The following is a 44,977-nucleotide window of genomic DNA, read 5'->3' on the forward strand; positions in this document are numbered from 1 at the left end:
AAGACAACCGCCCAAAATGGCAATCAGCCGCAAACCCATATCAATCAAGGATGTAGCTTTCCGGACGAGCTTCGGACTTGGTCCGGAGAAAACAGAGAATCAGGGGCCAAACAGAGAAAGAAAGGCGGGAGAATGGGGAGAATCGATGGTGCTAAGAGGTGCTTTGGAAAGATGTGAAACGGGCGCAAACCCTTTAGAAACAAGGGGAAAAAGAAAACCCGTCACCCCGGAGAATGACCCCAGAGAGACGGGTTTGTCTTTTCTAAATGGTGGAGGCGCCGGGAGTTGAACCCGGGTCCGGAAATTCTCCCCTTAAGTCTCTACATGCATAGTTCCGGGATTAGATCTCGCATCCGCTTCTCTCCCGAAACAGAGATGTTCGGATGCCAGCCTGAAGATCTCGTTGGCCGTGCCCAGGCACTCACGGACAACCAGCCTGTGTAGTCGACGCTCCGAATCCGGTTCTACAGGCGAAAACCGGTGGAACGGCACAGCAGATTAAGCTGCCAGTGCGTAGTTATAATCGTCTGCGATTATATTTACTTCCGTCAGTTTAACGAGTTGACAGAAAACTCGGCATGCAACATTAAGCTTCAACATCCCCGTCGAATCCGTTTCGCCCCCATAGTAGGTGTTGGTTGTAGCTCTGCTGCCCAATCAAGGTGATCAGTCACTGTGGCGCATGGACCGTTTCATCTCAAGGTTTGATTCCCTCTCTTTCAGGGCAGCCCGTTTATCGTAGAGTTTTTTTCCTTTGGCCAGTGCCATTTCTACCTTGGCCTTACCGTTGCCGATAAAGTAAATCTTCAATGGAATCAGCGCAATGCCTTTTTCGTGCAGTTTACCGATCAATTTACGGATCTCGTGACGATGCAGCAGCAGCTTCCGGGTCCGCAGCGGGTCCTGCTCAACATGGGTGGCATAGGAGTAAGGCGAGATATGCACGTTGTACAAAAAGACCTCACCTCCCTTGAGCTGGGCATACCCGTCACGAAGGTTAACCCTGCCGGCCCGGAGCGACTTCACCTCCGGACCGCTGAGTACAATGCCGGCTTCAAAGGTCTGCTCAATGGCGTAGTCGTGAAAGGCTTTTTTATTTTTACTGACAATCTTCTGTCCCATACTCTCTGCACTGTTTCTGGTTACTGATCAACAATACTATAGGTCGAATCCAGGGAAGTGCCAGTGAAAAATCAAATGGTCTCGGTTTCTCCGGTCACGCGCAGCGCCTCTTCCACGGTGGTCAGCCCGGCCTGCACCTTGCGCCAGGCATCCTCGCGTAAAGTGGTCATCCCTTCACGAACAGCTATCTGCCGCAGTTCGGAACCGTTGGCCTTGGCCGCGATCAGCTTTTTGAGCTGTTCAGACATGGGAAAGACCTCAAAGATACCCATGCGGCCCAGGTAGCCGGTGTTCCGGCACTGGAGACAGCCTTTACCCCGTTTCAGCACAATGGAATCGTGGCTGGCAGCGAGCGGAAAGCCCAGTTTGCGCAGGTCGGCGCTGTCCATTGTGTACGGTTCCAGACAGTATGGGCAGTTGCGCCGTACCAGCCGTTGTGCCAGGGCCCCCAGCATGGTGGAGGCAATGAGGAAGGGTTCGAGCCCCAGATCTTCTAGACGGATGATGGTGGAAACCGCATCGTTGGTGTGCAGGGTGGAGAAGACCAGATGACCGGTCAGAGCGGCCTGGACAGCGTATGTGGCGGTTTCCAGGTCCCGGATCTCGCCGATCATGATGATGTCCGGATCCTGCCGGAGGATGTTGCGCAGAATTGAGGAAAAGGTGACGTCGATCTGCTGCTGTACCGCGATCTGGTTGAACTCCTCGTACACCATTTCCACAGGATCTTCGATGGTGACGATATTGATCTCCGGGGTGGCGATCTGTTTGAGTGTCGAGTACAGGGTTGTCGATTTACCGCTGCCGGTGGGGCCGGTCACCAGGACAATTCCGTGGGCGGCGTTCATGAAGCTGTTGTAGACCAGTCGGTCGCGCCGGGAAAAGCCAAGGTTGTCCAGCTGCTGAAAAATAACCTCAGGGTTGAGAATGCGCATGACCGTCTTCTCGCCAAAGGCCACCGGTACTGTGGAGACCCGGATCTCAGCCTCCTGGCTTTCTTCCTGACGACCGATCTTGATACGGCCGTCCTGGGGACGGCGTTTTTCCGCGATATCCAGTCGGGCCAGTCCCTTGATTCGGGAGGTGATGGCCGAGTGGACAGCCTTGGGCAGCTTGTAAATGGTGTGGAGGATACCGTCAATGCGAAAACGGACCAGGCAGGTGTCCCGTTTGGGCTCAATATGGATGTCACTGGCGCGCTGCTCCAGGGCGTAGCTGAACAGATGGTTGACCGCGGCTTTGATGTGCTGGTCAGTGGAACTCAGCTCCTTGGTGGAGGCCAGGCGCACATACTGTTCAAGGTTGCCGATATCCACGGCTGCGGAAACGCTGGTCGTCCCGAATTGGGATTCTGCAGCAGTGATGGAACGCTGAAAGCCGAAAAATTCGGCCAGAATTTTTTTGATGTCACTGCGTGTCGACAGATACGGTCGGATTTTCACCTGGTTGGCCCGTTCAATATCCTCGAACACTGACTGGATATCCGGGTGATAGCTGACCACTTCAAGGACGCCGTTTTGTAGTGTCAGCGGCAGGATCAGGTGACTGACCGCAAACGATCTGGGAATGGTTTTCGTCACCGTGTCCATGTCCAGTTCAAGCGGATCGAGCTTTTTAAACGGGATCTTCAGGCCCCTGGAAACGGCCCGCATAATGGTCTCTTCAGTGAGCGGTCCCTGTTGCACATCAGGGTTCTCCAACCCGAGGTCGATAATAATATCAACAAGGTCTGGAAAACCTTTCAGTTGCCTGTTGCGATCCTCCTGGCGACGGCCGCCGAACTGTTTTAATAGTTTCTGGCGCTGTTTCCCCTGTTGCAGGAGAACGAACCGGCGCTGTTCGTGGGAGAGCAGCTGCTGTTTGACAAGCAGGTCGAGCAGGGCTTCGCTGTTGAGAAATGACATGATCTTTATCGGGTGACAGGTGGAGAGGAGGTGAACGGATTACTCTGGTATTTTCTCCCGTCGCCGCAACGAATGCAAGGTTTTTCCCGACAGCCGGAGAGGGAAGGCTGTTCAGGCCGGTTCCGACTGCCGTATTATGGGGAGGGCGTTATCAGTTGGGCCAGGCGTGGGCCCCTATGAGATCCACAAAGCGAACATGCTCAATGGTTGTTATCTTGATATCACCGTCACGTTTATCCGCCACCTGTAACTCCTGCACCTCCTGGCCGCCGACCGGCATGATCAGACGTCCGGGATCTGCCAGCTGATCGATGAGGGGTGCGGGTATGCGGGGCCCGCCGGCTGTCACGATGATCCGGTCAAAGGGGGCTTCCGAAGGCCAGCCCTCGGTGCCGTCGTCAATACGCGAGACGATGTTGTGATAGCGAAGCCGGTCAAAGATCTTGCGGGCACGACTGACCAGGGCGTCCAGGCGCTCCACGGTATAGACCTTCTGGCAGAGCCGGGAGAGGATGGCGGCATGGTAACCGGAGCCGGTACCGATTTCGAGAATCTTCTCAGACCCGGTAAGCTGCAGGGCCATGGTCATCAGGGCAACGATATACGGCTGGGAGATGGTCTGACCGCTGCCGATGGGTAGGGGAAAGTCGCTGTACGCCTGTGACTGAATGGCATCTTCAACAAAAAGATGCCGGGGGACTGTACGCATGGCGTCAAGGACACGCTGATCGGTTATGCCCCGGCGAACCAGTTGCTCCTCGATCATCCGCTCTCTGTTGATGTCAAAGATGGTGAGCGGGTTCACTGGAGTTCCTGATCCCAGGTGTAGTCTTCCAGCCACTTGCGATCTGTCTCGTTGTGGTTGCGGAAATCACAGCTGGTGACAACGTCGTTGGTGATGGTCAGAACGATCATCTCATACCCTTTGGAACTGCTGAACGAGCCGATCAGCGGCATGGTGCCGAACATCCCGGGCCGGTCCTCATAGTAGAGAAATTCGCTGACCCCGGGAGCTACCTCGCGTCGGGCATTGGGTTCTCCCAGATACTGCTGCACCTCTTTCACCGTGGTCTGTCCCGGTTTGATCAGAGCGGCATCAGAGGCAAGGTGGCGAATCTGTTTTGTATGGCAGCCGCCAAGAAGCAGAAGCGCCATGAAAAGCATGAAAAGGGATGAACGCATCACACAGTTTCTCCAGAAGCGATTCATAGAACGAAAAAGGTTGTGTTCATATATCGTGAACACAACCTTTTTTCAAGATATGATACCGGTTTATCGCAGAGATGCAAAAAAAAACCGGTGCCCTGGATGTTCGTGTTCCTGATACTGCGGTGCACACACGATGCGTCCAGGGCAGAGAGGGTTAGTTCGTTGGTGAAGAGGCGTCGGCGGCACGTTCCAGGATACGGTAGTTGCGGCGCACCATCACCATGGGGTCAACCAGCAGACCAGCCTGGATCATAGCGTTGTCATACAGCTGTTCGACCAGATCCCGGGCAAAGTCAGCATCGCTTTCACGCAGTGCAGCCAGTCGTTTGATCAGATTGCTGCTGGTGTTGACCTCCATATCTTTTTTCGATCCGATACCAAAGGCCTCGGTCTGTCCGGACGCTTTGAGAATTCGCTCCATGGAGGAGGTCATAAAGCCATCGACATTCACGATCATGGCCGGGCTGTCCACCAGACGATCCGAGGCCTTCACCTCCTGAATGCGCTCGCCGAGCACTTCTTTCATCCAGCGGCAGAGCGAGGTTGCCACTGCATCAGACAGCGGCTCAACCTGCTGCTCATCGGTTGCCGTGTCGGCGGAAGGTTCTGTGCTCTCGGGCAGGGTGAGGTCGGCCCGATCTGCGGAAACCAGTTTTTTACCGTTGTATTCGCCCAGATGATTGAGGACAAAGTCGTCAATCGGGTCCAGGGTGTAGAAGATCTCAATGCCGCGTTTTTTAAACATCTCAACATAGGGCCCATACTCAACAGCAGCCCGGCTGGGACCGTTGATAAAGTAGATCTTGTCCTGGCCCTCCTTCATCCGGTCAACATACTCATCAAGCGAGATCATGACCCCGGGTTCACTGGCTGAAGATTCAAAACGGAGCAGTTTGGCCAGATCAGCGCGATGTTCAAAATCGCTGGTCATCCCCTCTTTAATGAAGATACCGAAGATCTTCCAGAAGTCACGGTACTTGTCGGCGTCCCGTTCAGCCTCTTCGGCAAAGAACTTGATCACCCGTTTGGTCAGGACTTTGCGCAGTTTGATGACGAGAGCGTTGTCCTGCAGCGATTGCCGCGAGATGTTCAGCGGCAGGTCTTCAGAGTCCACCGCACCTTTCAGAAAACGGAGCCATTCCGGAAGGATATTTTCACTGTGCTGGTCGATCAGCACCTTCTGGCAGTAGAGGTTGACACCCGGCTGCATCCGGCCCATGCCCAGCACCTCAAAGTTCTCTTTGGGCACATAGAGAAGGGCGTTGATCGAAAGCGGTGCATCGGCTGAGAAGTGAAAACGGTACAACGGTTCATCAACCGCATTGCCGATGAACTTATAAAATTCGTTGTACTCCTCCTCAGTGATTTCAGATTTGGATCGAGACCAGATCGCCTGCACAGTGTTGACCTTTTTCCCTTCAACGATGACCGGAAAGGGGACAAAGGTGGAGTACTGCTGAATGATCCGTTCAATCGTGAACTTGGAGGCATAGGTGTGGGCATCGTCTTTCAGTTCGATGATGATTCGGGTGCCGCGATGCAGGCCGGGGCAGGGGCCGATGGTGTAGGAACCGCCGCCGTCGGAGCTCCACTCCCATCCTTCGGAGCCGTCCCAGGAGCGGGTTTGAACGCGTACGTTCCTGGCAGCCATGAACACCGAATAAAAGCCGACACCGAACTGACCGATCAGGTTGACGTCTTTTTTTGCAGCCTCAGCAAGCTGTTCAAAGAAGTGCTGGGAGCCGGAGTGGGCAATGGTCCCCAGGTTGGTTTCAAGCTCCTCCCGGGTCATGCCGATACCGGTGTCGCTGATGGTGAGGGTGTGGTTTTTATCGTCACCGTTGATGGTGATCTCAAGGGGGACGTGACTGTCGAATTCGATCTTTTCTATCAAGCTCTGATGACGGAATTTTTCCAGGGCATCGGCGGCGTTGGAGACCAGCTCGCGGACAAAGATGTCACGCTCGGTATACAGCGAGTTGATGACGATATCGAGAACCTTTCTGGTCTCTGCCTGAAACTGCTTGGTTTCAACCTGTGTTGCTGTCATGGGTGATGTTCCTCAAAGTACATGAAAAAATAAGTGTGTTTACGGCCGGCCGGCACACGTTTTTGTGATAATACCAGGCAGATAAAGGGGCTTTCTTTTATCCGGGCAACATGGTAAGCACGAATGATTCTCTGTCAAGACAGGGCCCATGCCCATGCCCATGCCAATGCGTCTGTTAACTTCTGTGGTGTATGAAATCAATTCCGTATGACCTCTGTATTGTCGGCGCCGGTGTCTCCGGTCTGAGTGCGGCGACCTTTGCCCGGGCGTTGTGCCCGGATCTGAATGTACTTGTTATGGAACAGGCAGATGGGCCGGGTGGTGCCATCGCCTCCTATAGTGACAGTGGGTATCTTGCCGAATGGGGGCCGCACGGTTTTCTTGATAACTGTGCGGAGAGCCGGGAACTGATCCGTTTGGCCGGACTGGAAAAAGAGGTTGTTACCGCGTCTCTGGCAAAGTTTGTCCGCTACCTGTGCCTGAACGGCCGGCTGCAGTGCATCCCGCAAAAACCATGGACGATCGTCCGCCAGCCGCTGATCCCCTGGAGCGCCAAGCTGCGGGTGCTGGCAGATGTGTGGAAGAGGCCGCTTAAGGGGGAACCTTCAGTGGCAGACTGGGTGGCTCACCGGTTCGGGGCAGCACTGGTACCTTTTGCTGATGCCGTTTTTACCGGGACCTATGCCGGTGATATTGAACGGTTGCGGATCGATGCGGTCATGCCCGGTGTCCGGGAGATGGAGCAGCGGCATGGCTCGGTTATCCGGGGCATGCTGGCAAAGATGCGGGCAGCGGGAAAGGAAAAGCGAACAAAAAGGGGCCTGCCGTCCATGATCAGCTTCAACAACGGTATGGCTGCCCTACCCCGACGTCTGGCTGCAAATCTGGCAGACATAATCGAGTACGGTACAACTGTCCAGGGGCTGACCAGGCAACCTGACGGCTGGTTGGTTCACAGCAACCGGGGCGAGGTGCGCTGTCGTAAACTCCTGCTTGCACTCCCGATCAATACATCCTTACAGATACTGGGCGCGGCGTTGCCTGTTATGCCGCCTCCTGTCTCCGCTATTCCGGAAGCAAGGATTTTCTCCGTACTGCTCGGCTTTGATTCCAGGGCGCAGATCCCTCATGGTTTTGGGTACCTGGCTCCGGAACAGGAGCAGCGTTTCACCCTGGGTGCCCTGTTTTCCTCACACATGTTTCCCGGTCGGGCCCCGGCCGGCCGGCAACTGGTGGAAGCGCTGGTGGGTGGTCGTCGCCACCCGGAACGGCTGCGTTTAAGTGATGCCGACCTTGTTGATGCGGTGTATCACGACCTCAGGCAACTCATGGAGTTGTCACCCCCGGTGTACAGCGCGGTGCTGCGGCCGTCGTCGGGTATCCCGCAATTGGAGCATGGCTACATGGGCCTTTTGCATTGGCGGCAGACCGTGCACACAACGCATGCGGATATGCGCTGCTGCGGGTTCGGGTGGCGGGGTGTCGGGATCAACGACATGGTCAGGGAGGCCCGCCAGGCCGTAGCGGCACTTGTGGAACAGAGCGGGGAAGAGCAGTCTGTTGAGGTGAAAAAGATCTACTTCTGATGCGGCCACGTGCTGCCGGTCATGCCGGCAACAGCGGTTTATCGTTTCAGTTGGGCGGTCAGTATCTCGATCTGTTGCCGAACCGCTGACTGCTGACTCATCTCTCTGGTGATGATTTTAACGGCATGCAGAACCGTTGAATGGTCACGATTGTACAGACTGCCGATATCAGCAAGAGACTGGTTGGTGAATTTGCGTGTCAGATACATGGCCATCTGCCGGGGGAAGGTGACGGTTCGTTTTCGGGAACGCGAACACAGCTCATCGATACTGACCCGGAACTGGCGGCCGATGAGATCACGGATACTTTCAGCTGTTACCTCCGCCGCACCGTCGGTTAATCCAAAGACCACGTCGCGGATCATTGCCAGGTCAGGTGTTGTCTCATGCAGGCAGCACTGGGCCTTGATACCGATGATGGCGTTTTCAATGCGACGCACGTCTCCTCTGAGGTATTCTGCCATAAATCCAACCTGATCGTCCGTGATGGGCAGGCCGTGTTGGCCCATCTTATGACGAATAATCCGTGCCCGTGTTTCAAAATCCGGTGACATGATGCCGGTCACCAGACCTGAGGCTATACGACTGCGGAAATCCTCGTCAAAGTCTGTCAGTTTATTAGGCGGGACAGCAGAGGTCAGGATCACCCGACGGCCTGATTTGATGAGATAATCGAGAATGGTGTTGAGTTCTTCCTGCGTCTTTGCCTTGCCGGTCAACGTGTGGATGTCTTCCACCAGCAGCATGTCGCAGTTGTTGACATATTTTTTGGAAAACAGCTCCATGGACTTGGCCCGGATGTTTTTGACCATGTCTGCAGTAAATTGCTGAGCCGTCAGATAGTGCAGGCGGGTGGAGGGGGCGGTCTGCAGCACCTGGTGGACCACAGCCTGGGTGAGGTGGCTTTTGCCCAAACCGGTGCTGCTGTTCATGAAAAGACAGTTGCCAAAGGTTTTCTCACCACCAGCCAGCGCTTTACAGGCAGATCCGGCCAGCATATTTGATTCGCCCATCATGAACTGGGCAAAGGTGAAGGCTGGATGGAGAGAGCGCAGCTTTGGGGTGGCGGCAGTCCCCGGCAACAGCAGCTGGCCTCTTTTATTGTTCTCAAAATGCTGGGTTTGCGGGTCGGCAACAAGGAGACGGACATCACTGAACTGACCGACCTCCCGGGCGACACGGCGGATTTGCTCCAGATACCGATCTTCGACCCAGGCGCAGAAAAAACGATCCGGTCCGGTGAGGGTAAGGATATCTCCTTCCTGAGGTTGACATTGAATCGGGCTGATCCATAAGTTCAACTCACTCTCCGATAAAAGACCGTGCAGGGATTTTTTGATCGTATTCCACATCATAGAAAGCTCTTCCTTTTGAGATAAGATACCTTGCCAGACATTTCCAATTTCTTGAATGGTCTCTGATCTACTGAAAAACCGATTGCCGGTCAAAAGCGATTTGTCCCGATTTTATCTTCAAAATGAGTCGGTTCTGTTGATATGAAAAGATCTGGCCGGGATCAGACTTTCCAAGACCTGCGATGCATAACCTGCACTGGCAGCGTTAAAATTAGAAAATATTTACTTATACACAGTTAAATCAAGTGGTTGTGATGTTAACCAGCAGTTTGTTAACAATTTGTCAACAAATCATGATCCCGGCAGAGCTCCATTTTCCTCGTTTTAGCTCAATAATACTCTATTTTTAGTTTAGCAGACACCGGCTGTCTTTAACTCCTTTTCATTCCATGCTTTCAGAAGGGAGGGAAGATGAAGAAAAAAAATGGTGGTTTTCGTTTTGTCGTTTTTTTAATAAAAACAGGATATAAGGAAACACAGCCGGTGAATGTGCCGGAAAAATGGAGTGTATTGCCCGGTTGTTTAATTGCAAAACGCAGGCAGCAGGGAAAGAGGCGTGACCGTCTGGGGGGTCTGTTTGCTTTGGAACTGTCTGGCACCTCTTCTTTATCGTGACAGGTGTGTACCGGGGCATGAAAAGCTGTTGACTGAAGAGTTACGATTTTTTATGAGACCACCTGGAAAGACAATGGGAGTAAAGAGAAATGCAGGGCTATGTGCAGATTTATACAGGTGACGGCAAAGGTAAAACCACCGCTGCCCTCGGTCTGGCGTTACGGGCCGCGGGGGCCGGACTGCGTGTGTATATCGGACAGTTTATCAAGAACGCTGCGTACAGCGAACTGAACATCCTGACCTGTCTTGCTGATCTCATCACTGTTGAACAGTTTGGCAGGGGATGCATGCTGGTCACGACGCCGGAGAAAGCCGATGTCGAGGCTGCCCGTGCCGGTCTTGCAACGCTGAAGGCAGTGCTGCACTCAAAAAAGTACGACCTGGTTGTTGCCGATGAGATCAATGTGGCCTGTGCCCTGGGGCTTCTTGGTGAGCAGGATCTGCTTGATCTCATTGCCGAGCGACCGGAGTCGGTGGAGCTGGTTCTCACCGGCCGCGGTGCACCGGAGGCGGTGATGGCGCAGGCTGATCTTGTGACAGACATGCGTGCGGTCAAACACTACTATGACCAGGGTGTGCAGGTTCGCAAAGGTATTGAAGTGTAACCAGGAGCAGCGGGCGTCTTGGTGAGGCTTCATGCACTGCCTCCACTTTAACGGGCACCCGGGAGAGGAACTATGAAAAAGCAAGCAGCCTGCCTGGCAGTGCTGGGAACCGGATCAGATGTGGGGAAATCGATTGTCACCACCGCCCTGTGCCGGATTCTGGTCAATCGGGGTCTTCGCGTGGCGCCGTTCAAGGCGCAGAATATGTCAAACAACTCCGGAGTCACCGCCGAAGGTGCAGAGATGGGGCGGGCCCAGATTGTGCAGGCTGAGGCCGCACGGGTTGCCCCACACTGTGATATGAACCCGGTTCTGCTCAAGCCGGTGAGCGATGTCGGTGCCCAGGTGGTGCTCAACGGTGCAGCCTGGATCGATGCCTCTGCCAGATCCTACACCGGTAAAAAAGAGTTTCTCTTTGCCGAGAGCCGGGCCGCCCTTGACCGGTTGCGGCAGCGGTATGATCTCATTCTGCTCGAAGGAGCCGGTTCCTGCGCCGAGGTCAATCTGATGGCGCATGATATTGTCAACCTGCGGATGGCTGCCTATGCCCGGGCGCCGGTCGTTCTGGTGGCTGATATCGACCGGGGCGGCGTGTTTGCCCAGATCGTTGGTACGCTTGCCTGTCTGTCGCCGGAGGAACAGGACCGGATCAGCGGCTTTGTCATCAACCGTTTCCGCGGCGACCTCACGTTGTTTCAACCGGGTATCGACTGGATTGAACAGCGGACCGGCAAACCGGTTTTTGGTGTCCTGCCCTGGTTTAAGCATTTTCATATCGAGGCAGAGGATGCAGTGGTCATCGAAGGCCCCAAGCTTGCCCGGCACAACTCTTTGGACGCTGATCGACCGACCATTGGTGTCATTCGACTTCCCCATATCTCCAACTTCACGGACTTTGATCCCCTGGCGCAACTGCCCGACTGCCGGCTGGTCTATCTTGAACAGCCGCAGTCGCTTGCTCAGTTGCAGGCGGTTATTCTGCCGGGTTCAAAGGCCACCAGTACAGATTTGCAATGGCTTGACCAGACGGGCTGGCAGGAGCGTCTTCGGCGGTATGTCGATGACGGTGGGCATCTGCTGGGTATTTGCGGCGGTTATCAGATGCTCGGCACCTGGGTACACGACCCGGACGGCATCGAAGGCCCGCCCGGCAGCACCAGGGGATTGGGGCTGCTGCCGGTGGAGACTGTGCTGAAGGCCCCGAAAACCACCACACGCACTGCTTTTACCTGGGGGGGTATTGCCGGGTACGGTTATGAGATTCACATGGGGCAGAGCAGGTGTCCCGACGGGCAGAGCCTGCTGTGTGTACAGGACCGCAACGGCACGTCCTGCAACGATGCTGATGGGTGCATCAGTGCTGATCAGCGGGTGATGGGCACCTATATGCACGGCTTTTTCGATACGCCGGCAATCACCCGCCGCTGGCTGAGTGGTATCGGCCTCAGTCATGTGGCTGTTGATCAGCTGCACGGCCCGGCTGCCCGTGATCGGGCCTATGACCAGTTGGCCGAGCATGCTGCAGCCTATCTTGACATCGAGGCGATCATCGCTTTGCTGCCGCGGGATCTGCAGGAACGGCTAAGTCACCGATCGTGACAACGCTGTCTCTGCTGCCGACCGGTTGTACTGCACCACGGTGTACACACCTGCTGACCTCTGATCCGTTTTTTCGTACCTGCATGGAGCCATTATGATACAAGGACATGGCGGCAATGTTGTCGAGCTGGCCGAAGAGCTGGGCTGCCGGCCGGAAGATATCACCGATATGAGCAGCAACATCAATCCTCTTGGTGCGTTACCCGGGCTGATCGAGTACCTCCAGGAGCGAATGGACCGGATCACGTCACTGCCCGAGGTCGATGCGCAGGGCGCTGTTCGTGCTGTTGCGGCCCTGCTTGGTGTGAGCGAGCAGCGGGTTCTGGCCGGTAACGGCACCACCCAGTTCATCTACACGGCCTGTGCTGTTCTGAAAAGCAGGCGGGTGCTGATCGTTGGCCCGACCTATGCCGATTACGCCGACGGTGCCCGCCTCCACGGGATCATGCCTGAATTTTTTCTCACCTCGCCAAACCTTGATTTTGCCGTGGATGTGGTGCGGCTCAGTGCGCGACTGACCGGGATTGACACTGTTTTCCTCTGCAATCCCAACAATCCAACGGGGCGGCTGATTCCCCATGCACAGTTAATGGAGTTGTGTACACAGCACCGCGAGGTCCGTTTTATCATTGATGAATCGTATCTGTCCTTTGCCCGGGAAGATCAGGGTATGTGCCAATGTGCACTGGACAACGTCATTGTTCTCTGGTCAGCCTCCAAAATCTTCGGCATACCGGGGTTGCGCGTTGGATTTTTAGTGGCTGATCCGTCTGTTATCGAACCCTTTCATCGCTACATGCAGCCCTGGTGCGTCAACAGTCTGGCCCAGGAGGCAGTACGGTATATCGGCGCCCATCCGGATACGGTTAACGCCTTCATCGATCAGACCCGCGCTCACCTGGACGCTGAAAGTGCACTGTTTCGGCAGCGGCTCGCCGCTGCACCCCTTATTGTCTATCCGAGCACCACCTCGTACCTGCTCATCGGTCTGCCGGAGGGACAAACCGCAGGCACTGTTTGCCGGGCCCTGGCTGAACAGCGTTTTCTCATCCGTAACTGCGCCAACTTTTACGGGCTTGATGAGGGATACATCCGCATCGCTTTGAAAGATGCGGCAGCAAACACTGCGGTGGCCCGGCATCTGGTCGCTCTTGTTCATTCACAACGATAAGTCTGTTATGGATCTTGCCGGTTATCTGGTCTGGTTGACCATTCCCGCCGCCTTCTGTCTGGACGCCTTGATCGGCGATCCCCGCTGGTTGCCGCATCCGATCCGCTGGATGGGGTGGGCCATCACCAAAACCGAGCCGCTGTGGCGGCGGTGGCTTGCCGGCGAACAGCTTGCCGGTTGGGCCTTTGCCGTGAGCCTGATCCTTGGGTGCTGGGGTGTGGCTGCTGCGGTTGTGTCCCTGGCCTGGCAGGTGCATGCGGTGGTCGGCTTTATGGTGGAGAGTGTGCTGCTCTTTTTTTGTCTGTCGGCCCGTTCTCTGCGGCAGGCAGCCATGGAAATTCATGCCTCGCTGGCCATCGGTGAGGTTGACCGGGCCCGTTCCCAGGTGAACATGATTGTGGGCCGGGATGTTGATCAGTATCAGGCCGATGATATAGCCCGGGCAACGGTGGAGACCGTGGCGGAGAACGCGGTCGACGGTGTGCTGTCACCGCTCTTTTTCGCTGCTATCGGTGGCGCACCCCTGGCCCTGGCCTACAAGATGGTCAATACCCTTGATTCAATGGTCGGCTATAAGAATGAGCGCTACCTGCTGTTTGGTCGGGCTGCGGCCCGCATAGATGATGTGGCGAATTTCCTGCCGGCCCGGCTTTCACCACTGTTGATTGCCCTGGCCGCCGGCCTGACCCCAGGTCTTACCGGTCTGCGTGCATTGAACGTTGCCCGGCAGGAGGGGAGGCATCATGCCAGCCCCAACGCCGGTTATCCGGAGGCAGCCTTTGCCGGTGCCCTGGGCGTGCGCCTTAACGGACCGAACTACTACCACGGGGTTCTGGTGGACAAACCGTATATCGGTGTAGGACTTGCTGCTGTAACACCGCAACACATTGCTGCCGCCTGCCGGCTTATGACCCGCACGGCCCTGATCGGTGCACTTGTTGCCTGGCTGGCGGTGAGCCGGTCTTTTTTGTGATCGTGTCTTTTGGGTTTGCTGCTCTTTACAAACCGGGCGGTCTCTCCTCCTCTTCAGTCAGGGTTTCAAAGCTGGCCACGATGTCCAGCAGCTCCGCCTGGATCGACTCCTGCCGTCCCTGGTGATAGTCGAGCTGAAGCTGCCTGAGGTGGCCCTCGATGTTGCGCTCGGCAGCCTGCATTGACGCCAGGCGGCTGGCGTTTTCGCTGGCCAGCGACTCGGCAAACGCGCGGTACAGGGCAACGAACAGGTGTTGCCGGATCAGCGATGAGAACAGCTCGCGCCACTGTATGCTGAAGGTCGGCAGCGAGCGTGAATTCCAGTCCCTGTTGGCCAGATGGTCCAGCCAGGCACGGTCGACGGGCAGCAGTTGCAGCGCCTGCAATCGTGAGTCAGTGAAGGCACCCGGCCTGTGATGGATGACCAGTAACCGGTCGATGTTGTCACTGAAACGCAACGCCTCGACCGCAAGCAACAGGTTGTGGACCGCTGGGCTGACGCCGGCAATCGAGCTCGGCATCGACAGCCGTTGTACCAGGGTGCAGCCCGCGTCTTCCAGCCTGCCCGCTGCTCGTGCGCCAACAACCAGCACTGCGGTGTCTCCGCGCTCGTTGCCGAGGGTGTCGAGCTGCTTCAGCGCGAAAGCCGTGACCTGCTCGTTGAAAGCGCCGCACATGCCCTGGTCGGAGCCGAACACGACCACCATCGTACGCATGCCGACCGCGACCTCGGGCGCGATGAATTCGGGGCGGTGGCGCAGGGCGATCTGCAGGCCGGCCTCGATGGTGCGATTGTACTCGGCCAGCGATTCCACAGCAGCCTCGTACTGGCGCACGCTGGAGGCGGCCATGGCCTTCATCACCCGGACCACGCCGTACAGGTCTTCGGCGGTGCTGATCCGGCGGCGCATTGATTCCAGGTTCCGGCTCATGGTGCAGCTTTCTTGGCAACAGTCAGCACCGTACCGATCACGCGCAGCAGCTCGGCGCGATCTTCGTCGACGAGCGGTTCGCCGGACTCCATGCGTTGACAGATTTTCGGTAACTGTCTGGTGACAGCGGTGCGGATCGCCTGTTCGCCCCTTGCAACCTGTTCCACCGGCACGGCGTTCAACAGTCCCTCACCGGCGGTCATCAGCACTGCAACCTGTTCGGCGACCGGCATCGGCCGGTACTGTTGCTGGCGGAGCACCTCGCGTACCCGACGGCCGCGTTCGAGCGTGGCAACCGAGGCCTCATCCAGCCGTGTGCCAAAGCGGGCAAAGACCTCCAGCTCCTCGAACTGGGTGTACGACAGCCGCAGTTCCCCGGCCACGGCGCGGTAGCAGGGTAGCTGCGCCTTGCCCCCCACCCGCGACACCGAACGGCCTACATCCACGGCCGGCAGGATGCCCTTGCGGAACTGCGTCGGCGACAGGACGATCTGACCGTCGGTGATGGAGATCAGGTTGGTGGGGATATAGGCGGAGATGTTCTGCGATTGGGTCTCGGCGATCGGCAGCGCGGTCAACGAGCCGCCGCCGCGCTCAGCACGCAGTTGGGTGGCGCGTTCGAGCAGTCGCGAATGCACGTAAAAGATGTCGCCCGGGTAGGCCTCGCGGCCGGGGGGTCGGCGCATCAGCAGCGACAGCTCGCGATAGGCGCGGGCGTGGCGGGTGAGGTCATCGTAGACGATCAGCACGTCGCGGCCCTGTTCCATGAAGTATTCGGCAATGGTTGTTGCCGCGTACGGGGCGATGTACTGGACGCCCGGCGGCTCGTCGCCCGAGGCGGTCACGATGATGCTGTAGCCCAGCGCATCGTGGCGGCGCAGGTGGGTGAGGAGCTCGGCCACCTCTGAAGTGCGCTGGCCGATGCTGCAGTACACGCACACCACGTTCCGGCCGCGCTGGTTGAGGATGGTGTCCAGGGCAATGGCGGTCTTGCCGGTCTGGCGGTCACCGAGGATCAGCTCGCGCTGGCCGCGGCCGATGGGCAGCAGCGAATCGATAACCTTCAGCCCGGTCTGCAACGGCCGGGTGACCGGTGCCCGGTGCAGGATCGGTGGCGCCGGTCGCTCGACCGGCCGCCGCTCGCGCGTACGCACCGGCCCGAGCTCGTCCAGTGGATTACCCAGCGCACCGACCACGCGGCCGAGCAGTGCACCGCCGACCGGCACATCAAGGATGCGACCTGTGCGGTGGGCAAAGCTGCCCGCCACCAGCGCGTTACCCGCACCCAGCAGCACCACGCCGACCTCGTCGGGATCGAGGTTGTAGGCCATCCCGAGCAGACCGCCATGCAGGCCCACCAGCTCCTCGGCCTGAACCCTGGCCAGGCCGCGCACCCGCGCCACTCCCGGGCCGACCGAAATTACTCTGCCGACCTCATGGGTCACCAGCTCCGCGCGCGTGCCCGCCAGCACCTGTGCGACGATGTCCAGTGTCAGCCTGACGGACGCGTGCAGCGACTCCTTCATTGCGCCGGCTGTCGTTGGCTTAGCGGTCGGCGGCATGATCCCGGGCGCTCTCGTCCAGGGCCTCGAAGACCCGTGCTTCCAGTCCTTCCAGCCAGGAGCCCAGGCTCCAGGCCAGGCGGTGTGAGCGGGCGCGCAGTTCGATGCCGCAGATCAGTTTCGGGTCGGTGCCGAAGTGCACCTGGATATCCTTGCCCAGATGCTCGCGCAGGGTTGCTGTCAGCGTGTCCCGGCCCTGCTGGTTGAGCGTGAAGGAGGTGTTGACTTCGACTTCGCCGCTGGAGTCGCGGATCGTTGCGATGATCGCCTCGCGCTGCTCCGGATCGAGGTCCTGGATCCGCTGCGCAAACACTTTCAGCATCTGCGCTTCCAGATCCGCGTCAGCCAGCTCCTTCAGGCCCTGACCGGCCAGGGTGAACACTCCCTGGCCAACGCGTTCGCGAAAGTCCTGCAGCAGGTCCTCACGCTCACGTTCCAACTTCCCGAGCCACTGCTGTTGGACCTTGGCGGCCTGCCGGCGTGCGTCCTCCAGCAGCACCTGGCGCCGCGCTTCGGCCTCATCAGCAGCGCGTGCGAGCATCTGTTCACGTTGCTGCTCAAACTCCCGGTTGCCGGCGCGGTACTTCTCGGCTTCCTTTGCAGCAACCTCGCGCTCACGTGCGGCCTCCTCCAGACGGTCGGCGATGCCTGCTTCCCGCTGGTCCATGGCACCGATGATCCGGTCGTAAAACAGGCGTTTAAGCAGCCATACCAGGACCAGAAAGTTGATAGCCTGGGCTACCAGCGTGAACCAGTCGACCGCCATGCTCAGCCTCCCGCAAGGCTCAGAAAGTGGTTCCAGAACGGGTTGGCGAAGATCAGGATCATTGACACGACAAAACAGTAGATCGCCGACGACTCGGTCATTGCCAGGCCGATGAACAGCGTGCGCGAAATCACCGGTGCGGCATCGGGTTGCTGGGCCAGCGCGCCCATCGCACGTGAGACCGCCCAGCCCTCGCCGATAGCGGTGATCGGGGCACCGATGCCGACAGTGGCTCCCGCCATGATGATTGAGATCATGCCGATCAGCTCAAGGCTCTCCACGGGTACTTCCTCCTTTGTTGTCGTTGTGTGGCCCGCCGAGTTGCTCCTCGTGGGCACGGGTGGCCGAGACGATGTAGACCAGCGCCAGGACCGAAAAGATGTAGGCCTGGATCACGCCGATCAGCAGGCCGAGAACACTCATGATGACCGGAAAGAACAGCGGCGCGATCGCCAGCGCCACCGCTGCGATCATGGTACCGCTCATCATGTTGCCGAACAGGCGGATCGACAGCGAGATCGTCCGCGTCAGTTCTGAGAGGATGTTGAACGGCAGCATGAGCCAGGTTGGCTGCAGGTACGTCTTCAGGTAGCCGCGCAGGCCCTGGGACATAGTGCCGAAGACAGGCACCGCCACGAACACGCACAGCGCCAGCGCCGTGGTGGTCGAGAGCGAGCCGGTGGGTGCCTGGAACCCTGGTACTACGACCAGGACATTGGACGTCACGATGAACAGGAACAGCGTGCCGATAAAGGGCAGGTAGCGGTCTGCGTCGACGTCGACCACGCCGCGGATCTGCCCGCGGATGCCATCGAGCACGATCTCCAGCAGCAGCTGTCCGCGCGACACCGAAGTCCCGCCCGTCAGTCTGCACGTAATCAGCCACGAGCCACCGGCCAAAAGCGCCATCACCACCCAGGTGAACACTAAAGTGGCGCTGATTGCAAATGGACCGAACTGCCAGTAGACGATGGCATCAGGCGTGATGGTCATGGTTCCACTCCTTTGCACGGCGCCTGCGGGAAGCAGTCGGGCCGCAGTCGCGACAGCATCACCTGGCGCACGATAATGAAGCCGGCCAGGCATACCAGCAGGCGCTGCCAGCTGCCGTCCATCACCAGGTACATGCCCGTCACCACCAGCGCCGTGCGTAGCACGAAGCTCAGTGCAAACAGCAGCGTCGGGTTGCGTGTGCGTGCCAGCCGCTGTACAGTCAACCACAGGCCGCCGAAATAGAGCAGGCCCAGGCCGAGCCCGGCCACCAGTGCCAACAGCAGGAGAAGCGCGGTGTTCATTGGTCGGCCTCCTGTTCTGCTTCGTCCTTCTCGATCATCCTTGACTCCTGATTGACCCAATACCACGCATTGAGGCAACCCAGTGCGACCCCGCCCAGCAGCAGTGCCAGGGTCCACGAGAGATCGCCCGGCCAGCGGCGGTCGATCCACAGTCCCAAAAACGTCCCGGCCACGGTCGGCACGGTCACAGACCAGCCAACGATGCCGGCCGCCCCCAGGCCGTGCCAGAGGGTGCGGTCGCGGCGGCTGCGCATCCGGACCTTGCGCGCTTCCCTGGCGCCGATCTCCTCGTCCAGTCCACGCGGCGGCTCATTCGACGGTATGGGATCGCGTTCAGGCATGTCTGCGCCCGTCCCAGTCCAGGACCTGTTGCACCAGACTGGCCTCCAGCCGGTCCAGGGCGTGACGAGCCTGCTGTTCCTGTTCGCCCTGTTCGCGGAACTGCGCCAGCACCGCCTGCTGCAGCTCGCCCAATTTGCCCTGCAGGGCGTTCCAGGTGGACACCCGGACGTCTGTGCCGTGCTTGACCAGCAGGCCTTCGTCCACCGCGAAAAAGGTCTCTTCACCGTCTGCAGAGGTCAGGGTGAGAATGCCTGGGACCAGCACTGCCACAAAGTCGACATGACGCGGCAGCAGGCAGAACGATCCGTCACTCGCCTCAGCCACCAGTTTTGCGGCCTGCTGCTCTGCCAGCACGCCCGAGGGCACGATGACCTTGATCCGCATGGTCATTGAACTACCCTCCGTGCTCATGGCTTCTTCGCCTCATCGACTGTGCCGATCATGTACAGCGCCTGCTCGGGATAGCCGGAGAACTCGTCGTTGAGGATACGCTCGCAGCCGTCCAGCGTGTCCTCCAGCTCCACCATGGCGCCGCCCATGCCGGTGAACTGCCCGGTGGTGAAGAATGGCTGGGTCAGGAACCGCTCCAGCCGCCGCGCCCGGTGCACACGTCGCTGGTCGTCGCGTGACAGTTCCTCCAGCCCGAGCATGGCGATCACGTCCTTGAGTTCGTCGTAGGCGGCCTGGGTCTCGCGGACCTTGCGCGCCACCTCGTAGTGGCGCTCGCCCACCATCGACGGGGTCAGCATCTTCGACTCCGAGCGTAGCGGGTCCACGGCCGGATAGAAGCCTTGGCTTGCGCGCTCGCGTGAGAGTACGATCAGCGCCGACAGGTGACCGAAGGTGTGTGTGATGGCCGGGTCGGTGAAATCATCCGCCGGCACGTACACAGCCTGCACCGAAGTGATCGCTGCGCCCCTGGTGGTGCAGATGCGCTCCTGCAGCTCGGCCAGCTCGGTGCCCAAGGTGGGCTGATAGCCCATGCGCGAGGGCAGCCGACCCAGCAGACCGGAGACTTCGGAACCGGCCTGGATGAAACGGAACACGTTGTCGATCAGCAGCAGTACGTCCCGGCGGGCGTCGTCACGAAAGTACTCGGCCACGGTCAGCGCCGCGTGCCCGATCCGGAAGCGTGCGCCCGGTGGCTCGTTCATCTGTCCGAACATCAGCACGGTGTTATCGCGCACGCCGGCCGCCTCCACGTCGCGCACCATCTCTTCGGCCTCGCGCGAGCGTTCGCCGATGCCGCAGAACACCGTGACTCCGCCATGGCGTCCGGCAACGTTGTTGATCAGCTCGGTGATCAGCACTGTCTTGCCCACCCCGGCACCGCCGAACAGACCCGCCTTGCCGCCGCGCGCGAGCGGGGTCAGGAGATCGATGGCCTTGATTCCGGTGACGAAGATTTCCGAGGTGGCGCCCTGGTCGACGAGCGATACCGGCTGCCCGTAGAGCGGACGCCACTCACCGCCATGCAGGTCCTCACCGGCGTCGATCGCATTGCCGAACACGTTGACCACACGGCCCAGCATCCGTTCGCCCACCGGCACCCGCAGCGGGTGGCCCGAATCGTAGATCGGCGTGCCCCGAGCCAGGCCGGCGGTCGGGTTAAGGGCGATACCGCGGATGGTTTCCGTATCAACATGACCAACCACTTCGACCACGACCTCGCGGTCTGTCCCCACGTGCAGTTCGCTATGGAACTCCGGAAGGCCGCCAGGGAAATGGGCATCCACCACGCTGCCACGTACCGACAGCACGGTGCCCTGGGAATGGTCGTGATCGGTATTCATTGCGTGCTCACCTCCTGGTGACAGCAGCCGCAGCTGCGGTTCTTCTACAAGCCCCCCGGCATCGTGCGTGTCCGGAACACGGCACACGACCCTGTCGGCAACGCCTTCGCAGGATGGAGACGACAGCAGAGTCTCGACCTCTTCGCGCCACCTGTCTGCAAGCCAGTGATTCGGAACCACTTTTCAATGATTTTGCCGGTCACCGACCTGGACGGCGATACCCCGGCTTGCAACCCTGCGAAGAGAGCCATCGTGGGTGCATCGGATGGACGAAGGCAAGTTGATTTTCGCTGTGGTCATGGAGCATCCGCCGCTCCACACCTTCAGAAGGATCGTCGTCCGTTGTTCGGGCGAGCGGAAGGTCACGTCGTTCTCTGACCTGGACCTGTGCATGATGTTGCACAGCTGACCTTTTACGAGAGTCTTCGGGATACAGGCCCTTTCGATTGGGGTAATTGCCGGCAAAGGGGGCACTGCCGACCAGATCCGTTTCGCCTGGTTTATTCAGGATCCTGAAACCGGCAAGGAACTCTCGTTTGTCACCAACGCAGGCCATCTGGATGCACAGACCATTTCCGAGCTGTACAAAGAGCGTTGGCGGATCGAATTCTTTTTCAAAGGGATAAGGGGCACCCTCAAAATTAAAACTTTTCCTGGAATAGTATACAATGCGGTGATGACTCAAACCTGGATCGCCCTGAGTGTTTACTTACTCTTTGCTTTTTTGAAATTCAAGACCAAACTGGGCGCATTACTGCAGCAGATGCTGCGTTTGCTCCAACTTAATCAGCCCTTTCAAAGCGCCTGATCAGAATCTGTCATTTACTTCTATGCAGTTTTTGTTATTGCAAAATCTATGAGCCAGCAGTGGTTTCACATACAAAAAATTACAGGTAAACATACAGGTAAACAGTTAGTAACTATTCAGCATCTTCGAGGTATCGGATTTGAGTTGACACCAAAGGAGACGTGAACAACGGGCAATAAGGGAATGAAAAACCGGGGAAGCTGGAGAGCAGGCGGACGGGTAGAAGTCGGCCTGGCAGGCTGAAAACAACAAGACCCCGATGGAATCACTCACAGGGTCTTACGTTCAGGAAGAACCGCTTATGTTCAGCGGCGTATTTTTGGCTTCCCGTTTGCAACCCTCTTCATAACCGTACTCGTTCTCCGGATGTTAACCGAAAAGATTCAATGTCAAAGGGTTATCAGAGATCAGGCCGTTCCCGGTGAGGCGGGGACGGTGTTGAATTATATTTTCCCATCTCCACAGGCTGCCACATCGACCCCTCTCGCCAGAGATATAACCAGCGGCAACGCCGAGTTTTTCAGCACGGAGTTTCGCTTGCTCGATGAACAACGGGCCCATGTCGCTGCTGATGACGCCGTGGTCACGCGGCCAAATGTACAGCATCTCCTTTTCGGGCATTTTCTATTCAGTTCCTTAATGCCTGTTTTTTCGCCAGTTCCTTGGATCGATCCACAGCTTCCACTTTCGTATGGTGGTTATTGGATGCCCTTGATGCTTCCTTTTTGCGTTCGCAGACCGCTGCGAGTATTCGATCAATACACGCATCAAAATCCTCTTCGATTTCATGCTGCCACAGGCGAATCACCGTCCAGCCCATCTGTCCTAATTTACGATGGTTTGCGGCGTCCCGTTCCCGGTTCTTGTTTATCTTCTTTTTCCAAAAATCAGAGACCTTTTCCTCCCAGGAAGAGAATCCGTATCCGTGCCAAAAATCACCGTCCACGAACACGGCGATTCGGGCCTTTCTGAAAACAACGTCCGGTTTGCCTGGTAAATCTTTGACGTGCTTGCGGAACCTCAATCCTCTTCTGTGCAGAGCGGAGCGTACCCGCATCTCAAGACCGGTATCCTTGCTTTTGATGCGGGACATGCAGTAGCTGCGTTGTTCGGGGGTCAGATTGTCCGGCATCAGTCTTACCCCTGATACAAACTGAAAACCCTGGCCATTTCCTTTCGTCCGGGCAAATGGAGCTTCGGCGGTACAGTCGTCAGAACGTTGAAATTTTGTGGCGTGCTCGGGCAGATCGTTTTAAAATCGCACTTTTTGCATTTTTCAGGATGCGGCCGCATTGGGAAATCCGAGCCGAGAATGCCCGTGACCGCCCATTCGATGTTTGCGAGTGCTGCATCCATCGCCGCGTTGTATTGTTGCGGCGTCAACTCGTTTTTCAAGACCTGGTCGATATTCATATGAATTCAGCTCCCCTTTTTGATGGCCAGGTCCCGGTGCTGTTCCGCAGTGCTCGTTTGATGCTTTTGCCGTGTGCCGCGATGAACGGCGGCGGCAGGGCGTTGCCGATCATCAAAGCCACGGCTGACTTGTTGTTAGTGGCCGGAAACTTGTATCGGCGGGGAAAACCCTGTAGAAGAGCCGCCTCGCGCATGGTGATGGCCCGATCCTCCTCCGGGTGTAGGAACCGCCCCTTTGAGGGATTGAAGCATCCACTGGTGATCGTCGGGGCCACATCCTTCCAAGCCATGCGCCCGTAGACATCCTTGAACCCGTTGCATCGCTTGTGACACTCGAGCTGATACTCATCCGGAAGGTCTCTGCGGCTACCACCGTCCTTGGGAATGCGTTGGATGATTTCCATGATCTTAGGTGTCCTATTTTCCGGCATATCGTGTACTGCATCGCCACTTTCTCCTGCTCTTGGTAATCCGCCTATGGCGTCCTCCACCGTTTTCATTCTGCCGGCGTTTTCAACGAAAGGTATTTCCATGCCCACCCCAGCCAAATAGATCAATCTACGCCTTCGTTGCGGCACACCAAAGTCAGCTGCATTCAGGACGCGGTGGTCGCCCAGATAGCCAAGTTTCTTTAGCTTTTTGCAAAACACCGCGAATCGCTCATCGTTGCGGAGCCCAGGCACGTTTTCCATCATAACGGTTCGGGGACGGAGCGCTTCCACATATCGCTGGAATTCCAGTAGGAGATCGTTGCGTGGGTCTTCCACACTGACCGCTCCGTTCAGGGTCCGCATTCTGGAGAAACCCTGACACGGCGGGCATCCCGCCAGGAGATCAAGGCCGCCTTTCTTCAACCCGAGCGTGTCGAGCAGTTCCTGCGGATCAAGTTCTCTGATGTCCCTTTCCCATAGTGTGACATCACGATGGTTCGCCTTGTAGGTCGTGACGGACAGCGGGTCGATATCCACCGCGCCTAAGACCCTGAACCCGGCTTTTTTTAGCCCTACCGTCAGGCCGCCGCAACCGCAGAACAGGTCAACGGCGGTGGGCTTTCCGCCATCGTTGAAAATAGGACAAAGATTCTGTTTCGTTTTGCCTCTCATCGGGAAAACCTTTTATTTCGGATGAGTGCTCTCCATGATCGTTTTCGGGGGGGTTACTTACCGACTGCCGACTTAACCGCCCGTGCCGATATAACGGGACCTGCACGTTCCAGCAGGGACGCCTGTGATTCCCTTGATTTCCGCCGCTCCCCGCCTCATCGATTACATCGCCAATGTCTTGAGCACCGCGCGGTCCACGTCGCCGTAGAAGACCACGTCCAGACGTTCGATCACATCTTCCGGCAATCCGGCAAATTGCGTTTTGTTGGAAACGGGGACCAAGGCGCGGTAAGCGCCTGATTCCAGCGCAAGCTGCAAAGGTTCAGTAATCGAGGCCGGACCCTTGATATTTCCCTGAATGGTCAGGTCACCGAGAACCACCGTCCCGGCCTGCACGTGGCGGTTACGGACCACGGAAATGATGGCGGTGAAAAAGGCCACGCCGCAAGGACAATCGATGCGGCCGCCCGAGAGGTCCACCGCTTCGGCATAGATGTCCTTCTGCGCCAGCAACTGTGTCAGACCGAGTTTTTCCTTGACGTTCTGCAGATAACTGAACGCCCGGTTGAGGGATTCTTTCAGTGACTTCTCAAGGCCGGTCGGGGTCCGGAGCTTGCCTGTGCCCGCCGTCAAGGTGATCTCAAGCCGGAACAAAGCAACCTTGGCTTCAGCATCCACCGCGGCTGTGTAAACCGTGCCCGGAGGCAGTGGGTCCTGCGAAATGACTCCGGCCCCTCCTTGTTCGGCAACACCCACGGAGCGTTCAGTGTCGTCGGCGAGATCGATATAAGAAAAGCTGGTCTTGTAAAATTCAAAAGAGCCGCGTTTCTTGAGCTGCTCTTTCACCCGGCGGCGCCCCTCCAGGGCCAGCTCAACATACTCCGTGAGTTCCTCCTTCGTCCAGTCTCCACCCGGGTGGAGGATTTTGAGAAGGCCGCTCACCGTTTTTTTGGCTGCTGTGGCGTCTCTGCCTTCAACATGCGACCCGAAACGGAAAATTCGCTCGGCCTCGTCGAAGCGGTTTTGTTTTCTGAGCACCCGAAACGCTTCGGCCAGATAATCGGTGACGAAGCCGTAACGGGTCGTGAGTATGTCCCGAGAGCTTTTGGGAACCTCCCAGCCGGGCAGATAAAAATGTATCCGGTCAAGCAGCGCCAAGTCAAATTCCCGGGGAAGCGGTTGGAAAAGGTCCATGGCGGAGTTTTGGACCAGGCTTTCCACCGGCTGATTGAGGTTGCCGATGAATACCAGGGAAGCATCAGCCAACACCTGTGTGATACCGCGGCTGAAACGACCGTTGGCCATGTAGTCCTTCATAATTTGGACCGCGTCAGGGTCGGTGATCTTCATACCGCCGACTTCGTCGAAGGCCACGACATCCCAATGCCCAACCAGCCCGACTTGACGTCGGGCGTTATTGTAAAACAGATTCGCCGTGCTTGCCTTGCCGCCCGAAAGCAGCATGCAGTACGGTGACATCTCGCTGAAAGCATAGGATTTACCGGTACCGCGGGGACCGAGTTCGATGAAGTTATAGTTTTTTTCGACAAATGGGATAAGCCGGGTGAGCAACAGCATCTTCAATCTGTGCTCCATCCTCATCGGCTCAAGGCCCACACTCCTGAGGAGGAGGTCGATCCACTCGTCCCTTGTCATCCCGCCCCTGCCTTCCAGGTACTCTTCCAGATCAAAACGGGCGAGCTGGATTGGTTTCAGATCGACGATATGGAAGGGGCTGTCCTTTTTGCCCTCTTCAGTCAATCTGAACTCAACATCAATGACGGCCCAGATGCCGCCCTCAAGCAGTCGTTCGTATCGTCGGTAAAACTCCTCGGGGATGTGTATCTTGGCGTAGCCGAAATGGTCCATTGAGGCCCAGTACTTGTTTTCGCTTGGAAGGAAACGGACTTCAACGCGGTCGATGAACCGATGTCTGCCTTTCTGCTCAACCATGGACTGGGCCTTGTTCGCCTCGTCATGTCGGAAATAATTCGCGGTCAAGGTCTCTTTAACGGCATCGACACCGATGCGAATCTCCTCGTTGTTGTCCGAAGCGCAGTATTTGCCCAAGAGATACTCAAGCACATAGGATGGCACGTTTTCGCCGCCTTTAATCTGGTGCAAAAGGTCCTTGCGCACCACCTTCCCAGCGAAAATACGGCTCACTTTCTGATCTAGAAGGTCAATTTCCATATTCCACCTGTAGAGCTGTTGCAGGATTAAAAGAGGCATCCTTAAGTTTGCGGTTCTTCAGGCTGTAGATACCTACCCACTATTGTTGCGCTACCGACGCGTCTCACAAACAAGTCGGTCCAAATCCCTCATCAGCTTTGCGTAGGATGGAGAGCGACGCTGTACACCGGCAGCAAGTGACAACGCGCCGGTAAGCTGAAGCTGATGAGTCGTTTCTTCATATGGACAAGATAAAAGATCCGCAATAAGTCTCTTGCATCCGGCATGCGCTTCAGGCTCCAACTCACCTGGAATCCTATTCCCAGCGGGCAAAAGCTGAGCCTGACGAATGGAAGTAAGACTCGCCAGGAACCAAGCTTCATACTCCCGATTGGCGACTACCACGGCTAGCGGAATATGCGAAGCGACGGCACGTGCTCGAGCCAAAAGTACAGGCCCTAATCCATTATCCCGCCCTCTTTTTAGACATTCATCATCAGCGTCGACAATAACTAGAATCGCGTCAGGACGGATCCTAACGGCGGCTTCAATATAATGCTCAATACCGATGTGGCGTTGACTGTCGTAGGCGGCCTTCAATTTCCCGCAACCTTTTGCATTAACGGCTAAATCCGTTACTTCAAAATATTTGTCAAACCTACGATGGTAAAGCCATCGCCTGATGAGACAGGGGACCGCCCTTTCTTCTCCAAATCCTTCGACAACGGGTACGATCTTTTTTTTTCTTCTCATTTTAATCCACCGTTCAGAGCGAACAGGTCCTCTTTAAAAATCTCCGGTTGCGGATCAGGCCAAAGGGTATTGGATCTCAACATCCAACCTACTGTATCAATCGGATTCACTGAATCTTGGGTTTCTTTGCTGAGACGGTATATTCGGCTTTCACCGTCCCGCCATTCGATCACCCGGACCCGTTCGCCGGTCACCGACGGATGGCTCAGGACTTCCGGGGAGTGGGATGTTAAAACCACCCGCATTCTGTTGGAACTCGCCAGCGCCGCATCCAACAACACCGCCAGTGCGCCCGGATGCACGGAATTCTCAATTTCGTCGATAAGAACAACAGTCGGAAACGGATTCTGTTTTAAGGATAACAGGACGCCCAAGCTTCTCAAGGTGCCTTGGGAAACCTGACTTGCATCGAACGTTATTTTTCCGTGCCCCTGTCTTTGAACAAACTGGACAACCCTCCGACCCAACAAAGCATGAGCGTGGATATCGTCAATAGCATCAGTGATTATTCCTATCCGCTCATTGATCCATCGATGAGCATCTGAACCCTCCACTGCTTTCAGAACATCACCTGCATTAGCGCCATCGCGATCCAGAGTCGAACGCTCCCTGATCTCCTGCGCCGTAGCCATGTGAGCGGGGGAAAGTTCGTATGCACGCAAATTGCGGATGGTATTCAATACGAGTTCCCAAAGACTGTCCGCACGGGCGATCAACGGCAAAACAAGATTCCCGGCAGGGGGCGATACATCAGACTTCCGCAAGGAGGTAAAAGTTTGGTCTCTTCGTTCGAAAGAGGTTTCTTTTGATGAAATTAAACACTCTCGTATGTGTGAGGATGATGTATCCTTTATTCCTTGAACCTCAAAACCATATACCACCTGCGCCTGCCGTCCGCCGGGAAACATGATACGGAAGACGACAGCAAGACCCATCGGCGATTTTCTTCCCTTGTCGGATTTAACCCGTTGGACCTTATGCAATCCCCCTCTGCGGTCCAAGGCATTTTCCAGGCTGTCACTCACCGCTTCCCGAAGCAGGTCAACGGCGTCAAGAAGACTTGACTTGCCAGCCCCATTCCGCCCCACCAGGAAAGTCAGATCGGAAAGCGACAGACGAGCGTTTTCGAACGCCCTAAATCTCTTCAATCTAATCTCTTCAACGATAATTTGAAGCGAACCAGTCATCTTCTTCTCCAGTATCCTTAAGTTGGGCGGGGCATTGTTTTAGCAGCGCAAATGCGGAATACTTATTAATCAGTACATAAATCACCGAACATTTCGGTGTATTTGATGATAGGATGGCGAAAGAATCCCTTTATCTTGTCCGTGAGCTGTTGGAGTGATTGCATGATGGTGATCACCCGTTCGTGGAATTCTTTTTTACCGCCATGCGACATGCGGCCCATGTTATGGTTTTTCAAATAATTCCAAACAAGTTCATCGGGGTTCAGCTCGGGGGAATAGGGCGGCAAGTGGAAGAGTCTCAATTTACCTTTTGTATTTCGAACAAACTCTCGAACTTTCTCCGATCGATGAACGGAATGATTGTCGACAATCAAAAAGACAGGAGCCGTGGCATTGGCAATCAGTCGGCCGAGAAATTCACAAAACACTTCGGAGTTCACCGTGTTCTCCGTGGCCATAAACCGCAACTCCCCTTTGGGGCTGATCGCGGAGAGCACATTCACCTTGAAACGGGCGCCCGTCGTGGCAACCACCGGTGTCTTCCCCTTAGGAGCCCAGGTGGTTCCGGAATGATAGTCGGACCGAACAGAGGCCTCGTCTCCAAAATAGATAGCAGCACCTTCCTGCTTGGCCAGTTTTTTGATCGCAGGAAAATCCTTGGCCATCCAGTCGACGACAAGCGTCTGATCCTGTTGGTAGGCACGGTGAACAGGACGTTGCGGGCTCAAGCCAAGTTTGTGCAGCAATCGGCCAACAGACACATCGCTCAATCGAACACTGAACTCCCGACTGATCAGTTCCCGAACCATGCCCCGTGTCCAAAGCGCAAAGGGAAATTTCAATTGTCGAGGGTCTCTGCCGACAACCAAGCGATAGATTTTCTGCAAATCCTTGCCCGCAAGCTTCGAAGGACGGCCGGTGGCCTTGCTGCTCCTCAGCGCCTCGACTCCTCCTTCTCGATACTTGGCAATCCATTCGTAGATGCGAGGCCGAGTAAGACCCAACGCCTTGATGACAACTTCGGGACTTTCCCCTGCCTCGACTCGCTTCACAGCACGTATACGGATCTCTTCAAGGGCCTTGCGATTTATTTTACGTCCATCGAATTCGTTCGTGAGCAGAATATACCATGTGTCCGCTAATTTATGAACTTGTTAATATGTTAATTCGGATCTTATTTTGCCACATAATTTAATCCATCATAGCGCTTTTCAGCTTGCGTCTCGCCCACACGACGCGCGTCTGCGGATCGCTCACCCTGATTTCGATCTCCGCCCCATTGAAATCAGGATCGATCAATACAGGAACGGGGGTTTCTTTGCCCGCCGGTAAACTCACCTCACGGGTCTTCTCGTCCCGTGCCTCACAGTCGGCCGCCTCACCCACCACCTTGGATTTGATACTTGATCCGCCGTAAGCTTCAATTTTTACAGATATCGGCGGGTCTCCTGAGATACCCATTTGTTTGACCACATAGACTATCGTCAGGCCGATAACACGGCTGGTGAACTTATCCGACCGATAACGGACGTCGATCTCCGGCTTACCTGCAGTTGTTTGTTTCTCCCGTCCGGCCCGAAAAACAATCACCGGCACAATCGCCTCCTGGAGGCTCAGCCCCCCATGGAAGTAGCCGTCACCGTCTGAAAAAACGCGGAACCCGACAGGCAGGCAGACCTCCTGCACATCTCCTTGAACCCCCACATGGCCCGCCTTCAGGGTGACGGTCCCGGCGGATCGGGCAAGGCCCGAACCCAGAAGGCACCGGCGCTTGGACGCTGGCCAGCCGCCCGGAGGGGTCTGAACCACATCGCCAGCCGGAATTTCCGGCAGCATCATGTGGCCGTGGTCGGCACTGATCACTACGCGGTCGATCCCCTGAGACACCACCCACCGTACCGCGGCCGCGATATCTCCGATCACATCCGAGAGGCAGCGCCGGGCGCGCCAGGCTCCGAGGTTTTCAGCCACAGCATCCGGGTCCTGGGTGCGCACCACGAAGAGGTCAGCTTTCTTCAGATTCGCGGCGGCTTTCTTGGGTGAACCGAGCAGGTCGTCCAAAGTGGTTTCGAAAAACCGGTCTCCGTAGGTGTCGGCCAACAGTTTCATACGGTCCGCCGATGTCTTCAGCAGGCGGGTTCCGAGGGCCGGGACAAGGCCCCCGTCCTTTTCGACAAGTCGTAGCATCCCGTCCGCACCCGGCATGAGCGCCGCCATGCCGCAGCCGGTCACCGTCGGGACCACCCCGGCGGCGTAGCTGATGTGGACTTCACCCGTTCCAGCCAAGACTTCACCTAAATCACGGCCCATTTCGTAGCGGAGGGAATCCACCATGAAAAACGCGGTTTTCTCGCGACGTTCCAGTAACGGGGCTACATGTTCGTCGAAAATGCGGGTCTGCCTCGGTGCTCCGTCCGGCGGCCAACCCTCCGCCTGAACCGCTGCAAGGAATGCATCCTGCAAAACCGTGACGGCTTCGCGATAGCGACAACGGCAGAGGTCGACGACCGGGGCGATGACATCATCGTCGGTACAGGCGGTGAGGGCCGTTTCAAACAGGCGCGACACCCGGTCGAGGTCCGACCAACCGCCCTTAGTGTACGCGTTCATCAGAGCCGTGAGGTTCTTTTTCCCCGTCAAGTCCCCCGAAACCGCAGCGGCGGATTCAATCATGGCGGCCGCCCTTTCAAGGGCCGTCCAGGCTGGCGACCTCTGCGGGTCATTCCGCCAAATCGACCGTCTTCGGTTTTCGATCACCGTTCGAGCCACGGTCGAATCGCCGGTGACGACACGCCCGACCGCGCGGCCGAGCAGACGCCGTTCCTCGAAAGGGAAAGTGTCGCGTTCGCCGGGGTCGAAATCTTTCGGCATCAAATCCGGCAGGCGGAGCCCGCTTTCGATCTCCTGCGCCAACTCGACATAGGTTTTGCGCAGATACGTGTCACTGCGCATCCTGTCACAGGCCGCAAAGACCACGGACTTCGCTTCGACGTCCGCGCGCGGCACGGCGCTCAAGGCTTCGGGAACGTTTTCCGGAAGATCAAACACGAACTCGCTGAACAAGATGTATTCGGCGGCTTTCGGCCTCAGCACATTCCAGTCGCGGTCGCTGCCGGTGGATTTGAACCCGACGACGGTAGCGAGCAACCGCAGCAGCTCGTCTACACAGCCCGGCTTAGCGGCGACTTCCTTTGCTTTCGTTGTGTTGCACAGGAACGATGCGATAATTTCCGCCGGGGTTTCCGTCCGGAATACGTCGTTCAGCAGCGGCCAACGCTGCGTTTTTTCCAAGCCGTCCAGAAGGGCGATATCCGGCTTCCCTTCGCGGAAAAGCCTTGTGATCTCGTCGGCCTTGTCCGGCATGGCCTGGCGGGCGAGCGATTCAAGCTCCTGGTCCTCGGTGTCGCCGAAGGGTGCGCCCGCCATAGCGTAGACCTCGAAGGGATCCCGCATTTTCTCTTCCTCTCCCGCGCCCCGACGGCGCGGTATGTAGATGAGCAGGCAGCGGCCCCGTTCCGAGGGGTTTTCAGATTCGTTCATCAGCCGGTAAATCTCGTCGGCTCGGCGGCGCGTCTTAAGGACCGAGGCTTCGGTGGACAGCACCTCGCAGTTCGGCGCGTTGAACTCCGCAGCAAAGGATCTGAAATTTCCTTCGGCGTCGTACCAGACCACGATGCGACGGTCGCCCAAAAGATCGACAAGCTTTTTATGCAGAAACGAGGTGAACTTCATCGGGCGGCCTCCTCATCTGCGGACGACATCTGAGAATTTTTCATGGGATCACCGGTTCACCGCACGCCGAAAGAATCGTATTGATGAATGCCTTAAGTTCCTGACATTGGTTGATCGCGATTGACAAATCGTTCTCTCTGAGAATCCGCCCGGCGTCACGAGGTTTTATGTAGCTGTCCCGGCATTTGCCGATCTCAAAGATTTCCTTGATTCGGTATGCAGGTGGGTTTTGATGGTTCACGGTTTCCGGATTGCCGCTGGGGGCACCTCTGTTATGCTTCGCCAATTTTTGGATCGTCGTCCAGTAAGGCAGCAGCCAAGCCTCAAAATCATATTGGGCGGCATGGGGATGAAACCTCGGCTCTTTTCCCACCCATTGCCTCATTTTATTCTTGGCGTCTTGCGCATCGATGAAATCGGGAGGATTTGTGCCGGTATACACATCGGTCAGTGCAATCACATGATCAGCGGGTTTACCCCCACCCAAAAGGTTTTCCACGACTCGTCTTAATTTGTCCTCTTTGGGGATGCGGCCGTCGTAAGGAAAAACATCCAGCTTGGGTGTCTTGGTGGCCAGACGATTTTTCAAAAAATCCTGTAGGTACGGAAGAAACGCCTTTTCGGTTTTGCCTTCGACGATGATGGATATTTTCATGACCGACCTCCCATCCGGCCCATCCGCCATACTTCGTCAAGGCTGTATTCAGCCAACCATCGGTCAATATCCAATGAGTCGGCCCATGTCGCCGATGCACATCCGTTGTCGTCCAGATCCATCACCACCACTTCTTCCGGTTTTAAGAAGCGTATGAACCTATCCGAATGTGTGGCGACAACCAATTGCGTTCGTTGTGCGGCCTCGCGCATAAGATCCGCCAGCAGGCCCAGCAATTCCGGATGCAAACTGACCTCGGGTTCGTCGATCATGGTAATGGTTGAAAGATGAGGGCTTTGCAGTAATGCTGTGAGCCATAGAAATCGAAGAGTTCCTTCAGACAGTTCATTCATATAGATCGGCTTGCTGAACTTTTTGTCTTTCCAGGTCATGGCCAACATTCCGGCCGCCACCGGTGGAAAATTCAGCTCTTCGAAATCCGGAAAAGCCGTTTTCAAAGCGTCCAGAACAGCCTCATATCGATCACGATCTCCCTCACGCAGGTAATATAAATACGGAATCAAGTCCGAACCATCATGTCCGGGCAAGGTGGCTGGTTTCATGGGTTGCGGCATTTTCACCGGGGCACGGGGGCCTACATCCAAGACGTGATACTGGGTGGCGGTTGCCAAGATGCGTCTTAGTTCCTCAGGTTGCCGAAACATTTTCGGCACCTGGGAGAGTGAAGTTTCCAAGGGGTCGTGTTCCCAATCGGGACGAACGAGGTGATTTGCCTCTGTTTCGTAGTACTTGATGTCGCCGTACGACGAATCGATGTGACGGAACGGGTCACTAAAACCCGGCCGCTTCTGACACAACAATTCTCTGGAGATGGAATAGCCGGTTCCCTTTGGATCAAGCCGAAGATCATATTCAAGAGGCTCATGTCCAGGCACAGTCATATCAACGAGTAATGAAAGGTTTTCACTTTTACCGCGGGTCAAAAGATTTGCAATACCGCCGAATTTCGACAAAATGCTGTTCAAATTGCCTGATGCCGAAGCGGAGAGTATGGAAAAAGCATCTAGAAAAGAAGTCTTGCCGACGCCGTTTGCACCGATCAGAACCATAAAGGGCCGCACCTGTAGATCTATGTTGAGCAGCCGCCTGAAACCATTTATTTTGATCCGGTTGATCTTATTCATTATATTCCTCCTGTATCAGGAATTTCCCTTTTTCCGACGGGCGCGGCCGCCTTTGATCCTGGGTTTCGGGGCTTCAACCTCACAGAGATCCTCAAGTCCGTGGGCGATGGCGATGGAGCGGTCCTTTTTGCAGACTTCCCGGACGCGGTCGGGCCATATGGTGTACGCCAGGTGCGCCCAGTCGTAGTCGCCTTTCTCAAGCTTTTTCCAGCAAGCCTCCGTATCTTTGCTCCAGGAGCGCAGGCGGAAAAGGCTGTGGAACGGCGCGGCGTTGATGATCACGCCGTCGTTGAGGTCCGGCTTGTAAGGCAGTGCGGCGATGCGGAGCAATTCCTCGCGCAGGTCATGCAGTTCACCGAGAAACGTGCGGGCTTCATTCAGTCGGTCGTTCAAACGGGTTGCCTCGCGGCCGGAGGAGGCTTTCAGGTTGTTTTCAATTTGGGTTGTCCCGCGTTCGACTTCCGAGATCTTGGGTTCGACGTACTTGTTGACCGCCCCGTAGAGCGTCTGGTCGTTCAGGCGGTGGTAGTAGAGCCAGATGGTGTACGATCCCGAGGCGGTGGAGAGCGGCCAATAGATCGGGGCCTTGCGCCGGCTCTTGGAATAGCGCTTCAGGTGGTTTTGGAAGAATCCCGCCGGTCTTCGGAAGTAATCACGCAGGTCGGAGACGCCGAGGATGTCGCAGGCTTCCTGTTCGATCTCGTGGGATTTGTCCTTCCAGAGCAGGTCGAAGACCTCGCGCACACGGCGGACGATGTCGTCCCGGTGCGGCCGGTCGCCGTTGAAACCGGGATCGTCCACCAGGACGCCCTCCCAGGAGATACGCAGTGGATACTCCGAATCAGGGATGTTCGGGTTCTTGACCGAGCCTTTCGGCGGCAGGGTGTTCGCGTCCGGTCGGGCGCGGAGCCATTCTTCGCTGACGATGCGGTTCGTTTTGGCGGGCAGGCCATCCGGCCCGACCAACATCCCCGGCGGACAGATCGGCAGTGGATCGAAGAGGTCGGGAGGCTTCGGGGCGAGCGAAGGGTCGATGGTTATACGGATGTCCCAGCGGCCGAAGATACATCCAAGAATGTAGCTGCATATAGAATGGTGATCATCATCACGTATTTGTTGTTCGTTTTCTATTCTTTCGTTATCATCAGCTTCTTGTGTATCTGAAACCCAAGCGGGGCTGTTCACACTATCCATCAAATCGCGTTCCAGAATTTCCATATCGGTACGATTGAAACCATAGATTTGCCCAATTTCAAGATCAAGATTGCTTCCGATCAAAGATGACCGATCTAGAAGATTTATTTTTGTAAAGGCAAGACTAATTGGGACATTCGTGAACTCTATGCATACTTCATCTTCTTTATAGACGTCTTTATGCTTCAATATTATGCTTTTTAGCATCTTATAAATTGCATCAACTATGTTCGCTGGAGCCTCAATGTAAGGAATGGAAGCAACCATAGAATTCTGAAACTTTGGTTGCCCGAAGTTTTCGCCTCTGAATCTTGCAACTGCACTCGCAACATTTGAGGCAGTTAACGCTAGAACCCATTTCTCCTTTCCTTTGTGAGGGTAAATCTGCGAGCGACCTGCTGTAGGTATTACACCGGATGGAACAAGATAAGGCACCAAACGTGAAGACCTCAACATATAACTGATACCTGAACGAAAATAGAATTCCGTGTTTTGAGGGCGTGACCTTACTTTCCCCTTATTATCCATGAAACTCTTGATCTCAAATCCGTCATTCTTCCACTTAACCAATAAATGAATCGAAGCAGCAAACGGGGACGCTTCATCGATTTTAGAATACCAAGCCCATGTCTTGCCCTGGGTAGTAAGTTTTATGAGCGCTTTTTGATCATCCATACTTTTCAATGCCGGTGGAGTAAAAATTATGGATTTTGGGCTAATTTCATACCAAAGGCGAAGAAACCTATTATCTTCACCAGTTTGTAACCCAACTCTAATATCAGCGCCAACAGGCTCTAACGTTGAGCGCGCGGCAATCGAACTGATGATTTCTGGTTTGATCCAATAAACATAAGGGGATCCACTCAATTTCATGAAATTCGTAGAGTTGCCTAGAAACACATTCTTTGAAAACAGGGCGCTTCGTGTATGTTCTATGCAGTTCTCCAATTCGTTTTCTTTCTCATTACATGTAAGTAAGCGAAAGAATACAGAGTGGCTATTTGACTTCTCACTGCATTTGAAGATCGCAGCAGCAGTCTCTACCATCGCGTCCAAGACACCTGAACCCAAGTCCACGAGAGTTTCAACATGTAAACGATTGGCAAGTATAGAAGTTCTAAATTTTTCGAGACTAGTAAGAAAAAAACAGGTTCGACTTACAATCACGCCCGTCTTTGCATTTGAACTGCTCAATGTATCTGCTCTTTCCATGAAGTGAGCAAGTATGTTGCCTTTTGAATTTGGATAGTTGGTTTCAATGTATACCTTTGAGGTGACAGATAGTTCTCCGAACGGCGGATTCATTAACACCGTGTCGTAGCGCTTTCTACACAGGTCTATTAAGGCGAACCCGCGGGCCGCATCCTCGGCGAAGAGCCGTCGGCGGACCGCCAGTCCGTTTTCCGCCTGTTCGGCATAGTCCTTCAGGGCATCCAGTATGCGGTCTTCCGCCTGATCCCAAAATCGCTCGTCGGTGATCTCTTTCACATCGAAGCGCAGTTCCATCTGGGCAGGCTTCACAGGGACCGATCCGCCGAAAAGTTCCAATTGAACGGGTTTTGGCTGCTCCCCCCATTGCTTCTTGGCCGCGGCCACGGCGTCCTTGATCTCCTCTTCGATTTTCAGGAGAGAGCCCGCCTCGCCCGCGAGTTTCATTTTCTCGAACACCTCGTCCACGATCTGCCCCAGCACCCGGGGCTTGAGGCCGGTGCTGAACTCTCGGCGCATCTCTTCTTCGCCGGGCATCGGCTCGGCGGTAACGATGTTGGATCTGGAGATGCACGGCCGTTCGGGGGCCTTGAGGCCGAGGTTCTTCCAGCTCTTCTGCGCCCGCAGCCAGAGGGCGAGGGCCGCGATCTGCACCGCGCGCGGGTCGATGTCAATGCCGTGCAGGTTGTGCTCGATGATCAGTTTCGGGACCTCCCGGCGCAGATCGTCGAGGGTCTCGAAGTCCTGTTGAATTGTCCGGCCGGTGGCTTCCAACTTCGGACTTTCAGGATCGTGCCAGGCTTCTTCGTACATCCGTTCCAGTAGGTCAAAGGCGTAAAGCAGAAAGTGACCCGACCCACAGGCCGGGTCAAGGATGCGTAGATCGCGCGGGTCTTTTTGGGGTCGGTGCTCGATGTAAACCGGACGTTTGAGCAGTTCCTCCTGGGAAAGATCGGTTTCGTCTTCCTTTTCAGCGGGGGCCTTTTCACCCGGACCGAGGAAGACCTCGTTCGGCCTCCGCACAAGATAGCAACATTCTTCCTTGAGCGCCGTCTCGCCTTTGCGCATCTCGTACCAGATACGCCCCAACGTGTTGTCAGTAAGAAACTCCACGACATACCGCGGGGTGAAGAACTGATTGCGAACAGCCAATTCCCGGCTGTTTCGGGGGGACTGGGAGGCCTCCCGCATGGCTTTGCGTTCTTCAGGCGGGTTGAAATACTGGTAGACCCAGCCGATGGTCTCGTCCTCGGTCCAGAGGTGCGTAAGCTCGGGCTTGTTGAGCTCGGCGAGGAGGTCTTCCATGCAGCGCTCCGAGGGGAACACCGCCGACTGGGGCGTCATTCGGTCGAACAAGACGCCCAGGTCGAGGGCGAGCTCGTCGAAGAGGCACTCCAGAAACACACGGTAGGTGTCGTAACGTCCGCCAAGCGCGCCGCCGGAGATGCGCTCGAACATCTGAAAACCGGCCGAAGTCGTTCCTTTGCGGACGCATTCGACCACCAACCCCCGCTCCTCGCACAGACGCAGGGCCGCCAGCCGGTTGAGGGCGGTGAAAGAGATCTCCAGGACCATCCGCTCATAGGCGGCCTTGCGGCGCTCCGAATCCTTCCCCGCCGCGCCGGCGGTGTAGTGATCGAGAAGATGGCGCAGACGGCGGGCCGCCGCGTGCTGATCGGGCGAAAGGTGCGCCAGATTTTCAAGCGGCAGCACAACGCCGTCCGGGTGGAGACCGAACACGCCGCAAAGCTGGTCGGTGACGTCCTCGATCAGCCGACGCCGGCAGGCTGCAACGGTCCTGGCCAGCAGATTTCGTGTGCTTTTGTCGAAACTCATCAGCGCCCCTTGATCCGTATCCGCTTGTTCGATTTCAACAGTCCGGCCAGCTTCTCCCGAATGCTGGCCAGCCAAGAATCCAAATCTGCCATGGAGTCGATTACCGCAGGCAGCGCTAGCGTGTCGGCTTCGATAATCTCCTCGACCGGCGGCTCGTCGTCCTTTTTGGGAACCGGTTCAGGTTCGGGCTCGGTCGGGCGTTTCCGTATGATTTCCGCTTTCAGCTCTTCGAGCAAGCCCGGCAGTATCCGCCGGCGGACCAACAGGGTCTGCAGCAGCCTGACGGGGTCGCTGTTCCCGACGGTCGGCGGCAGATCACATGTAAGTCCGGCCGCGATCTCCTCGCGGTCCTCGTCCATCAGTTTCATCCAGTCCGGCTCTGTTTCGAGCCCGGTGAGGGCTTTTTTGAGGTCGTCTTCATACGCAGCGCGATCGACCGCATACCGCTTTTCCGTACGGTCCACGGCGGACCTGACTACGCTTTTCAGATCGGGTAGATGTTCGAAGAACCTTTCGCTCGACAGTACTTCTTCAGCCGTGGCTCTCTCTTCCACGCTCAAGAGATCGTTTACGGCTCCAGGGAAGAGTTGTTCGAGGTCGGCCAAGGAATCCAGCATTGACCGGGCGTTTTGCACGTCGGCCTCCGCGCCGGATTCAAGGGCGTCGAAAACAGCCTTGGCCCAGGTGATCTCGTCCGGCAGCACACATTCAGTTCCACCGAGGACCGAAGCCGCTTCACCGGCATCGCCCTTCAGCAGATCGGCCGCATCGGCCAGCAGGCGCTGTGAACGCTCTTCACCGGGAAGGCTCAGGAGACGCAGACGGTCGGGTAAAGCTCCGAGTTTTTCCAAAAGATCGGGTACGTGCAGCCGGACGGAGCGGCTGATGTGGTCTTCCAACGGCAGAACTTCGTCGCCAAAGAGGGTTTCCAGGCGTCGGGCGGCCTTGTCCAAGGCTTCGGGGGGCAGCTTGGCATCACGGGACGATACACCGATCCTGTTGAACGAGACCGTGCTTTTGACGGCTTCCACCGCCTGCGGTCCCGCAGTGCGCACAGGTCCTCCTGCGCCCGGGACGTGGAACTCGATCTCTCCGGCGCGAAGGAGAGCCGCAAACAGACACCGTACGGTGTCTTTGGTCCACCCGTAAGGGGGCGAGGAGAACAGATCCTGGAGATAGGAACCCTGCAGCCTGCCGGAACCGGACTCGGCGGTCTTGGTCCGGAACACCCTGATAACCTCCGCGAGCACCGGGACCGCGGTGTCCACCCGAGGAGCACCCCTGCTCTTGACCACAAGACCGAGAGGATCGAGGTCCTTGGTGATGCGGTCCATACGTTCTACGCCGAGAAACTTGGCAGCCGCATCCGTGGAAGGCCGGATCGGGGCCAGGTGGAAATGGGGGAAGACCTCCTTGACGGCCCCGTCCAGGACCGAGCGCATAGCCGCGTCCAGGATCTCGCCGGCTTCACGGACAGGGGTCGGCTTGCCACGGAAGATGAAGACGCCTTCCAGCATCGCCTTTTCCATAGCGGCGGCCGTCCGCTCACGGCAGCGCTCGGCCGCCCGGCGTTCGGCGCGCAGATACTGGGCCACCACGTGATCCGCCGTCCGTTCGTCAACATCGCCGAGGACTTTTTCCGAGCGCACGATTTCGGGAAGGAGGTCCTCCACGGTGTCGTCGTTTTTCACCAGGAGGACCACGGTGTTATTCAGCTCCACCTGTGCATTGGTGGAGACCAGAAATTCATTTCGTTTGTCGTCCCAGAGAGCAGGATCGACAAATTCCAGGCGCAGCTCGACATCTTCGGAACCGCCTACGACCGTTGTCCGGCCGAGTTTGACCGATGACCTGACATCCTTGATATTTTCCAGTCTCGCGGCGGGCTGCACACGAAATAATGAATGGTCGGCGGTACCCTGTTTGAGGATGTCAATCCTTGCCCTCATTGCTTCGCCGGACGTGGGCGCGTAGCTGTTGCGCTTGTCGCGGATCGGCTTGACGGCGTCGCTCAGGAAGACCCAGCCGCCCGCCTGCGGGTCCTCGATGAGGCCGCATTCTCTCTCAGACGCGATTTTTCGAAGAGCCTCCTGCACCTGGCCGAGCAGCCCGGGAGCCCCGATCTTTCCATAGAGCAGTGCGGCGAGATTCTCCGCCGTACGCGGAAAGGTCTCCACGGGCTGCAGGGCGGCAACCGCCTTGGCCGTGCGTGTTTCGAGGGAGTCTGTCCCGAAGATCTTAGCCGTTTTCTCCACGCCGCCGATGACATGAGGCAGGACCTTGGCGATGTCAGCGCGGAGGGTGTCGTAGAAATCGTCCACGCAGGCGAGCGCGCCGATCTCCCGGTCGGCGAGCTTGACGGCGTCGGCACCGAGGACACGGCTCTTGTCCACCAGCACGTCTTGGATGACGCGAATCGCCGACCGCAGACCGATGCCGCCGGTGGAACGGGCAAGAGTCCTGATAAGTTCCAGCAGAAGGTCGAAGTGTTGCGGCAGGAACGGATAGAGGCGCGTGAACGTCGCCGGATCGGGGTCGCCCTTGAACAGGGTCGTACCGGACAGTCGGGTGTGAGTGACCGTGGATTGACCGTGCTCCTTGAACAGGGCTTCCAGTTTCTTCCGCCCCTCCTCTGATTTGTCGAGCAGACGCCGGTAGGTGATCTCACGGATGTCGCTCGCGTCGAGATGGATGGAAATCGGGAAACGGTCCCGCAGCTTGTTGAGCTCCGCGGAGTTATGCGCGGCCTTTTCGACGATTTCGCTCAAAGTCTGTTGGCCGGTGGCGGCGATCCAGACCTTGCCTTTGCCGAGTTCCTTGAGATTGCGGGCCAGGCCGTCGAGGTTAAGAATCAGCTCGCCGCGGGGGGCGACGTACTGACCGGCCTCGTCCACAAGGAGCAAAATGTTTTCGTGTCCGGTCTTGCGCCTGCAGATGTCGATGATCTCGCGCGCCAGATCCCGGACATCCCTGGCTTCCTCGAAACGTAGGCCGCGGAAGCTCTCCGGTGTGGGGAAATCATCCGACAGAACCTCCGGCACGATCTCCGCGGCGCGGGCCACACCGATCAACGGATCGTTGTGAATTTCCTCCCATTCCCCGTTGTAGCGCGCCCGGTATCCGGCCTTGAACTCATCGTATTTGCCGCGGCGGTCGAGTGTGAACTCAAGCTGTGCGGTCTTCTTCTCCTTGGAAAAGCCCGCCCATTGCAGAACTTTCCAATAGAGCACGGTGGAGACCGGGGCGGCTGCGCTTTCGGCGAGCTGCTCGGCGCCGAGATCGAGCAGCACCACCGCTGTGGGATGTTTTTTGGAGACGGTACGCAGTGCGGCCGGAATCTCGTTGCGGGCGAAGCGGTCGCAGAGCAGATCGAGGAAGGGTTTACCTACAACCGTGCGTGTCGGATCGAGGGATGCTCCGAGGTATTTGGTGAACGAGCTTTTGCCGCTGCCGTAAAAGCCGGACACCCAGATGCCGACCTCCGTCACCTGACCGCCCCTGACGCCTTCGCCGAAAATATCGAGAAACTTGCGGAAACAGGACTCGATATTGTCCGTAACCTCGTACTCGGCGACCTCACGGGCCAAGCGGTCCTCCTCTTGGGCGTAATAGTCGATGACTTTCTCAATGGTCCGATCGATGGGTCGCCGGGGCGAAAATACCTGTCGAATCCTTTCGCTCATCATAGACCTCCAAGCAACGTCGACCGGTAGTTGCCGTCGACCGGGTAAAAGTCAAGAAAATGGAGACCGTACTGGCCGGATCTCCTGCCGGGATAGAAAATCACCGTCGGTGTTTTGACCTTGTCGTGCAATTGGCTCTCGATGGTCCGCGTACGGAAATAGGGATGAAGCAGCTCCGCCTCGGTGAGCAGCACGACGGTGCCGGCGGGGGTCGACTCGATCACTTGAGCCACCCGGTCCACCAGAGAGTTCCCCTGGCGGAGGACGTCACGGACCGCTTCATTAATCTGATCCGCCTCGGCGTCGGCTTCCAGTTCAAGCCAAATATCCCATCTGCCGGACTTGTCGACCGTGTCCCAAAGGAGGTCCGCAAGAGAAACGCGGCGGACTTCGAAGCCCGTCTCCTTTATCCTGGATGTCCATCGCGGCAGATATTTTTTAAGATCGAGCATCAATTCGGGTGGATAAGCGAAATAGAAAACCGGGTCGCTCCTGGCCGGATTGAGCGCATCAGTGTCTTGGATTTTGTCGAGCAGTTCGTTGAATGCATTATCGAGCGAGTACATCGATCAACTCCTCAATGGATTTGATAACCCAGGTGAAATGCACGACCGAGCCGGCGCGCTGAACAATCACCCCACGATGTTCACCGATCCCGTCCAGCCGCTCCACCACTTCGGACGGCGTCATTCCGAACAGTCCCCAGTCTGAATGGTTACAAAGGGAGGAATCCGTCACGCCCGCTTCATTGAGTTCCCGGGCCAAGATCGCAGCCCCTTCATCCGACATGCGGTAGTTGACGATCTCCCTGCGGCCCCGGACGACTTCATGAAGGAATCCGACATCTCGAAGGAGACCGAGAACAGAGCGGGCGATGCGCACCGACACCTTCTCCGACCATTGGTTGTCCAAGCGGCCGTCGTAATGTGCTTCCGACAGAAAGGAGAGCATCGGGTCCGTGTCCATGACGGGTCTTCCCCTGCGGGCGGCGGGCCAGTATTCACGTATCGTGAAGTCATAGACCAGGGGGTCCTGACGTGCCGTAAACACGAACAGGAGCTCGGTGAAAACACGCCCCGACAGACCTGATGCAAGCACCTTTTGAAGAATCCGTGCGGGCTTGTCACTCGGTCTCAAGAACCGCGGTATAAATACTCTTCTTACGATATCGCGCGTTCTGTAGGCGGTGGAGTTGCCGAGCAGCCCTTCAGTCTGGACCCTGCGCGTGAAATCATCGAGCGGTTCATCCGGACGCCATTGTTCGAGGAGGCGCCGTGTCTCTTCGATCATCCCGGCGCCCTTGCTGATCGCGGTCGAGTATTTCCGTTGTGCTTCTTTATTCATGGTCACACTCGGCTTCCGTCTATTTCGGTGGTGAAATAGGGGAAACAGGGTTCATTCCTCGTAAACGCCGTATGGTAAACAGCGGCGGTTTTTCTAACACCCGCCGTCGTCATAATGTCCTTGTCAGTGCCGATCTTTCTTGCACCCGGCGAGGCGTCCGTTTTTTTGCCGTCGTACATCGATGCGAGCAATTTCAGCAATTCCTCCGGCTGTCCCATGGCGGTGCGCAAGGTCGGGAAAAAATCCTCTGCCGGGTCCGGAGGCATTCGATGGAGTTCAGTTTCCAAAGCTTCGGGCAGCCTGAAGAGGTGGTACACACCAACACGTCCGACGGCACTGTCATGAGCGTCGCCTGCGGCTTTACCTGCGGCGTGGATTGCTGCGTGAAAGGTCGTCCTTGGATACAGACGCTTCAAATAACTCAGCCCCGTTTCATTCATGAATTCGGTTCTCCACCATGCAGGAGAGACCGACTCACCGAGGGAGAGAACAACCGCACGCAGACGGAGGACAAGAAAGGGCTGTAGCGGCTTCCGCATTTCGTTCTTAGTCATCATCTCCTGTCACCTTCCGGAAGCGTCAACTTACCCTGACCGACCATCTTCTTGCAAAAAATCTCCAGTTGAGCCTTGGCGAGCTTGGAAGGCTTGGACAGACCGTTTTCCCATCGGTTGACGGTCGCGTAACTGACGCCGATCTGCCGGGCCAGATCTTCCTGGCTCAGGGAAAGCTGACGTCGTATCTCTTTTACCAATGCTGAAAGACCCCGACCTTCTGTGTCCATTCACTGCACCTCCCGACTGAATAACAGACCACCGTCCCTATCCGAATTTAATAGCGTATGTTATATCGTTCGCAAAAGAAAAAAAAGGAAAATCCGTGACTTGATCGAACCACATTTCAGAATCACCGGTTTCCCGTACGAATCGATCTAAGACCGCGATCTTCCTTTAAGTCATCAATATAGAACCAAGTCGCCGCGGGTTCGGCTCTATTTCGACGGACGGCGATCAAAACGCGGCGGTAGAGGCAGGGGTCGCCGGGAAGAAACTATTCAACTGTCTCGTGACGTTAACTACTACATGCATGAAAGTTTCTATTTATCAAGCAATCAAGTCGGTTCTTTGTACGTGCCTTAGATGGGTTTGCGCCACATGACCTGCCATGCCGGGGCTGTATGGCAGCTGGCGGCGTTCTTCCCGATAGCGGGATAGTCTTCTCTCAAGATCGAGATGATCCTTGAAAAGGTTCTCTTAAGACGAGGTGTCGGATTTGAGTTGACACCAAAGGAGACGTGAACAACGGGCAATAGGGGAATGGACAATAGAGAAGCTGGAGAGCAGGCGGACGGGTAGAAGTCGGCCTGGCGGGCTGAAAACAACAAAACCCCGAGGGGATTACCCACGGGGTCTTGTATTTAAGAAGAACCGCTTATGTGCAGCGGGTTATTTCTGGCTCCCCGGGACGGACTCGAACCGCCGACAGGGTGGTTAACAGCCACCTGCTCTACCGACTGAGCTACCGAGGAATGAGGTGCGTACGGTGCAACGGATGGACGCTGTACGTGCACCCGTTTACAGATAGGGCTTTTAGCATAGAGACTTCAGTGCGTCAAGAAAAAGTTGTGGATGGATCTGTAGTGCTGTGCGGTGGTTAAACGGCAGACAGGTCAGGAAAAACCGGGGGTACAGGGTAGACAGTATAAAGGGCGGGTTTGGGAGCGTACAGCTAATCATCATGTTTTGCCTCAGCTGGAAATGGAGAATCGCTTCTGTTGAGTTAGCGAGTTAAAAGTGTCCCCGGCTGCCGCAATCTGGTGGCGTGCGGAGCGGCGTTTTTCTTCCAGTCGTTTTTGCTTTCTGGCC

Annotated in this window: 38 protein-coding genes, 1 tRNA gene, 1 other RNA gene and 2 pseudogenes; 8 read left to right on the forward strand and 34 right to left on the reverse strand. The window is 56.6% G+C overall.

What is annotated here, in order from left to right:
- Window positions 1–289: hypothetical protein (locus tag LHW45_07225; protein ID MCB5285365.1), on the forward strand; the 289-nt coding region annotated here is incomplete at its 5' end.
- On the opposite strand, the gene ssrA is transcribed toward LHW45_07225, so the two are convergent.
- From ssrA to htpG, 6 genes are all read right to left on the reverse strand, one after another.
- Window positions 268–624, reverse strand: a transfer-messenger RNA (tmRNA) gene (ssrA, locus tag LHW45_07230). The two genes, LHW45_07225 and ssrA, sit on opposite strands and share 22 nt — an antisense overlap.
- A 42-nt stretch (window positions 625–666) precedes the next feature.
- Window positions 667–1,122 (reverse strand): SsrA-binding protein SmpB, encoded by a 456-nt coding sequence (gene smpB, locus LHW45_07235; GenBank protein ID MCB5285366.1) that lies wholly within the window; start codon window positions 1,120–1,122, stop codon window positions 667–669.
- 71 nt (window positions 1,123–1,193) lie between these two features.
- Entirely contained in the window at window positions 1,194–3,026 is a 1,833-nt protein-coding gene (locus tag LHW45_07240) for a GspE/PulE family protein (GenBank protein MCB5285367.1), read from the reverse strand.
- Between the two features lie 151 nt (window positions 3,027–3,177).
- On the reverse strand, window positions 3,178–3,792 hold the full coding sequence (locus tag LHW45_07245; GenBank protein ID MCB5285368.1) for a protein-L-isoaspartate(D-aspartate) O-methyltransferase: 615 nt from the start codon (window positions 3,790–3,792) through the stop codon (window positions 3,178–3,180).
- Between the two features lie 35 nt (window positions 3,793–3,827).
- Window positions 3,828–4,208 (reverse strand): hypothetical protein, encoded by a 381-nt coding sequence (locus LHW45_07250; GenBank protein ID MCB5285369.1) that lies wholly within the window; start codon window positions 4,206–4,208, stop codon window positions 3,828–3,830.
- A 181-nt stretch (window positions 4,209–4,389) separates the two neighbouring features.
- Window positions 4,390–6,285 (reverse strand): molecular chaperone HtpG, encoded by a 1,896-nt coding sequence (gene htpG / locus LHW45_07255; GenBank protein ID MCB5285370.1) that lies wholly within the window; start codon window positions 6,283–6,285, stop codon window positions 4,390–4,392.
- 191 nt (window positions 6,286–6,476) lie between these two features.
- Here htpG and hemG point away from each other — a divergent pair, with 191 nt between their 5' ends.
- A complete protein-coding gene (gene hemG, locus LHW45_07260) occupies window positions 6,477–7,871 on the forward strand; it encodes a protoporphyrinogen oxidase (protein ID MCB5285371.1) in 1,395 nt (464 codons plus the stop codon).
- Between the two features lie 38 nt (window positions 7,872–7,909).
- On the opposite strand, the gene dnaA is transcribed toward hemG, so the two are convergent.
- Window positions 7,910–9,226: a chromosomal replication initiator protein DnaA gene (gene dnaA, locus LHW45_07265; GenBank protein MCB5285372.1), complete on the reverse strand. Its 1,317-nt coding sequence runs from the start codon at window positions 9,224–9,226 to the stop codon at window positions 7,910–7,912.
- A gap of 411 nt (window positions 9,227–9,637) precedes the next feature.
- Here dnaA and LHW45_07270 point away from each other — a divergent pair, with 411 nt between their 5' ends.
- The 5 genes from LHW45_07270 to cbiB all read left to right on the forward strand — a co-directional run bounded on the left by LHW45_07270 (window position 9,638) and on the right by cbiB (window position 14,189).
- A complete protein-coding gene (locus LHW45_07270) occupies window positions 9,638–9,841 on the forward strand; it encodes a hypothetical protein (GenBank protein MCB5285373.1) in 204 nt (67 codons plus the stop codon).
- An 89-nt stretch (window positions 9,842–9,930) separates the two neighbouring features.
- Window positions 9,931–10,446: a cob(I)yrinic acid a,c-diamide adenosyltransferase gene (locus LHW45_07275; GenBank protein ID MCB5285374.1), complete on the forward strand. Its 516-nt coding sequence runs from the start codon at window positions 9,931–9,933 to the stop codon at window positions 10,444–10,446.
- 72 nt (window positions 10,447–10,518) lie between these two features.
- Window positions 10,519–12,045 (forward strand): cobyric acid synthase, encoded by a 1,527-nt coding sequence (locus tag LHW45_07280; GenBank protein ID MCB5285375.1) that lies wholly within the window; start codon window positions 10,519–10,521, stop codon window positions 12,043–12,045.
- 94 nt (window positions 12,046–12,139) lie between these two features.
- The gene (locus LHW45_07285) at window positions 12,140–13,216 is read left to right on the forward strand and encodes an aminotransferase class I/II-fold pyridoxal phosphate-dependent enzyme (GenBank protein MCB5285376.1); all 1,077 of its coding nucleotides are present in this window, start codon (window positions 12,140–12,142) and stop codon (window positions 13,214–13,216) included.
- A 7-nt stretch (window positions 13,217–13,223) separates the two neighbouring features.
- Entirely contained in the window at window positions 13,224–14,189 is a 966-nt protein-coding gene (gene cbiB, locus LHW45_07290) for an adenosylcobinamide-phosphate synthase CbiB (protein MCB5285377.1), read from the forward strand.
- A gap of 25 nt (window positions 14,190–14,214) precedes the next feature.
- On the opposite strand, the gene LHW45_07295 is transcribed toward cbiB, so the two are convergent.
- From LHW45_07295 to atpD, 9 genes are read right to left on the reverse strand one after another with little or no spacing between them, the layout of a single operon-like run.
- Complete coding sequence (locus tag LHW45_07295) at window positions 14,215–15,120, reverse strand: F0F1 ATP synthase subunit gamma (protein ID MCB5285378.1); 906 nt, start codon at window positions 15,118–15,120, stop codon at window positions 14,215–14,217.
- Entirely contained in the window at window positions 15,117–16,646 is a 1,530-nt protein-coding gene (locus LHW45_07300; GenBank protein MCB5285379.1) for an alternate F1F0 ATPase, F1 subunit alpha, read from the reverse strand. Before LHW45_07300 ends, LHW45_07295 begins: the two co-directional genes overlap by 4 nt.
- 19 nt (window positions 16,647–16,665) lie before the next feature.
- Window positions 16,666–17,448 carry a F0F1 ATP synthase subunit delta gene (locus LHW45_07305; GenBank protein ID MCB5285380.1) on the reverse strand — a complete coding sequence of 261 codons (783 nt, stop codon included), beginning with the start codon at window positions 17,446–17,448 and terminating at the stop codon, window positions 16,666–16,668.
- Between the two features lie 2 nt (window positions 17,449–17,450).
- A complete protein-coding gene (locus LHW45_07310) occupies window positions 17,451–17,729 on the reverse strand; it encodes a F0F1 ATP synthase subunit C (protein MCB5285381.1) in 279 nt (92 codons plus the stop codon).
- Window positions 17,716–18,441 (reverse strand): F0F1 ATP synthase subunit A, encoded by a 726-nt coding sequence (locus LHW45_07315; GenBank protein MCB5285382.1) that lies wholly within the window; start codon window positions 18,439–18,441, stop codon window positions 17,716–17,718. The genes LHW45_07310 and LHW45_07315 overlap by 14 nt, the downstream gene beginning before the upstream one ends.
- Window positions 18,438–18,743 (reverse strand): ATP synthase subunit I, encoded by a 306-nt coding sequence (locus tag LHW45_07320; GenBank protein ID MCB5285383.1) that lies wholly within the window; start codon window positions 18,741–18,743, stop codon window positions 18,438–18,440. Before LHW45_07320 ends, LHW45_07315 begins: the two co-directional genes overlap by 4 nt.
- Window positions 18,740–19,084, reverse strand: a complete 345-nt coding sequence (locus tag LHW45_07325; protein MCB5285384.1) for an AtpZ/AtpI family protein — start codon at window positions 19,082–19,084, stop codon at window positions 18,740–18,742. Before LHW45_07325 ends, LHW45_07320 begins: the two co-directional genes overlap by 4 nt.
- The gene (locus LHW45_07330; protein ID MCB5285385.1) at window positions 19,077–19,496 is read right to left on the reverse strand and encodes a F0F1 ATP synthase subunit epsilon; all 420 of its coding nucleotides are present in this window, start codon (window positions 19,494–19,496) and stop codon (window positions 19,077–19,079) included. Before LHW45_07330 ends, LHW45_07325 begins: the two co-directional genes overlap by 8 nt.
- On the reverse strand, window positions 19,493–20,878 hold the full coding sequence (atpD, locus tag LHW45_07335; GenBank protein MCB5285386.1) for a F0F1 ATP synthase subunit beta: 1,386 nt from the start codon (window positions 20,876–20,878) through the stop codon (window positions 19,493–19,495). Before atpD ends, LHW45_07330 begins: the two co-directional genes overlap by 4 nt.
- A 535-nt stretch (window positions 20,879–21,413) precedes the next feature.
- On the opposite strand from atpD, the pseudogene LHW45_07340 reads away from it, so the two are divergent.
- Window positions 21,414–21,665, forward strand: a pseudogene (locus tag LHW45_07340) (transposase).
- 528 nt (window positions 21,666–22,193) lie between these two features.
- Here LHW45_07340 and LHW45_07345 read toward each other — a convergent pair.
- From LHW45_07345 to LHW45_07430, 18 genes and pseudogenes are all read right to left on the reverse strand, one after another.
- Window positions 22,194–22,295: pseudogene (locus tag LHW45_07345) on the reverse strand (SAM-dependent methyltransferase).
- Between the two features lie 19 nt (window positions 22,296–22,314).
- Complete coding sequence (locus LHW45_07350) at window positions 22,315–22,818, reverse strand: very short patch repair endonuclease (GenBank protein MCB5285387.1); 504 nt, start codon at window positions 22,816–22,818, stop codon at window positions 22,315–22,317.
- 5 nt (window positions 22,819–22,823) lie between these two features.
- On the reverse strand, window positions 22,824–23,099 hold the full coding sequence (locus tag LHW45_07355; GenBank protein ID MCB5285388.1) for a PD-(D/E)XK nuclease family protein: 276 nt from the start codon (window positions 23,097–23,099) through the stop codon (window positions 22,824–22,826).
- On the reverse strand, window positions 23,096–24,202 hold the full coding sequence (locus tag LHW45_07360; protein ID MCB5285389.1) for a DNA cytosine methyltransferase: 1,107 nt from the start codon (window positions 24,200–24,202) through the stop codon (window positions 23,096–23,098). The genes LHW45_07355 and LHW45_07360 overlap by 4 nt, the downstream gene beginning before the upstream one ends.
- Window positions 24,203–24,364: 162 nt before the next feature.
- Complete coding sequence (gene brxL, locus LHW45_07365) at window positions 24,365–26,395, reverse strand: protease Lon-related BREX system protein BrxL (GenBank protein ID MCB5285390.1); 2,031 nt, start codon at window positions 26,393–26,395, stop codon at window positions 24,365–24,367.
- Between the two features lie 90 nt (window positions 26,396–26,485).
- Window positions 26,486–27,127: a DUF4276 family protein gene (locus tag LHW45_07370; protein ID MCB5285391.1), complete on the reverse strand. Its 642-nt coding sequence runs from the start codon at window positions 27,125–27,127 to the stop codon at window positions 26,486–26,488.
- Window positions 27,124–28,314, reverse strand: coding sequence for an AAA family ATPase (locus LHW45_07375; protein MCB5285392.1), 1,191 nt, complete (start codon window positions 28,312–28,314; stop codon window positions 27,124–27,126). The genes LHW45_07370 and LHW45_07375 overlap by 4 nt, the downstream gene beginning before the upstream one ends.
- Before the next feature lie 65 nt (window positions 28,315–28,379).
- Window positions 28,380–29,435, reverse strand: coding sequence for an IS630 family transposase (locus LHW45_07380; GenBank protein MCB5285393.1), 1,056 nt, complete (start codon window positions 29,433–29,435; stop codon window positions 28,380–28,382).
- 70 nt (window positions 29,436–29,505) lie between these two features.
- Entirely contained in the window at window positions 29,506–32,046 is a 2,541-nt protein-coding gene (locus tag LHW45_07385; protein ID MCB5285394.1) for a PglZ domain-containing protein, read from the reverse strand.
- A gap of 40 nt (window positions 32,047–32,086) precedes the next feature.
- Window positions 32,087–32,701, reverse strand: a complete 615-nt coding sequence (locus LHW45_07390; GenBank protein MCB5285395.1) for a DUF4276 family protein — start codon at window positions 32,699–32,701, stop codon at window positions 32,087–32,089.
- Window positions 32,698–33,846, reverse strand: coding sequence for an AAA family ATPase (locus LHW45_07395; protein ID MCB5285396.1), 1,149 nt, complete (start codon window positions 33,844–33,846; stop codon window positions 32,698–32,700). The genes LHW45_07390 and LHW45_07395 overlap by 4 nt, the downstream gene beginning before the upstream one ends.
- 15 nt (window positions 33,847–33,861) lie before the next feature.
- Window positions 33,862–38,085, reverse strand: coding sequence for a BREX-1 system adenine-specific DNA-methyltransferase PglX (gene pglX, locus LHW45_07400; GenBank protein ID MCB5285397.1), 4,224 nt, complete (start codon window positions 38,083–38,085; stop codon window positions 33,862–33,864).
- Window positions 38,085–41,768, reverse strand: a complete 3,684-nt coding sequence (gene brxC / locus LHW45_07405; protein MCB5285398.1) for a BREX system P-loop protein BrxC — start codon at window positions 41,766–41,768, stop codon at window positions 38,085–38,087. The genes pglX and brxC overlap by 1 nt, the downstream gene beginning before the upstream one ends.
- Window positions 41,768–42,334 carry a DUF1788 domain-containing protein gene (locus LHW45_07410; GenBank protein ID MCB5285399.1) on the reverse strand — a complete coding sequence of 189 codons (567 nt, stop codon included), beginning with the start codon at window positions 42,332–42,334 and terminating at the stop codon, window positions 41,768–41,770. Before LHW45_07410 ends, brxC begins: the two co-directional genes overlap by 1 nt.
- The gene (locus LHW45_07415) at window positions 42,318–43,112 is read right to left on the reverse strand and encodes a DUF1819 family protein (protein ID MCB5285400.1); all 795 of its coding nucleotides are present in this window, start codon (window positions 43,110–43,112) and stop codon (window positions 42,318–42,320) included. The genes LHW45_07410 and LHW45_07415 overlap by 17 nt, the downstream gene beginning before the upstream one ends.
- A 2-nt stretch (window positions 43,113–43,114) precedes the next feature.
- Window positions 43,115–43,666, reverse strand: a complete 552-nt coding sequence (locus LHW45_07420) for a BrxE family protein (protein ID MCB5285401.1) — start codon at window positions 43,664–43,666, stop codon at window positions 43,115–43,117.
- Entirely contained in the window at window positions 43,666–43,896 is a 231-nt protein-coding gene (locus tag LHW45_07425; protein MCB5285402.1) for a helix-turn-helix transcriptional regulator, read from the reverse strand. The genes LHW45_07420 and LHW45_07425 overlap by 1 nt, the downstream gene beginning before the upstream one ends.
- Window positions 43,897–44,564: 668 nt before the next feature.
- Window positions 44,565–44,640, reverse strand: a tRNA-Asn gene (locus LHW45_07430).
- Window positions 44,641–44,977 lie beyond the last annotated feature (337 nt).

The sequence above is a fragment of the Candidatus Cloacimonadota bacterium genome (genome assembly GCA_020532085.1).
Classification (GTDB): domain Bacteria; phylum Cloacimonadota; class Cloacimonadia; order Cloacimonadales; family Cloacimonadaceae; genus Syntrophosphaera.

Excerpts from the sequence above, each read along its gene's own strand:
- smpB (MCB5285366.1), bottom strand. The coding sequence starts at position 1,122 with ATGGGACAGAAGATTGTCAGTAAAAATAAAAAAGCCTTTCACGACTAC.
- LHW45_07240 (MCB5285367.1), bottom strand. The coding sequence starts at position 3,026 with ATGTCATTTCTCAACAGCGAAGCCCTGCTCGACCTGCTTGTCAAACAG.
- LHW45_07245 (MCB5285368.1), bottom strand. The coding sequence starts at position 3,792 with ATGATCGAGGAGCAACTGGTTCGCCGGGGCATAACCGATCAGCGTGTC.
- LHW45_07250 (MCB5285369.1), bottom strand. The coding sequence starts at position 4,208 with ATGCGTTCATCCCTTTTCATGCTTTTCATGGCGCTTCTGCTTCTTGGC.
- htpG (MCB5285370.1), bottom strand. The coding sequence starts at position 6,285 with ATGACAGCAACACAGGTTGAAACCAAGCAGTTTCAGGCAGAGACCAGA.
- hemG (MCB5285371.1), top strand. The coding sequence starts at position 6,477 with ATGAAATCAATTCCGTATGACCTCTGTATTGTCGGCGCCGGTGTCTCC.
- dnaA (MCB5285372.1), bottom strand. The coding sequence starts at position 9,226 with ATGATGTGGAATACGATCAAAAAATCCCTGCACGGTCTTTTATCGGAG.
- LHW45_07270 (MCB5285373.1), top strand. The coding sequence starts at position 9,638 with ATGAAGAAAAAAAATGGTGGTTTTCGTTTTGTCGTTTTTTTAATAAAA.
- LHW45_07275 (MCB5285374.1), top strand. The coding sequence starts at position 9,931 with ATGCAGGGCTATGTGCAGATTTATACAGGTGACGGCAAAGGTAAAACC.
- LHW45_07280 (MCB5285375.1), top strand. The coding sequence starts at position 10,519 with ATGAAAAAGCAAGCAGCCTGCCTGGCAGTGCTGGGAACCGGATCAGAT.
- LHW45_07285 (MCB5285376.1), top strand. The coding sequence starts at position 12,140 with ATGATACAAGGACATGGCGGCAATGTTGTCGAGCTGGCCGAAGAGCTG.
- cbiB (MCB5285377.1), top strand. The coding sequence starts at position 13,224 with ATGGATCTTGCCGGTTATCTGGTCTGGTTGACCATTCCCGCCGCCTTC.
- LHW45_07295 (MCB5285378.1), bottom strand. The coding sequence starts at position 15,120 with ATGAGCCGGAACCTGGAATCAATGCGCCGCCGGATCAGCACCGCCGAA.
- LHW45_07300 (MCB5285379.1), bottom strand. The coding sequence starts at position 16,646 with ATGAAGGAGTCGCTGCACGCGTCCGTCAGGCTGACACTGGACATCGTC.
- LHW45_07305 (MCB5285380.1), bottom strand. The coding sequence starts at position 17,448 with ATGGCGGTCGACTGGTTCACGCTGGTAGCCCAGGCTATCAACTTTCTG.
- LHW45_07315 (MCB5285382.1), bottom strand. The coding sequence starts at position 18,441 with ATGACCATCACGCCTGATGCCATCGTCTACTGGCAGTTCGGTCCATTT.
- LHW45_07320 (MCB5285383.1), bottom strand. The coding sequence starts at position 18,743 with ATGAACACCGCGCTTCTCCTGCTGTTGGCACTGGTGGCCGGGCTCGGC.
- LHW45_07325 (MCB5285384.1), bottom strand. The coding sequence starts at position 19,084 with ATGCCTGAACGCGATCCCATACCGTCGAATGAGCCGCCGCGTGGACTG.
- LHW45_07330 (MCB5285385.1), bottom strand. The coding sequence starts at position 19,496 with ATGAGCACGGAGGGTAGTTCAATGACCATGCGGATCAAGGTCATCGTG.
- atpD (MCB5285386.1), bottom strand. The coding sequence starts at position 20,878 with ATGAATACCGATCACGACCATTCCCAGGGCACCGTGCTGTCGGTACGT.
- LHW45_07350 (MCB5285387.1), bottom strand. The coding sequence starts at position 22,818 with ATGCCGGACAATCTGACCCCCGAACAACGCAGCTACTGCATGTCCCGC.
- LHW45_07355 (MCB5285388.1), bottom strand. The coding sequence starts at position 23,099 with ATGAATATCGACCAGGTCTTGAAAAACGAGTTGACGCCGCAACAATAC.
- LHW45_07360 (MCB5285389.1), bottom strand. The coding sequence starts at position 24,202 with ATGAGAGGCAAAACGAAACAGAATCTTTGTCCTATTTTCAACGATGGC.
- brxL (MCB5285390.1), bottom strand. The coding sequence starts at position 26,395 with ATGGAAATTGACCTTCTAGATCAGAAAGTGAGCCGTATTTTCGCTGGG.
- LHW45_07370 (MCB5285391.1), bottom strand. The coding sequence starts at position 27,127 with ATGAGAAGAAAAAAAAAGATCGTACCCGTTGTCGAAGGATTTGGAGAA.
- LHW45_07375 (MCB5285392.1), bottom strand. The coding sequence starts at position 28,314 with ATGACTGGTTCGCTTCAAATTATCGTTGAAGAGATTAGATTGAAGAGA.
- LHW45_07385 (MCB5285394.1), bottom strand. The coding sequence starts at position 32,046 with ATGAAGTTCACCTCGTTTCTGCATAAAAAGCTTGTCGATCTTTTGGGC.
- LHW45_07390 (MCB5285395.1), bottom strand. The coding sequence starts at position 32,701 with ATGAAAATATCCATCATCGTCGAAGGCAAAACCGAAAAGGCGTTTCTT.
- LHW45_07395 (MCB5285396.1), bottom strand. The coding sequence starts at position 33,846 with ATGAATAAGATCAACCGGATCAAAATAAATGGTTTCAGGCGGCTGCTC.
- pglX (MCB5285397.1), bottom strand. The coding sequence starts at position 38,085 with ATGAGTTTCGACAAAAGCACACGAAATCTGCTGGCCAGGACCGTTGCA.
- brxC (MCB5285398.1), bottom strand. The coding sequence starts at position 41,768 with ATGAGCGAAAGGATTCGACAGGTATTTTCGCCCCGGCGACCCATCGAT.
- LHW45_07410 (MCB5285399.1), bottom strand. The coding sequence starts at position 42,334 with ATGTACTCGCTCGATAATGCATTCAACGAACTGCTCGACAAAATCCAA.
- LHW45_07415 (MCB5285400.1), bottom strand. The coding sequence starts at position 43,112 with ATGAATAAAGAAGCACAACGGAAATACTCGACCGCGATCAGCAAGGGC.
- LHW45_07420 (MCB5285401.1), bottom strand. The coding sequence starts at position 43,666 with ATGACTAAGAACGAAATGCGGAAGCCGCTACAGCCCTTTCTTGTCCTC.
- LHW45_07425 (MCB5285402.1), bottom strand. The coding sequence starts at position 43,896 with ATGGACACAGAAGGTCGGGGTCTTTCAGCATTGGTAAAAGAGATACGA.